We start from the raw sequence: 57065 nt of genomic DNA, 5'->3' as shown, positions 1-57065 counted from the left end.
CATGGCATGGGAATGGAATGCCGGCGTGTTACAACACCGCGGGGGGTAGGGCGGCGGTATCGGTCAACCCATAACGGATCGCCACGCGAGTCAATTCAACGTCGTTGGCGATACCCAGCTTGCCGTACAGCCGGTAGCGGTAGGTGTTAATGGTCTTGGGGCTCAAACCCAGCTGCTCGGCGATGGTCTGCACCGTATATCCCTGGGTCAGCAGGGACATGACCTCCAGTTCGCGCCGCGACAGCGCTTCGAATGGTGAACGTTCACCGCCCGGCAGCAGCGAATGGGCCAATTGCTGCGCGATGTCGGCTCCCACGTAACGCTCGCCGTGGTGAACCTTGTGGATCGCAGTGATGAACTCCTCCACCGAGCAGCCTTTGCTCAGGAACCCGGTGGCGCCGCTTTCCAGCAGCGCACTGGGATAGGACTCGCCGCCCGGCGGCGTCAACAGGATGAGTTTCAGGCCCGCGGCCTGAGCCAGCAACGCACGCACGCCGTCCAAGCCCCCGGGACTGGGAACCCGCACATCCATGAGCACCACGTCCGGGTTCTCGCACCCGAGCAAGGCCAGCGCATCGCCTGGGTTGTCCGCCTCCCCCACTACGTGGATTCCCGGGCCCTCACCCAGGATCCGGCGCAGCCCGGCCCGCACCAGGCGTTGACTGTCGATCAGGAGTACGCGAATCATGGCATGCCACGGCCCTGCCAATTGCCCAGTCACTACTCTGCCATATCGGCATTGAACTGACACTATTGTGCAATTTCTTGGGGCCTCTTTGTAGGACTTTTACTGACATACCGGTTCGCCCCTGGGGGGGCACTAAGCCCGAGAGGAGCCGACACCGTGAACGACTCCGCAGCCGCGTAGTCAAACGTGGGGGCAAATACGTGCATATTTCACGCTCCTGCGCTGGCGTCGTCTGATTAAGCCCGTACGGAGCCCGTGGATAGCCACGGCCTGATTGTTTCCCTGAAAGCTGGTGGCTTAGGAGCAGAGTTTCATGACATGGCGGAATGGGGCTCCGTCGCTTGCCCCGGGGGGCGGCGTGGGAGAAGGATCGGAGCCTATCGCGTCAGGGTTACGCTTGCCCAGCGCCAGTTTGGGTTGCCGCCCGGCAGGCAGCATGGATGCCCGGGCGCGCGCCGCGATTGCGCACGTTTTGCACGCTGCTGCGGTATGCCAGTGATCCACGGTGCCGAGATGAATGACCCAGACGCCCGCACGGCGTATGCCAGGCGCGTCGCGGTGTTTTGCACGAACTTCCTGCCGAGCTCACAGGTCTTCGTCTATGAGCAACTACGGCACTACCAGCGTTACGAGGCGGATGTCTTCGCCTGGCGCAGGTTCAACGCGCCCCGGTTTCCGTTTCCTCGTGTGCACGTCGCCAAACCGGCCTACGTGGTACGCGGTCGCAGTCGCCACTTCGATCGTACCTTCGAGCGGCGTCGGTTCGATCTGGTTCATGCTCACTTTGGCCCGGCCGGCGCCTACGCCCAGAACTTCGCGTGCGTGCACTCGCTGCCGCTGGTGGTGACGTTTCACGGCTACGACGTCCCCTTGCTGTCGAGCCCGCGCCGCTTTCTACCGGTCCACCTGCCCTACGCTCTCGCCAGCCGCGCCATGCTTCGACAGCTGACCCTGGGGATCTGCGCCTCGAAGGAGCTCGAACGCCTGTTGCTGGACCTTGGTGTCCCGCCCGATCGGCTGCGCGTTCACCGGCTCGGAGTGGATCTCGAGCGATTTGCGTTCAGGGCTGAGCGTTCGGAGCCACTGGTCGCCATGGTAGGGCGCCTCGTCGAAAAAAAGGGCTTCGAGTATGGCCTCCGGGCATTTGCACACGCCTGTCACGTGATGGACGATAAGCCCCGGCTGGTGGTGGTCGGGCACGGGGAACGCAAGCGGAGCCTGATGTCGCTGTGTCAGGAGCTGGGGATCGCCGCACGCGTCGAGTTCGTCGGGGGGCAGACCAATGAGCGTGTGGCTGAAATTCTCGCCCAGACCAAAGTGCTGCTGGCGCCGAGCGTTGTGGCCGGTGATGGCAATCGCGAGTCGGGACTCATCGTCGTCAAAGAGGCGGCCGCTTCGGGCACGGTACCGATCGGGACCCTGCACGGTGGCATCCCCGAGAGCATCGACGATGGCGTGACAGGTTACCTCGTGACCGAGCGAGACTGGCAGGGTATGGGCGAGCGGCTCCGGGAGGTGCTCACGGACGAGGCCCTCCGACAACGCCTCGCGGGAGCGGCGCGGCAGAAGATGGAGTCCGAGTTCGACAACCGCCAGCTGGTCACAGAGCTCGAGGCGATCTACGACGAGGTCTGCGCGTCACACGCCAGCAAGCGGTCAGCGTGCTCCCGAAGCACGCGTCGAGGGTGAGACGCGCCAGGTAGAGGAAGGATCATCGGCTTGGCAGGCGCCTCCAAGGATCAAGTTTGTCATCCCTCGACCCGCGGGGGCGAAGAAAGTGGAGATCCACAGGGATCTTGGCGCGGAAATAGTAGGTCGAGTGACGTCTAAGCAGATGGTTTTGCAGGCTCATATCCGACATCCGGTGTACCTCCGCGGTGTACCAGTCGGATACGTATAGGTACTGAAAGGGCCAAGGGCTACATGGCCTTCAATGCCTGGGAGATAATTGGCGGAGAGGGAGGGATTCGAACCCCCGGACCCTCGCGGGTCAGCGGTTTTCAAGACCGCCGCTTTCGACCGCTCAGCCACCTCTCCGGCCGGGAAGCATAGCGGAAAGCCCGGTACACTGCCCACCAGCGGGTCCATTTTCCCCCTACAAGGCCGGCGTGCTATCCTGGAACCCTACAGCGCGCTTGCGCTCTAACGTGGCATCGGGACGGCTCGGCCGTCGCTGTCGAATCGGGAGGCGCCGTACACCATGAGACCCTATCCAGATACGATTACCCAGACTGCGGGCCGTGGCCTGGCAGTCAACAAGGTCATACGCAGCACCTACCTGCTGCTGTCACTGACGCTGCTGTTCAGCGCGGCCATGGCGGGTTGGGCGGTGGTCAGTCACGCGGCGCCCGTTACCTGGTGGGTGGTGCTCCTGGGCTATTTCGGGCTGCTCTATCTCACCAGCGCCCTGCGCAACAGCGCGTGGGGGTTGGTGTCGGTGTTTGCCCTGACCGGATTCATGGGCTACACCCTGGGACCGGTGATCAGCCTCTATCTGAGTCTACCTAACGGCGGCCAGATCGTGATGAACGCCCTGGGCGGGACCGGCGCGATATTCCTGGGGCTGTCGGCGTACGCCCTGATCAGCCGCAAGGACTTCAGCTTCATCGCAGGGTTCGTGATGATGGGAATCCTGGTGGCGTTCCTGGCTGGTCTAGCGGCGATGCTGTTCGCCATTCCGGCCTTGTCCCTGGCGGTATCCGCAATGTTCGTGCTGCTGATGGGGGGCTATATCCTCTACCAGACCAGCCTGCTGGTGCATGGGGGCGAGACCAATTACATCATGGCGACCATTTCCCTATACGTCGCCATCTACAACCTGTTCCTGAGCCTGTTGCAGCTACTCGCGGCTTTCAGCGGGAACAACCGCTAGCGCAGAGCGCTTACGTCATCGGGCGTATCCTAAAGAGGCCCCGCCCCGGCGGGGCCTCTTTTTTGTGTTTACCCGCTATTCCGGCCACGTCACAGGCCGCGGAACGGACCCGCTTATCGCGCCTTGCGCGCGCGCGGCAGGCGGGTAAATCCGGGCCCAGGGTCCTGGCGGCCGGATACGGGCGTGCAATAGGTAACTTCCAGGTCCGCGAAACGCCGGCAACACCGGTGCCGGACCTCGTAGTCGATGGCCGCGGCATCTTCCTCCGTCGCCGGCTGACCCAGATCAAGCTGAATATCGATCCGCAGCCGGTCCGGCGTGTAGTGCCGCGCCAAGGTCTGTTCAGCATCGTCGTCGCCGGGACGCACGCGGGGCTGGGTAAACGCCATGCTTCGCACCAGGAGGAAGTCCAACCCGGCGCTTACGGTAGCCAGCCGCTGGCGAAGCTCTACCCGGGCCAGCTCCGCGGCTAGCCAGCCAATGGCATGCGCACACTCCAGCAGGCTGGGATCGATCCCCAGGTGCCCGGTGAAATACTCCAGGGCGGGGAAATAACGCAGGAGTTCACGGCGTTCCACTTCTGCTACCAAACGGGCCAGGGCCGTGCCGACGGTGCCGGGCGGGACCGGCAGATGACGGCCCATCACCCAATCATGCACCCGGACCTCGAGGCCCATCAGCAACCCATCAGGTCGCGCCACTAGCGGCTCCCGGGGTCGGGCACGGGGCTGCCCGGTTGCGCCTGGGTCAGGGGTCCCAGCAGCTCATCCAGTTCTCCGTCGATATCCAGTTCGACCAGGTCGTCGAAACCGCCCACATGACGCGTGCCGATGAAGATTTGGGGTACCGTGTTTCGCCCGGTCAGGCGGGTCATCTCCGCGCGCCGCTCCGGGAATTCATCGACGCGGATCTTGTGGATCTCCACGCCTTTGGATACAAGCAGGCGCTCTGCACGGGAGCAGTACGCGCAGTCGCCAGAGCAGTACATGACAATCTTCATGGTCGTGAACGACCCCTGCGTAAAATGTGGGGCCGGTAAGCAATGCCCCAGCACCACTCGTGGTATTCGGTGTCGTGCCTTTCGGTATCGACGAACCGACCACCTGTTCTTCTTCAGCCTATAGTTATATGGCGCGGCCAAGCTCCAGCGGACCCATGACACCGCTTCGGGAACCCCAAAAGCCTCGCCGATTCGCACCTGATGCGGTGCTGACAGTTTACCGAATCGGCTTCTCTGCGTCGACTCCCGACCCGAGTAGGCCTGTCAATAGGAACATAGGGGCGCTCGGATTCATCGTGCGATCACGGGCGCCGCGTCGCAACAACTGCTCCCTGGACATACGTAGTAGGATCGGTGTCACGTGCTCGGAAAGCGCCCCCAGCCCGGGTAGGCCGGATTATTCGTGCGGGCTAAATCAACTGGGCGCTGGTAACCTCGAGGCTGTCGAAGGAATCCCTCAGCCAGCGCCAGAGCAGGTGCCGTGCCCATTTGCGGGTGGCCTCCGGATCGTCCCGGGTCTGAAAGGACGACACGGTGATGGTCAGTTTGACGGTGTCCAGGGCATAGTGTTCGGCGAGATCGCGCAAGGCGTTGAGATTGCCGGGACGCACGCCCGGTAGCGTGAACGCCAGGGACTGAACGGATTGGAACGTGACGTTGGAGAACACCGGGCGTAGCTTGCGCCGCACTTCTTCGCGTGCGGCACCGGAAACAAACCAAGCGATGGTATCGGCGGCCGCGAGCAGGTCGCTATCCACCGCCTCTTGCTTCTGGAGGAATTCCAGCGCCGGATAGTAGCCCAGATCCTGGCGTTGGACATAGGCGTGAACCTGGCGTGCCAACTCCTCTCCGACCACCTCCGGCGACGCCGGAAGATGACGGTCCATCACGCTGTGAGGCACCTTGACCACCAAGGTAAGAAGGACTTTGCACAAACGCAGAGTGGTCATCGTCCTCCGCTACCTTGCCAATGGCGAAAGCCATTGCCTGGGTACCGCGTCTAGGCCAAAGACTTTTGGGGAACCCTGAACTGGTCTCCAACCGTGGAACACTACACTCGCCCGCGCAGTCGCGCGAATTGTTGGAACATCGGACCGGTGAGCGGTTCCAGTTTGCGGCGCATCAACGAACCGGTGGCAGTGGTGCGCGCGAAGATGGGACGCAGCATCGGCTCACCAACCCGGGATAGTGCCCGTAACGCAACTACCTGTGCGCGCGCTGCCGGTACGCGTTCCAGAATGGCGCCAAGCGCGGCGGGCGCCGTGGAACGGGAAGGCGCACAGACGGCCTCCGCCTCCCCTACAGCCTCTTGCATATCCGTCATGGCCGGACCTGTCGGCGCCACCGCGGAAAAATACGCGGCGATGGCTTCGAATACCACCACCACCACATCCTGATCCACGGGGCGGCGTAGCACCGCCTCTGCGGTCTGCAGGAAGCCCTGACCGGGTGCGTCGAGACACCGGTGGAGTTGGGCGGCGAATGGATTTCCGTCCTCGGACAGGTCCGCCAGAGGCCGGTGCAGGGCCTCGAATACCGGGCTGGGCGCGTAGGCCCCGGGGAGGGCATCGGGTACCGTCTGTAGGAATCCCACGTAGTAGACGTTCCGGTGGGCGCCCTTGGCCCAGAGCTGCCGGCGCCGGTCGCCACTGATCAGGCCGGGCTGCAACACCAGACGCACCGTCTCGATGATCGCTTCGGGTTCTTCCTCGAAGGGCAGATATTCCACCAGGGCCTCCGCGAGGATCGGCCCCATGGTACCCCGCGCCACGCAGTCACGCTCCAGCATGCGCCGCGCGTTGACACTGATCGGCATGGTCCACCACGCGCGGCGCGCCAGTTCATTGGTCAGCCCGGATGCGTGGACCACCGCCACCACGGCTTCGGGCTCTCCCAGCAGCAACAAACGCTCCAGGCTCTGGTCCCGGGCCTGGCCCATGCGGGTCCAGCGCTGGATGTACACCGGGTAGCCGCCCGGGCTGCCCAACACATGGAGTGAAAGCAACTCGCGGACCAAGCGCAGGTAGTCTTCGTCCCGGCCTGCCGGATTGAGCTTGACCACGGCCTCCCGATCGCCTGACAGGCCATGGACGCTCATTGAGGATTCGTCGATGCGTACCGCCTGCAGCTGGTTCGCCAACAGAACCTTCAACCGCAGGACGTCTTCGCTGGAAAGTTCCATTGGACAACCTGAACTTGGGGCAGCGGATCACCGTGCCTAGGCGATTACTCCGGATCAAAGCCCGCCATCCGATACCATTTTTTCGCCTCCACCGGATCCTTTTCCACGCCATTGCCTTCGGCGTACATCATGGCGAGCGTGGTCTGCGATCCGGCGAGACCCTGCTTCGCTGCGCGTTCGAACCAAGCCACGGCCTGACTGCCGTCGCGGTCCACACAATCGCCCTGTAGATACATGAAACCCATGCCGTGGCATGCCAGGGCATGGCCCTGCTCCGCCGCGGCGTGCATCCATTTAACCGCCAGCGCCTCGTTGCGCACCCCCCCGAGACCGTTCTGATACATGATCCCGAGCCGATGCTGGGCATCCGCATTACCCTGCTCCGCCACGGGTGATAACAACTGGATCGCCCTCGAGAATTGTTTGCTCTCGAAGGCCGCGATCCCGCTGGCCAGATCAATCTCCTCCGCCTCGTTCGGCATAGCCTGCCTCCTGATGGCCCGGCGGCGGGGTGGACACGACGCCCACGGTCCCGCGCACTGGGCAAGGCCCTATATTACCGCGCACCGACCCCCGTGCGTACCTCGCGGACCGTGCGACATGGTAATTGCGCCGCGACTTCGAAGCCGCTAGGCTAGAGGCCCAGTCCCCGAAAGGCCAGGCCATTAGGGCCACAGAACGACGGCCCGAGGACATCCACCATGCCCGCACCCCGCCTGGAAATCGAATATTGCACCCAGTGCCGTTTCGTCCTGCGCGCCGCCTGGATGGCACAGGAGCTGCTCATGACCTTCGACACGGAACTTGGCGAGGTCAGCCTGATCCCCGGCACCGGGGGCGCGTTCGAGATTCGCCTCGACGGCGAGATTCTGCACTCGCGCCGCGCCACCCACGAATTCCCCGAGTCCAAACAACTCAAACAGATGGTCCGCGACCGGATCGCCCCGGGCCGTGAATTGGGCCACAAAGGACGTTGAAGGGGGCTCATCCGCAGTTCCTGCCGGGTCCCGAACCCTCCCCATGGGGATATTCAGGCCTAGAGGGTGGCTCCCTATACTGACCCGGGCGGGTTCTAGGCCCGTTTCGGGATGATTGTCTCCCAAGAACACTGTGGTACAGGATTAAAGGTAAATCCATGCTGGCACCCAACGTGCTCGACCCGGAGGCGCAGGACGCAGTCCGTTCCTGCATCCAGAAGATCGCCACCGGGCCGGAGTTGAGCAAAGACCTCTCCTACGACGAGGCCCGCCGGGTGATGCGGTTGATCCTGGACGACAAGATCGACCCGATTCAGGCCGCGGTGTTTTTCATCGCGTTGCGGATGAAGCGTGAGACCGATGAGGAGAATCAGGGTGTCCTGCAGGCCTTGATCGACGTCACCGGTGCTACGGTGGCCCCGGTGGACGAATTGGTGGATGTGGCAGATCCCTACGACGGCTATACCCGTACCCTCCCCGCCTCCCCGTTCCTGCCCTGCGTGCTGGCCGCCTGCGGCGTGCCAGCGGTGTCGCACGGGGCGGAATCCGTCGGTCCCAAGTACGGCGTGAGTCACAGCGCGGTGTTGGCGGCGGCGGGTCTGCAGGTGAACCTTAGCGCCGCCCAGGCCGCCCAGCGCCTCGGCGACCCGGCGCAGGGGTGGGCCTACGTGGATCAGCGCCTGTTCTGCCCCCCGCTGCACGCACTCACGCGGTTGCGCAACCTGATCGTCAAACGGCCCTGCCTCACCACCGTCGAGGTATTGATCGGTCCCCTGCGTGCGCGCCGGCGTACCCACCTGATGACCGGCTACGTCCACAAGGCCTATCCGCGGGTCTATGCGCTGCTGGCACGCCACGCGGGTTTCGACTCCGCGATGATCATCCGTGGCGTGGAGGGCGGTGTCATCCCCTCGCTACAGCAACCGGCCAAGGTCTTCTCCTATCGCGAGCGCGGTACGGAACAACAGATCCTGGTGGACCCAACCACCCTGGGCATCGTGCAACCGACCCGCGCGGTGCCGTTGCCGCAGAGCGTGCCGGCCGCCGGTGAATCCGGCGACGGCGTGGCTCTCGAATTCGATCGCGGCGCGGTGGCAACGGCGGCGGCCGCCGCCGGGATCGAGGCCTTGCACGGGCACCCCGGGCCGACCCGCGACAGTCTCGTGTATTCCGCGGCGATCTGCCTGACCCACATTGGGCGCTACGCTTCCCTGCCGGAGGCCGCCGCGACGGTCCGCGGGGCCCTCGACTCCGGCGCAGCGCTGGCCCGGTTCCAGGCCTGAACACCGAAGTGCACGAGGCGCTATGGACACGAACGTGTATGACCAACCAGTGAGGACTGATCCATGAACCAGGCGTACTACGAGGCGATCACCAAGATGGAGAAGGCGGGGGTAGACCCGGAGTATATCCACGGCTGGGAAGGCGGCTATCTGCACAATCCCAAGCGCGAAGAGCAGCGGGTCAACGCGGCCTACGACGCGGGTTACGAAGACGGGCTCGTACAGAAGGCGGACAACTTCAGTCCCTGGCTCAAGAAGTAGCCGGCTAGGCCGTCAGGATGGCGGGAACAGGTCCTACCAGGCCTTGTTCCCGCCCGTACGGCGTCATGATCCTGGGGGCTCTCCCTCCCGCCCTACGTACGGCAGCGCCGCGTACCGCGCCCTGCGCCCAGTCAGGTCCAGGAAAACAGGTTCCACATCGCCTTTCTGAGGGTCTGCACGGATTCCGGGGCTTCCACCTCCATGATCTGTTCCAGGATCCAGCGGCTGTCCCTGGGTCCCATGGTCGCGGTTACCCGCTGGCCGAACTGGCGTAGAAACCCAAAGTCCGGACCATCGCTTGCGCTGAATCCGTAGTCCGCGTATTCCCCCATACGCTCGTTCAAGGTGTCGATGAACGACGCCCGGTAATCCCCTTCCCCCAGCACATCCGCGATATTGTCGGAAACGGTATCGGCTACGTAACGGCCCAGTCCGTTGACAAACTGCGCGCGCTCCGAGTCGCCCATCTGCGTAGCGGCGAGCCGGTCCGACACATGGACCAGGAAGGCCATGAATTCCGCGATCGCAGTGAGCCGCTGCAGTTGGGTATCGGTCTGGAAACCTTCGTTCTCCAACTCCAACAGCCCGTTGGTGGCGATGCGCCAAAGGATGAAGGCGAGTGCGCTGGCAATTTCATCCGGTGTATGGGGTTTGTCGGTCTTGTTCCAACGGCTCTTGACACGCACCGTCCCGTTCCTCCCGTGCTCTTAATCCCGAATCCGGTGAGTATACCGGGGTTGCGCCGCGCTTGGCGGGGATCGCGGGATCGTGTTAGCATCAAAACATAGTATTCTACTCGGGAATTTCCCCGATCCGCCAACCGTGACCGGCCCCTATTCCCATGGAGCTCTGGATCGTCATGGATCCCGAATTGGAAACCTTGCGCAGCGCGGTCCAGCGGAACTGCCATATTTCGGATGCCCGGCATGCCGGTGACGATACCTTGTGCGTCTATCTTCTCAGGATGCGTGAATACTACCGCTGGGAGCAGGGGCACTCGTTTCGCGCCACGCTACCGAAACGTGCGGTGGGGGACTGGCTCACGGCGCGCGAACAGTTGTGGGAACAGCTGGAAGACGCACCGTTTGAACCGGTGCCGGTGAACGGACAGCGCTACGATCCTTTCGATACCGCTGCGATCAACGCCGCGGTGATCCCGCGCGGATTGGTCTACAGCGGCGGCATCGGGCGCCGCGCGAAGCCACATTTTTTTCTGGCGCATCTCGAACGCCGGGAGCGCTACAACGGCTTCACGGTGCTGATCTCCGCCCGCGAATACGCCCGCGACCTGAGCGCGCCGCCGGCCATGAGCCTGCAGGATACGATCTTCGTGCGGCGCGAGTCCTTGCGCCGCCTGATCTGGGAGAAGGTGGAGGAATGGCGCTGGAGCCGCCGCGACAATCCCATGGGCCGGGCGATCGCATACTACGACTTTGAACGGGACCCGGACGGCGCCCTGGAGGCGATGACCGGCAACGAGGTGGAAACCCTGATCCTGCACGAAGCCGGGGAGGTCATGGTGGGTCATGAACTGGGCACGGATTGGGAAGCGCTGCTCGCCACCCTGCCCCGCTCCCGGGTGGAGATCGTGGCGCGCGCGGTGCGTGACCTGTTGGCGGACTGCTTGTCTACGCTTCCGACCCTGCTGAAGGTGCTGGATCCAGCATCCCTGCATTTCTACTTCGCCAACCTGACGGGGATGCGCAAGGAACTGTTCCCGGGCCTTGTAGACGCCTACCACCAGTGGATCGAAAACCGGGACCTGGATCCCTTGAACACGGCGATTAGCGCCGGCGTCACCCACTGGCGTTCGATGGCCGTGCAGATGCTGCAACTCTACCGGCAGGATCCCAAGGATTGCGCCGCCGCCATGGAAACCTTGATCCTCGCGGCGCGGGCGCGGGCTTGCCCAGGCGCGCGAGGACCTCCTGCGTGGACGGCGCCGGCGCGTCCGCCTCGCCGGCGGGAGCCGAGAAGCTCGGCATCGCCTGAGGCTCGAAGGCGGGCTGCGCTGGAGCGCCGGGGCTACGCCGACCACGGGCACCGGGCCCGGGCGTTCGAGACCATCTGGCTGGAGGACACCGACCTGGTGGTCAGCGGCAAGGAACACTGGAAAGATATCGACCGCGCCCTCTTTCAGTCCCTCGGAAAGGTGGTGCGGGAATTCCGCGCAAGCTTCCCGTTCTTCAAAGGGCCGTTCAAGGACATGGGATACGGCATCCAGCGCACCCGCCCGGGCGAGCATTACCACTGGCATATCGACGGCGGCAGTCATGAATTCAGCCACCGTCAACTGGTAGTGATCTGGTACCTGAACGACGTGGAAGGCCCGGGCGGAGAGACCGAATTTCTGTACCAACAAACACAAGTACGCCCCGAGGAGGGTAAGCTGATCGTGTTCCCGCCGTTCTGGACCCACGAGCACCGCGGCGTCACCCTGCAGCGTGGGGTCAAATATATCGCCACCACCTGGGTGGTCTTTGCCTGAGCGCTGCGCGCGCGCCGGCACGGCTGTACCACGATGCAGATCATCATTCCACGCACCGGCGAGGAATTCCGGCGCTACTACGATCTGCGCTGGCGCGTCCTGCGTCAGCCCTGGGATCAGCCTCCCGGCACGGAACGGGACGCACTGGAGACGGAGAGCATCCACCTCATGGCCTGCCGCGGCGCCACCCTGCTAGGCGTGGGTCGGCTGCATTTCAACTCCAGGGATGAAGCTCAGATCCGGTTCATGGCCGTGGAGGAGGCGCAACGCGGCGGCGGGGTCGGCCGCCTCCTGCTCCAGTCCCTGGAAGGGCATGCCCGCGCCGGCAGCGCGCGGCGCATCATACTGGATGCCCGGGAGAGCGCCGCAGGTTTCTACGCGGCCCACGGCTACGCCGCGGTTGCCACTGCCCACACCCTGTTCGGTCTCATTCCCCACACACGCATGGCGAAGGATCTGTGAAAGACCCCTGCGGGGTCGTGCCCGGGGTGTCCGGCCGGCCCCTGCTATCCGTCATGGCATCCGGCGGGTTCCCCGATCTCGGCCCACTCTACCGCGCGGCCGGGTTCGCCCCCGCGACCGCCCGCTCCATGCGCGAGGCCCTCGCGATGCTGCGCACCTTGAATCCTGAAGTGATCGTTGCGGAATTTGTCTACGGCCCGGTCTACAGTTTCCGGATCAGCACACTGGAGTCGCTGATAGCGGGGATCCAGAGCAGTGCGCCCGGCACCCGGCTGATCGTCCTGGCGGACCGCGCCGACGCGCCGCACTTGGCCCGTCTGCGACAGCGCTTCGACTTCTATGCCATCCATTACTTCCCGATCGAGGAACCGGCCCTCCGGCAGACCCTGAGCCGGGCCGCGGCCGAACCGTGACCCGCCGGTGGCGTCACCGGTAACATCAAACGTCGGGCTGCTCCATCAACATTTCGGTGGCCAGCATGTCGCCGGTGGTATCGATCTGCACGCCCGTGATCCCCGGCATCCGGGTCAGAATGTAGCCGGCCATCAGCATCAGCGTCCCCTCTTGGCCCGTGTGCAGGGCGGTAAGGAGGCGGTCGGCCACGATCTGGCAGCGCCGGACCCGATCCGGATTGTCCACCCACTGACGGCTCATCTGCCACCCATGATCCATGTCGTGATCCATCCTGTCGAAGAAGTCGCGCCCTTCGTCGAGGATGTACTGGGGCACGTCGATCGGGTAGGATTGATCGTCCAGAAACACGTTGAGTTGCATGCCGCTCGCCCTCCGTCCGGCGGGTGGTTTTCGGTTGTCGGGGCACGATAAACCGTCCGGCGCTGTCTCGTCTACCCGGACGGGCCACCCATGGCGCCGCATGGGGAGTTCAGGGCCATGTTGCTACGCATCCCCGCCGTCTTGACTGCCACCCAGATCGACGAGGTCAACACGCTTCTCGCCGGGGCCGAGTTCGTCGATGGGCGTTTGTCGGCAGGCGCTGCTGCCCAGCGGGTCAAGCGCAATCAGGAACTCTCCCCGCACGCCCGGCAGGTCGAACAGCTGAACGGGATCGTCATGACCGCCCTGGTAAACCACCCGACCTACAAAAGTGCCGCGCTCCCCCACCGGGTCGCGACCCCGTTTTACGCGCGCTACGGACAGGGCATGGGCTACGGGGAACACGTCGACGATCCGGTCATGGGGCCCGGCCCGCGCTACCGCGCCGACATTGCGGTAACCCTCTTCCTCAGCGCGCCCGAAGTTTATGACGGCGGTGAATTGGTGGTGCGCACCGAGTTCGGCGATCAGTCGGTGAAACTGCCCGCGGGAGACGCAATACTGTATCCGGCCTCAAGCCTCCACCGGGTAACCGAAGTCACCTCCGGCGCGCGGCTGGCGGCAGTGACCTGGGTTCAGAGCCTGGTGCGTGAGCCGGCGAAACGCGAGTTGCTCTACGATCTGCACTTGGCGCGGGAACGGCTCCTGCAGGACGCCCCGGACGCGCCGGAGACCGCGCGTATTGGCCGGGTCTACGTGAACTTGGTCCGGATGTGGGCCGAGACTTGAGTAGGACCCACCTCAAAATGCATCTCGGCCGCGCGTGCGGCGTTGCGAACCCTGCTACGGTGCTCACTACTTGTTGTTGTAGCCTGCGCGCCGTGCCTGAACGCCGGATCCGCGCTCTTGAGATCCGGTTCTAGTCCTGATTCGACGCCCATGCCGTGGGTAAAAAAAACAGGGCCGCGTCAGCGCGGACGACGGCCCTGTGGTCTTGCGACCGGCTTGGAACCGACCTCAGCGGTGGGAACCCGCCTCGGCGTGGGCCAGCTCCAGCAGTTCGAGCGCGAGCCGGTTGTATTCCTCCCGATAGCCATGCAGCGGATGCCCCTCGGGAGCGGCGTAGAACTCCTCCGGATTGACCCCGTTCTCCTGCTCGTAGGCGGAGAATTTATGCTGCATTTTCAGCATTTTTTGGATTAATTCCTGCTTCTGACTCATGTTGCCTTTCCTCCGGAAAATAAACGTGGATCAGGGCCGTCAGGGCGGCAAATTCGTTCTCGGACGCTAACATAGCTGTCCCATGAGCTCCATACCCAGATCGGGCTAGGCAACCATCAATAACCGCCCTTGCGCCGGCTCTCCGGCAGGCCCGCGATGCGTCCACCCTGCTTACTGGGATCCTTCGGGAACAGGCTATACAGGGTCTTGGCGTCCACCCGCTCCCCCTCCCAGATTTCCTGCATGTCTTTGACCATGGTGCGGGTATTGGGCTGGGTCTCGCTGTGGTTGAAAAACTGATCACGCAGGTAATTGATCACGTCCCAGTGCCGGTCCGTGAGCTCGATGCCTTCCTCAGCCGCGACCACATGGGCCAGTTCCTCGGTCCACTCGTCCTGATTTACCAGGTAACCGGTGGCCGTGGTTTCCAGGGTTTTTCCACCTACCTCCAGTGCCATTTTCTCCTCCGTATCGTCGTTGACGGTGGTGGCCGGATCGCAGCATCCGGCGCACGGTTGATGAAGATGAATTTGTTACCCGCGGCTCTCCGGCCCGCTGCCTACTGCCGCGATCCCCTTGTGGGCGATGAACAGGCCACAGCCAATGGCACGCCCGGGTCCGACCCCGGTCTGCTGGAGCCGGACGGACTGTTCTGGATCCAGCTCCGCCACCATCAGACTGCGCGTAAACAGCTCGCCATCCGGTGTGTGGATCGGGTGGGCCCTTCCCGAGAGCATCTTGCGCGCCGAGATATCCAGTTCCTTGAGCCACGCCATCGCGCTCTCCAGAAACTGTTGTTCGTCGTGATCCTCACGCGCCACCACATACCGGGCAAAGAGCGTCGGCAGCGTGCTCAGGGGGCGCAGGGTCCCGCTACCTACTTCGAGCGCATAGCCGTCCAGGTCCAGGGTCCTGCCCTCGAGCGCGCGCGCCGCCTCCAGCCGGCCCTTGGGCACCCGCAGGGTCAGGCGCGTGCGGCGTGAGAGGTAGAGCAATTCGTTCTCGGCGTCCTGTGGACGATACCAGCCGTTGCCCGATTCGGCGCCGTGGATCAGGTGCACCCCGGCGCCGGGATCTTCGACCAACCAGGGAAGCACTTCGCGCAAGGCCTGGGACAGCGCATAGGCATGGTCCAGGGGCAGACACCGGCATGATATGGCGAAGGCCAGATCGACAATATCGTCGGGCGGTACGTAGGGCGCGGCGCGCTTGTTATCATCGTCCCAATACATTCGGACCTCGGTGTTTATCCGCGCAGCGCGGCGGAAAATGCCGATTCCAGCCGGTCTTCCCAGTCCTCAGGCGTGTCCGTGAAAGGCGGCTTGACGTCCATGCTCAGGAATACCTCCCCGTCCCGCGCCCGTTGCTGTACCAGCCCCACAAGTTCCGTGAATGAACCGAGATCATGGTTCTGCAGCAGGATTTCACTCACCCAGAGCATGTCCGCTCCTCCGTCATCACACACTCCGCCGGCCCAGTCCCGCGGATGCGCTCGTAGAACCGCGCCCGGTACAACAAACGCTGATGGCCCGCCGCCGCATCGTCCCGGAACGCGGTGCGGCAGTGCAGTACATTGTTGCACAGGATCCCCTGTCCCGGGGCAAGCCGGTAGCGAAACACAAAGGGCGCGCCATCCGCCACCAGTTCCGCAAGCGCCGCCGCTGCCGCCTGGGTGGCGCGGTCCTTCTTCCACGCGATACTCCGGCTGCGGGCCGTGTAGCGCATATGGAGGGCGCCGGTGCCAGGGTCGATCGAGAACACGGGGCCGGTTTGTGCCGGGCGCAGTTCGCGTCCATTCTCCACATTGGCGGGGATGGTCATAGCGTCGGGCTGCATCAACGCTTCCACATGGAGTGGGTTCGTATCGCGCAGGTGCAGATATACCATCTCATGGTCCAGCAGCCCGTTCTCTCCACCGCCCTCCGCATTCATCACGCAGTGCATCAGGACCGCTCTGATCTGACGGTCCGGCGCGTTGTAATAGCCGTCCGTATGCCAGTTCAAACGCCGGTCAGTATACGGAATGTAGTCCCGGTGCCGACCCGCCTCCATGATCTGCACGGACGAGATGCCGTCGTGGTCCGCGCACAGGTTGCCGTCCAGGCGCTCGAGCCCGAACGCTTGGCCGAGGCGCCGGACCAGCCCCTTGTCCGCGATGTCTCCTGAAGCGAGGGCGTAGATCACCATTCCGGTCTTGCGACAGCGGGCGAGGATTCCATCCCGCTCGCCCGCAGTGAGTTGGTCCGCCCGTGCCAGCGGAACCATAAGCTGCGCCGCGTCCCGCGGGTAGTCGGCCAATTTCCACTCCCGCCAGCGCAGATAGGCATGTTCCGCGTCCAGGCAGAAAGGAGAATCAATTTTATCTTTATATTTAATTATTTGCATCTCTATTAAAATCTATAACTTTAATTAATGAATGAGTCTGATTGTGCCCGCTAGTGACCGGCGCCATCATGGTTCCAAGGGCACAAATTGTAATACACTGAGCCGCTAAGAAAAGGTCCATAGCCCGCGATCGGAAACAAGGCTGGCTACGACCGCGGCGACGGGGAATAAACGGTTACGCAGACATCAAGCAAGGCGCTGTTTTTACATAAGAAACGCAGCCCTTTGGAACCTTGCCGGTCGCTGGGGCAAGTGGCTAGCCTGAACGCCATATCCCGTTAGGGGTAGAACGACCAGATCCAGGCACCCAATTTGGTAGGGTGTTCGGTGGGGCTGCGCACAATTTAAACTTTCCTGATCATGCGAGTAACAACACTTGTGACCGGCTTACAGGACTTGCCTCGGGTGCACGCCGCGATGGCAGCGCTACTCCAAATAATGAAACGGTCATCATCCCACTTCCAACCGATCCGGATCGAATTGTTTTTGTTCGGCCAGTACGCCGGGTAACAGACAATCGCCAACAAGGAGACCGCCATGGCTAAAGACACCCACGTAACCCCGATATTGGACGAACTGGAGACCGGTCCGTGGCCCAGCTTCGTTTCCGGCATCAAGCGCCTCCGCGATCAGCATGACGACGGGCGTATCCGCGGAATGGCCAATGACCTCCTGGGCCAGCTTGAACATTCCTACGAGACCCGCAAGGGCTACTGGAAGGGCGGTACGATCAGCGTGTTTGGCTACGGCGGCGGGATCATTCCGCGCTTCTCCGAGGTCGGCAAGCAGTTCCCGGAGTCCAAGGAATTTCATACCCTACGGGTGCAGCCGCCGGCGGGTAACTTCTACAGCACCGGCATCCTGCGCCAGCTCGCGGACAGCTGGGAGAAGTGGGGTTCCGGCCTGGTAACTTTCCACGGCCAGACCGGGAACATCATGTTCATCGGGGCCAACAGCGAGAATGTTCAACACTTCTTCGACGAAATCAATGACTATGGATTCGACCTGGGCGGCGCCGGTCCATGCGTGCGTACCGGGATGTCCTGCGTCGGCGCGGCGCGCTGCGAGATGTCCAACTGCAACGAACACCGGATCCATCGCACCCTGCTGACCCGCTTTACCGACGACATCCATCGCCCCGCCCTGCCGTACAAGTTCAAGTTCAAGGTCTCCGGTTGCCCCAACGACTGCATGAACGCCATCGAGCGTTCCGACTTCGCGATCATTGGCACGTGGCGGGATAACATGAAGGTCGACCAGGACGAAGTGAAGGCATTCGTCGCCAAGAAGGGCCGCCAGTACGTGATCGACAACGTCACCACCCGCTGCCCCACCAACTGCATGACCCTTAATAACGACGACACGCTGACCGTTGACGACCGCAACTGTGTAAAGTGCATGCATTGCCTGAACGTCATGCCCAAGGCGCTGCATCCCGGCGACGACAAGGGCGTCAGCATCCTGCTGGGCGGCAAGCGCACGCTGAAGATCGGCGACATGATGGGAACCGTGATCGTACCGTTCATGAAGATGGATACGGACGAGGATTATCAGCGCATCGTCGAGATCGCCGAGAACACCATCGACTTCTGGGCCGAAAACGGCCTGGAGCACGAGCGTTGCGGCGAGATGATCGACCGCATTGGTCTGGTGAACTTCCTCGAAGGCGTCGGCCTCGAAGTCGACCCCAACATGGTCTCTCACCCGCGCAAGAGTTCCTACGTGCGCATGGACGGCTGGGACGAGGAAGCGGAGAAGTGGTTCCGCCGCAAGGCCGAGGAGAAGCAGAAGGCAGTTGGCGCGTGATCCTGGCCCTGGCGGTGACCATCACTGCCAGGGTGGCCTTACTTGTTCGGAAGCGGCGACCGGATTTGGAACGCCCGTTACCACAACTTGCTTGACCGTGGGAGATTAGAATGGCACAGCAACCGCAGATGCGTACCCCCATCGAATCGGGATGCCCGGACGGGTTCCAGTACATGCACCCGGTGATGCGCAAGAACTTCGGCCGGTGGAAATACCACGAGCACCCTGGGCCGGGTGTTCTGCGCCACGTAGCCTACAGCGGGGACGAAATCTGGACCATCCGCGCCGGTACCCAGCGCATTCTGGACGTTTTTACTCTGCGTAAACTTTGTGAGATCGGCGAGAAGTACGCGGACGGCTATGTCCGGTTCACCATCCGCAGCAACATCGAGTACATGGTTTCGGATACTTCCAAGGTGGAGCCGCTCAAACAGGCACTGGAGGAAGCCGGCTTTATCGTCGGCGGAACCAAGAACTCCGTGGCAATGATGTCCCACACCCAGGGATGGCTGCACTGCGACATCCCCGCCACCGATGCTTCTGGTGTCGTCAAGGCGATGATGGACGAACTCATCGACGAGTTCCGCAACTGCGACATGCCCAACCGCGTGCATATGACAACCTCGTGCTGCCAAATCAACTGCGGCGGGCAGGGCGACATCGCCATCAATATCCAGCACACCAAGCCGCCCAAGATCAACCACAGCCAGGTTTCCAACATCTGCGAGCGTCCCTCGGTGGTGGCCCGCTGCCCGGTGGCGGCTATCCGGCCTGCCCTGGTGGATGGAAAGCCGTCCCTGGAAGTGGACGAAAAGAAATGCATTTGCTGCGGCGCGTGCTACCCGCCCTGCCCGCCCATGCAGATCAATGACCCCGAGAACAGCAAGCTGGCCATCTGGGTGGGCGGCAATCATTCCAACGCACGCAGCGCTCCCAGCTTTCAGAAGTTGGTGGCCGCCGGTATTCCCAACAATCCGCCCCGTTGGCCCGAAGCCACGGCCATCGTCAAGCGGATCCTCCAGACCTACAAAAAGGATGCCAAGGACTGGGAGCGGATCAACGACTGGATCGAGCGGATCGGCTGGCCGCGGTTCTTCGAACTCACCGGACTGCCATTCACCAAGTACCATGTAGACAACTGGCGGGGTGCCCGTAACAGTCTGAACGCGTCTACCCATATCCGGTTTTGATCCACGTCAGGGACGGAAACGCCACCCGCCCGGTATGATGCGGGCGGGTCGTCGTGACGCAACCACTGTGGATGGTCCAACCGGTTCCGGCGACGATGACGATCTAATGATAGTGAGAGGCTGGTTTCATGAAGCTAGGCATCTTGGTCAATGAAGGTCCGTATCAGCATCAGGCCTCTGACACCGCGTACCAGTTCACTAAGGCTGCTTTGGAAAAGGGGCATGAGATCTACCGGGTATTTTTCTATCATGACGGGGTCAACAACGGTTCCCGGCTCGGAGTCCCACCTCAGGACGATCGGAATATCACCAAGCGGTGGTCCGATCTCGCGGCAGAGCACGACGTAGACTTGGTCATCTGCATTGCCGCAGCCCAACGCCGCGGCGTGTTGGACGACAGCGAGGCGAAACGCCACGGCAAAAGCGGTTCGAACCTTGCGGACGGATTCCGTATCTCCGGATTGGGGCAGTTGATCGAGGCCGGGGTACAGTCGGACCGCTTGGTGGTGTTCGGTGATTAGGCAATACACCGTGTACGCCTGGAGCACCAGGCTAAAAGCACAAGAAAAATAGAATATTTCGAGGAGGATGGATCACCCATGTCCACACCCATGCCAACTGAACCTTGGGAACAGCAGGAGAAAGAGCCGGCCGTGAAGAAATTCATGTACGTCAATCGCCGCGCCCCCTACGGGACCATCTACGCTCTCGAATCCCTGGAAGTGGTGCTGATCGCGGCCGCTTTCGAACAGGACGTGAGCCTCGTCTTCATCGATGACGGGGTTTATCAGCTCAAGAAAGGGCAGGATACCAAGGGCATCGGCATGAAGAATTTTTCGCCGACCTTCCGTGCCTTGGAAGGTTATGACGTCGAGAAACTCTATGTCGAAAAAGAATCCCTGTGGACCCGCGGACTGACCGAAGACGATCTGGTTGTTCCAGTGCAAGTGATGGGCCGCGAAGAACTCCGCGACCTCATGGACCAACAGGAAGTGATCCTCACGTTCTAAGGGGCTAGAGCCATGACGATGCTGCATACGGTAAACAAGTCCCCCTTCGAGCGACGCACGCTGGACTCATGCCTGAGTCATGCCGTCAAGGGAAGCGCGATTCTCCTTCTCGAAGACGGGGTCTATGCCGCCCTCAAAGGGTCGGTGGTCGCCGACAAAGTCAAGGACGCTGCCCAGGACTTCTCCATCTACGTCCTGGGTCCCGACGTCCACGCTCGCGGGATGACGGATGAACAGGTGATCGACGGCGTCTCTGTCGTAGACTATGGCGGGTTCGTCGATCTCGTAACCAGCCACGACAACGTCCAGTCCTGGCTCTAAGCAGGATTCGGGGCAGGACGTAACGAACCCAACGGTATACTACAAGGAGTAGCGGATATGACGATCGAAGTGAATGGAAAAACGCTGGAAACCGATGAAGAGGGTTACCTCTCCAACCTGAACGAATGGGCCCCGGAAGTCGGCGCCAAGATGGCTTCTGACGATGGATGCGATCTCAGTGACAATCACTGGGAGGTCATCAACTTCCTCCGCGAGTACTACGAAGAGTACCAGATTGCCCCAGCGGTGCGGGTTCTGACCAAGGCGATTGGCAAAAAACTCGGCCCTGACAAAGGCAACAGTAAGTACCTCTACGAGCTGTTTCCCTATGGCCCTGCGAAGCAAGCATGCAAATACGCCGGGTTGCCGAAGCCCACGGGTTGCGTCTGACATAGACGCGGCAGGGGGGGAAGCCCCCCCTGCTATCTATCCCATTCAACCGGGACGGGAGGGGTCAGAAACATGGGGTTTCTGAGTATTTTTTACGCCCTTTTGTTTTATCTGGCAGCTGGGCTGCTGGTGGTCGGCGTTGGGTCTAAGATCGTTCAGTACGCACGCACACCTGCGCCACTGAAGATCCCAACCACGCCGGCCCCGACCACCCGCCGCGGTGTCGTTTTGCGCATCGGTGGTGAAGTGGTACTTTTCACCAGCTTGTTCAAGTCAAACAAGTGGATCTGGCTGTTCGGATGGATTTTTCACTTCTCCCTGCTCCTGATCTTGTTGCGGCACCTGCGTTATTTCACCCAGCCCGTCTGGTGGTGGGTGGCCCTGATTCAGCCGTTTGGGAAGTACGCGGCATTTGGAATGCTGTTCGGACTTGCCGGGCTTTGGGCGCGGCGTTTTTTGGTGGACCGAGTGCGTTACATCAGTTCCCCCTCGGACCATCTGATGTTGGCGCTACTGGTGGCGATCGCCGGCAGTGGCCTGCTGATGACCTATTTCTTTCACACCGACATTGTCGGACTTAAGGCGTTCGTGCTGGGACTGCTATACCTGGACTGGCAGCCCCTGCCCCCGGACCCGATGCTGATTATCCACCTCAGCCTGGTACTCGCGCTGATGATCGTGTTCCCGTTCAGCAAGCTGCTGCACGTGCCGGGCCTGTTTTTCAGTCCGACCCGGAACCAAGTGGACAATCCGCGCGAGAAGCGCCATGTGACCCCGTGGGCCACGGACGCGAGCCCCACTTCGGGCAACTGAGCGGGCTCATCCGATGACGGTGGTGTGCTGAGGAAACGGAACGTGGCTAACTTTCAGACCCCTGAAATAACGGAATACCCGGTCATCCCCCTCCTTCAGGAAGGGGTGATGAAACATAGCAAGCCGTACATGGCCGCGCCCAAACACCAGGAGGCCCTCGGTTTCCCGGGCGGGCTGGTAGACAATTGGAAGGAGGTCGCCATCGACAAGATGGGCGAGCTCCTCACCAAATACCGATCCCTACCCGTCTTTCTGGATTCCTGCGTAAAGTGCGGGGCGTGCACCGACAAGTGCCATTACTACCTGGGGACCTCCGACCCCAAGAATATGCCCGTCGCCCGTCAGGACCTGTTGCGCAAGGTCTACCGGCGCTACTTTACCGTCGCCGGGAAATATTTCCCGAAGCTCGTGGGTGCTGTGGATCTCACGGAGGAAGTCCTGGACGACTGGTACAGCTACTACCACCAGTGTTCCGAGTGCCGGCGCTGTTCCGTGTACTGCCCCTACGGCATCGACACTGCGGAGATCACCATGGCCGGGCGTGAAATCCTCGCCTGCGTCGGAAAGGGTCAGAAATACAGCAACGAGATCATCAGCAAGGTATTCGTGATTGGCAACAACCTTGGGTTACCCGAACCGGCGCTGAAAGACACCCTTGAAGGACTTGAAGAAGAGGTAAAGGAAGACACGGGGATCGACGTGCGCTTCCCCCTGGATGAGAAAGGCGCCGAGGTGCTGTTGATCACGCCCTCCGCGGATTTCTTTGCCGAGCCCCATGTCGACGGGCTCATAGGGTATGCGAAGGTATTTCACCAGGCCGGTATCAGCTGGACCCTGAGTTCCTACGCCTCCGAAGCAGCCAACTTCGGTATTTTCATCGGCGACTACGACAACATGAAACGGGTCGCCATGCGCATCCGCGAGGCGGCCCTGGATTTGGGGGTCAAGCGCATCATCGTCGGCGAGTGCGGGCACGCGTGGCGCGTCGCCTATAGTTTCTGGAACACTTTAATCGGACCGTTCGATTTCCTGGATCCGCGTTATCCTGCGCCGCAGCACATCTGCGAGTTCACCTACGATCTGATCAAGCGCGGTGCCCTGACCCTGGACAAGTCCGCGAACGATCACCGCGTCGTAACCTTCCATGATTCCTGCAATGTCGCGCGCGGCTCACGTATGGGAGACATGCCAGGCGGGCAGTTCGTCATCCCGAGGGAAATCATCAAAGCGGTTTGCAACAACTTCCACGACATGGACGCCGACACCATTGGTGAAGGCACGTTCTGCTGCGGAGGTGGGGGCGGCCTTCTTACCGACGATCTCATGGAGGTCCGCGTAAAGGGCGCCCTCCCACGGATGCAGGCACTCAAGCACGTAGTCCAGGAACATGGGGTTACACACATGGCGGCTATCTGCGCTATCTGCAAGAGTCAATTCTCCAAGGTGCTGCCCTACTACGGCTTCACCATGGATCAAATTATCGCGGTGCATCAGCTGGTAGGCGATGCCCTCGTAATGGGACCCAAACAGTAACCGGTATCGGCCGCCCGCGAGCGGCTTCGCGAATTCGAAAGCTGACCGCATAGGAGAATACCGATGTCGACGTCACGCGATGAGATGCAGGGCCAGAAGCTTACATTCCGCAAGTTCCGTAACGGTGAGTACGAGTGGGGCAACTTGCAGGAGCAAATCTTCGAGGCCGATCACTCGCACAAATGTCCGACTTATGTCCACCGCACACCGCCCTGTCAGGGCAGCTGTCCTTCCGGAGAAGACATCCGCGGTTGGCTGCAGATTGTGCGCGGCGTTGAAAAGCCGTCGGCGGATCTCAGTGTGCAGGAATATGCCTTCCAGCGCTTGACGGATGCGAACCCGTTTCCGTCTGTGATGGGACGCGTCTGCCCAGCTCCCTGCGAGGGTGGGTGTAACCGCAATGATGTGGACGACTTCGTCGGCATCAATGCCGTGGAGCAGTTCATCGGTGACACTGCGATCCAGAAAAATTTCGCCTTCACGCCTGCGCCCCCATTAAGCGGCAAGAAGATCGCGATCATCGGCGGCGGGCCAGCGGGCCTTGCAGCCGCCTATCACCTACGCCGCCGCGGCCACGCCTCCACGGTCTTCGACGACCACGGTGAGTTGGGTGGCATGATGCGCTATGGGATCCCGCGTTACCGTACCCCGCGGGAGGTCCTGGACGGTGAAATCCAACGTATCCTGAACCTCGGTGACATCGAGGTGCGAACTAATACCCGCGTAGGGCGTGACGTCAGCGTCGCTGAGCTGGAAAAGGAATTCGACTCGATCGTCTGGGCCCTGGGGTGCCAGACAGGGCGTGCCCTTCCGGTTCCGGGCGCCGACGCCCCCAACTGCGTGAGCGGTGTCAAATTCCTTGAAGCCTTCAATACCGGGCGGCTGAAGGTCGCCTCGAGCAAGGTCATATGCGTCGGGGGTGGCGACACCTCCATCGACGTGGTTTCCGTGGCCCGCCGTCTGGGCCGGCTCAAGGACGCCGACCCGAAAGAAAAACCGGAACTAGTGATCCAGGGGATCGGTGAACACGCTCCGATACCGGACGCGGCCCGAGAGGGTGCTGACGTCACGCTGACGTCCTTGTTCCCCAAGGAGAAGATGACCGCTGCCGAACACGAAGTGCATGACGCCCTCAAAGAAGGCGTGAAAATCCTCGATAGCGTGATGCCGGTAGAGGTCATCCTGGACAAGAGCGGGCGGGCGCGGGCGCTGAAGATGGCCCAGTGCGAGATGGTCAACAACAAGCCTACCCCGAAGGCCGGTACCGAGTTCGAGCTGGAGTGCGACCTGATCGTCTCCGCCATTGGACAGGGCGGCGATTTGGAAGGTCTCGAGGATCTTAACAACGGCCGCGGGCTGATCAATGCCGACAAGTTCTACCAGGTTCCAGACCGTCCGGGGCACTTCGTTGCCGGCGATATCATCCGGCCTCATTTGCTTACCACTGCCATCGGCCAAGCGTCAGTCGCTGCCGAAACGGTCGACCACTATCTGCGCGAGCAGGAGCTCGAGAAGCGGCCGAAGGTGGATAAGCACCGCTTTGATCTCATCGGCAAGCTGAAAGAGACCGGACTCGCTCCGACGGAATATGACCATCAAGAAACCTGGGGAACCTCCTCCAGTGATTTCGCAGTACACAACTTCGAGGACCGTTCGTCACAGGAGATCATCCCCTCATCCAAGCTGTTTCTCGGGCATTTCCCCTACGTGGAACGGCTCAAGCGCCAGGAGATCGGTCCCAGCGCAGATGACGTGATCGGTCACTTCAAGGAACGGATGGTTATGCTCTCCGACGAGCAGGCCGTCTCCGAGGCCAAGCGTTGCATGAGCTGCGGGATGTGCTTTGAGTGTGACAATTGTGTCATCTACTGCCCACAGGACGCGGTGTTCCGGGTGAAAAAGAACAAGTCCACGACCGGGCGCTATGTGGATACCGACTATACCCGCTGCATCGGTTGCCATATCTGCGCGGATGTGTGCCCCACCGGTTACATCGACATGGCCCTAGGCAAATAGTCACGAGTGAGAGTCGAAATGAGGCGTGTATCAGGATATTGGCGGGGATTCGCACCGCTCCTGGCGGCGATCGTACTATTTGTCCTTTCGGGTCCGGCCCACAGTGACCCGCCCATCTCCGATGGGCGGGTGCCACTGCCGGTACTCGCCAAAGCCAAGGGCAAGAGTTGCGTGATGCCCACGGAGTGGATGCGGCGCAACCACATGAACCTGCTGCTCCATGAGCGGGATCTCACAACCCATGAGGGAATCCGCATCAAGGGACGGAGCATGGAGGATTGCGTGGAATGCCATGTGCAGAAGGAGGCGAACGGCCAATGGCCCGCAGTTACCAGCCGCAAGTTCTTCTGCACCAGCTGCCATGTCTATGCAGCTGTCAAGATCGACTGCTTCGAGTGCCACGCATCGCACCCGGAGACGGCGGCACCCGGAACCGGGCCCGGCGGTGGCGATCCGCTTCGTGCCGTCACCGGAACGGCCTTGGCCGCGGGTGACCTGACCCCGATGCCGGTCTCCGATGCCCGAGGAGGGATCTCCCAGTGAGCGAGTCAGAGCAGGATCACAAACTCGACGCCCCGAACCAGGCGCGTCGGCGTTTTTTGACCCAGATCGCCGCCGCCTCCGGCGCCGCCCTCGCGCCCGGGATGGTACTCATCAAGGTCGCGCAGGCACGGGCTCAGGACCAGGCGGTGTCCAGCGCGGTGCGTTGGGGCATGTTGATCGATACCACGAAATGTGCTCGTGGCTGCAACGTATGTGTGAAAGCCTGCGATGTGGAGAACGGTCTCACTGGACATGGGCGTCCCGAGACGGATTCCCAATGGATTCGCAAGGTGCAACTACGGGACACCCAGACCGGCTACGTACAGTCGTTGCCGATGCTCTGCCAGCACTGTGAATATCCACCCTGCGAAGACGTGTGCCCCACCGGCGCATCGTTCCGGCGCGCGGACGGCATCGTCTTGGTGGACAAGCATATCTGCATCGGTTGCCGGTATTGCATGATGGCCTGCCCGTATAAGGCGCGCTCGTTCGTCGCCGAGGCCCTGGATGACCAGAAGCCCTGGTCGCCGCGCGGCATCGGCACCGTCGAGAGCTGCACGTTCTGTGTCCACCGGGTCGATCGGGGGCATCAACCAGCATGCGTCGATGCTTGCGCCCAGGCCGATCACGGCGCCATGGTGTTCGGCAATCTCAATGATCCGAGCAGCGAAATCGCCAAGCTTATTGCGGAATACGATAGCAGCGAGGTGCGTCCCGACCTCGGACTAAACACTGGGGTTCGCTATCGCGGGCTATAGGCGCCCTGGCAGCCACGTTATACAGCGTCCCCCGGACCGGCTGTCATGGGAAACACGCGTAGAGCACAGGCACGGGAAGTGGCGCCAATGCGCCGCGAGTGGATTCAACCCAATCCGGACCAGTTGGAATCATGAAACAAAAGATCCATTTCCGAGAACTCGAAGGACGCTCCCCGGGCTACTGGGGCTTGGTGGGTCTGCTCGCCACCATATTGGCGATAGGCCTCGCGGCGGCCCACTACATGGAGTCGAACGGGCACTATGTAACCGGAATGACTAATCAGATCGTATGGGGGATCCCCCATGTGTTCGCGGTCTTCCTGATCGTCGCGGCCTCCGGGGCACTCAACGTAGCATCCGTGGCTTCGGTATTCGGCCGCGCGCCCTACAAACCGCTGGCACGACTGTCCGGTCTCCTCGCCATTGCCCTGCTGGTGGGCGGCCTGACGATACTGGTGCTCGATCTAGGTCGCCCGGACCGGCTCATCGTGGCAATGACCCACTTCAATTTCAAGTCGATTTTTGCATGGAACATCTTTCTGTACACCGGATTCCTTGCGATCGTAGCGGTTTACCTGTGGTTGATGATGGAACCCCGCATGAGCGCTTACAGCAAGCCTGCGGGCTTCGTGGCGTTCGTCTGGCGCCTCACACTCACTACCGGTACCGGATCGATCTTCGGTTTCCTGATCGCCCGCGAGGCCTATGATTCCGCCTTGATGGCACCAATGTTCATCATCATGTCTTTTTCCTTCGGCCTCGCCATCTACCTGCTGGTGCTGATGGCCGCTTATCGTTGGAGCGGTCGACCTCTGGGTGACGCGATACTCCGGCGGCTCAAAAATCTGCTGGGTGTATTCGTGGCCGCGGTGCTCTACTTCGTGACAGTGTTCCACCTTACCAACCTCTACATGACCGCGCACCACGGCGTAGAACGTTTCATCCTGTTAGATGGCGGCATCTACACAAAACTGTTCTGGATCGGGCAGGTATTGCTCGGTGGCCTCGTACCGCTGGCCCTACTCTATCATCCGTCACTCGGAAAGCGGCGCGGCTGGATTGGGCTCAGTGCGGCACTGGTCATCCTGGGTGGGCTCGCCCAGATGTACGTGATCATCATCGGTGGCCAGGCCTACCCGTTGGACCTGTTCCCCGGGAAACAGGTAAGCAGTACCTTCTTTGACGGCGTGGTCAACACCTACACCCCAAGCCTGCCGGAGATTGCCTTGGGACTCGGTGGCGTCGCACTAGCTTTGCTGATAGTGGTCTTGGCGATAAAGGTGTTGCGCTTCCTTCCAGAGAGCCTGGAAGACGCTCTAGTGGAGCCTGAGGCCGCGGCTACGGCCGTAGCCGTGCCAGTGGGGGGCGCCCATCAGGCTTGAATCTGGCGGGTGTAGCGCTTCACGCGTAGAGGCCCATTCAGCGGGCGTGGGCTGTTTCCGGACCCGTGTCCGGCAGGGGCGTCCATAACCATGGCCCATGTGCTGATATCCGCAGCTCACAAGTCGTCTGGAAAGACTACGGTCAGCATCGGGCTCTGCGCCGCGCTCGTTGCGCGTGGACGCGTGGTTCAGCCCTTCAAGAAAGGCCCTGATTATATTGATCCCATGTGGCTGGGACGCGCCGCCGCGCGGCCCTGCCATAACCTCGACTTCTACACTATGGGCACAGAAGAAATCCTGGTTGCCCTTGCCCGCCGTTCCTCCGGTGCTGATGTCGCTCTCATCGAGGGCAATAAAGGCCTGTACGACGGGCTGGATTTGGACGGCAGCAACAGCAACGCCGCGCTCGCCAAACTCTGCGGCGCTCCAGTGGTGCTGGTAATCGACGCGCGCGGAATGACACGCGGCATTGCCCCGCTGATTCTCGGCTATCAGGCCTTCGATCTGCAGGTCCGCATTGCTGGGGTCATCCTCAACCAGCTCGGCGGTCATCGGCATGAATCCAAGCTGCGGGCCGTGATCGAACACTACACCGATGTGCCGGTACTGGGTGCCCTACACCGGGATCCCACCCTGGCGGTCACAGAACGTCATCTCGGATTGATGACCAGCGCCGAGCACACCGATGCCGACGGTCAGATCGCCCGCATCGCCGATGCCGTAGCCACCCAGGTTGATCTGGAGCGGCTGCTCGCCGTGGCCTCCACGGCCACTTTTCCGGGCGTGAATGTCGCGCCGCTTCCAGCCGTGCGGACCCGTGACGTACGGGTCGGAATCGCACGGGATGACGCGTTTGGGTTCTACTATCCCGGAGATTTGGAAGCGCTGGAGCGCGCGGGCGCCGAACTGGTGTTCATCGATACCTTACGTGATACCCGGCTTCCCCCGCTGGACGCCTTGTTCATCGGTGGCGGTTTTCCGGAGAATCGCATGGAGGCCCTTGAGGCCAATCGCTCGTTGCGTGCAGCGATCCGGACGCACATTGAGGCCGGACTTCCCGCCTACGCTGAATGCGGCGGGCTGATGTATCTCGCGCGCACCCTGTCCTGGAGCGGCCGCTGCTACGAGATGGTAGGGGTAATCCCCGGAGACATCGTCATGCATCAACGCCCCCAAGGCCGAGGCTATGTGCGCTTGCAGGAGACCGCGTCAGCCCCCTGGCCGAGTACCGCAGGCGCCCCGATGGCCCGGGAAATCCGCGCTCATGAGTTCCATTATTCCAGCCTGGAAAACCTGGAGCCGCCGGTGACCTTTGCCTACCGGGTACTGCGCGGTCAGGGGGTGGATGGAAAGCATGACGGAATCGTATACAAGAACCTGCTGGCATGTTACGCCCACCTGCGTGACGTCGAAGATAACCGCTGGACCCGACGCTTCGTGGATTTCGCACGCAGCCACCGCTGCTCCGCAGCCTTCCGGGCCCGTGACACCACTGCCATTGGGGAGTCGAGTCTCCCCCCACCAGCCAAAGGAATTCGATCATGATCACCATTACGGCAGACGCCGCCAAGCAAATCCGCCTCTCCGCGAAGCAGGGCCATATGGAGGGTATGCCGCTACGAATCGCCGTCAAACACAATTCAGACGGTAGCCTGCATTATGGTATGGGCTTCGATGACGGCGACAAGGATGAGGACTTGAGGTTCCAGTCCGAGGGCATCGACGTTGTGCTATCGCCAGTCAGTCTGGAGTTGTTGAGTGGACTGGTAGTGGATTTCGTTGAACTCGAACCGGGGTCGTTTCAGTTCATCTTTATGAATCCCAATGACCCGGACTATCGGGCACCCCACGAGATATCGGCGCCATCAGACACTCGCGGCTCCAACCCCAAACCGCAGGACTCATAAAGACGCCATGGACTATGACCTCGTCGTAGTCGGCAGCGGGCCAGGCGGCTACAAGTCCGCCTTGGTCGCCGCCCAACTTGGCGCCCAGGTCGCATTGGTCGAACGTAGCTTGCCAGGCGGCAACTGCCTGAATCACGGCTGCATACCAAAAAAAACGCTGGTTCATCTGGCGGCACTGCTGGAAGACGTTGGTGGTCTGCGCGGACGTGGCCTGACCGGGGACTTGCACGGAGATTTCCGTGCCGCGGTGGCACACAAGGACGAGGTCATCGGGAGTTTCCGCGATCAGTTTCCGACGTGGCTGCAGCGCCTGAAGATCGACTTCTACCGTGGCAGCGCCCGGTTGCTGAGCCCGCAGTCCGTAGCCGTACAGCCCCCGGGACCGCGAACAGCAGAGATCACGCTGCATACCCGACGGGTCATCCTCGCAACCGGCGCTGAACCTCTGCCTCATCCCCTGCTGCCTGTTGATGGGCAGCGGGTGCTGAGTTCCCGTGAACTCATGGACAACCCGGACGATCCGCCTGCTTCGCTGCTATGCCTGGGTGCGGGCCCCGTGGGGGTTGAACTGAGCTTCGTGCTGCATCAGTTCGGATGCCAGGTAACCCTGGTAGACCTCGCATCCCGGATTCTGAACAAGCCCGGTATCCCGGAGCGGGCCAGCAATCTATTGGAGGCGAAGTTCCGGCGCATGGGAGTTGCCGTCCGCAAGGGCATCACTATCCATCGTGTGGAGAGAGACTCCGCCCGCGGCGTGCACGTCGTGTTTACCGATGGCAGCGACGGGCACTATGAGCGGGTCCTGGTGGCTATCGGACGACGTCCCCATACCGAAGGCCTGGGCTTAGCCGCCATTGGGGTCGAAACCACCCCTACGGGATTTGTGGTCACCAACGAATATTTGGAAACCAACGTCCCAGGAATCTATGCAGTAGGCGACGTGAAGGCGGGTCCCATGACCGCCAATGGCGCCCTGCACGACGCAAAGGTGGCAGCCACCAATGCCATGGAGGGCAATCAGGCGCGGATCAACTACCATCGGGTCCCGATGGTCATCGATTCCGCGCTGGAAATCGCCGCCGTCGGCCTCAGCGAAGAACGTGCGGAAGACGCCGGTTTTGAACCCGACGTGGCCCGTGCGAGCTTTCGTGCCTGCCCGAAGGCTCGGGCACGCAACGACTCGGAGGGCTTTGTCGATGTGGTTTACGACGAGGAAACCGGCCAACTATTGGGCGGGTGCATCGTGGGACCGGAAGCCGGTGAGCAGATCCATGTACTCACCGCGGCCTGCCAATCAAAACGCGGCCTCTGGTTTTTCAAGGATCTGAACTATACCCACCCATCCTGGTGTGAAGAACTGGAAAACGCCGTGGACCCCTACACCGTAAGTCTGAGTCGGTCGGGGCGGGAGCTATTCCGACCCGGGATTTACGCCATTCCGGATTGAACCCGATTCAAGGCCTATCCCACGATAGTCCGGAACCTGATAAACTTAGCAAGGATCTAAGTCGCGGGTGGATGGATAACCAATCGGCGCAGACCATTGATGCAGCGCCCGGCCGTAGCCGGTGATCCACACTGCCAACACCGGCTGGAACCCCGCATAAGCCACGGTTTCCCAGCCGCGCTCGGGGATCTAGGGGAGGATCCCCTGCGGGGCACGAAAAACAGGTTTCAACCACCGTCGCCGGCCCACCGGCTCAGGGCTCGCGGCACCACCGGACCCCTTCGGGATACAAACGAATGCAGCGGGCATCGAGCAGGCCCCAGCAAAGGCGAACCCGGGGGTTGCCTGCTTGGCTGATTCCCCCAGCTGCGGACTGGCGTCCGAAGCGCGGTGGAGGCCTGTCGTCCAGCGGGCTCTCCGGACCGTCTATCGGCGTCCTCGTGGCCGTTGCGTTGTTGGCGGCGGGCACCCTGGTGGCAGTGGCGAAACCAGCATTGGCATCCGCCCTAGCGCCCGGCCTCCTGATCATCGCCATCCTCGGCGTTCTAAGCCTCGCCCTGCTCTACCACCGGATTCGTCATCAGCTTCTGGAACCCTTAACCCATCTACGCCACTGGGCGCTGCGGATGCAGGGGGGCAACCTGTCGGCGCGTATCCCGCAGCCGGAACGGGGTGAGTTCGCAGAACTCGCACAAGACATCAATAGTCTGTCCACCACCCTCCAGTCCCTTTCCAGGCATTTGGACGAGCAAGTCCAGATGCAAACCCGGCAACTCGCCCACAAGGCGCGCTCTTTGCAGGTTCTCTACGACATGGCCGCCTGCATCAACGGCTCACGGGACCTGAACGACCTCCTACAGCGCTTCCTCCCGGTCATCATGGATCTGATGGAAGGCCACGCAGCGTTGGTCCGACTACTCAATGATGCAGGGTACATGGAGATCGTATCCAGTATCGGCGTCGACCCACACGTCCTGCGACGCGAACATTTCATGCCCGTGGACTGTTGCCTATGCGGCGAGGTAGTCCAGCAGGGCGTCGCCGAGTCCCGGGACAGCCTGAGCGCATGTGCCACCACCATCGGAATGCCTCTTTTCCCACGCGACGACATCGAAATGGTGGCGGTACCGTTGATCCACCGCGGACGGACGCTGGGACTCTATAACGTGTTCGTGCCCAAACGGCGGGATGGGTTCCCGCCGGAGTTGATGGAACTCTTATCGAGTATTGGACACCACATGGGCACCGCCATCGAGAAGACACGTCTTGAACAGCAAACCCGCGAGTTATCGATCATGCAGGAGAGGAACATGATCGCCAATGAGTTGCACGATTCCCTAGCCCAAACCCTCGCAAGCCTGCGGTTTCAGGTTCGGGTCCTGGACGAAACCCTGCAGCAGTCGGGTGACTTCAAGACCATCCAGGAACTGGAACAGGTGGAGAACAGCCTGGACGAGGCCTATTCGGATCTGCGCGATCTGATTGCCCACTGCCGGGCTCCGATCGCCGGCGAGAGCCTGGTACCCAGCATCGAGAAGCTGATCTCGAGGTTCCGCAAGGAATCCGGCATATCTGTGTTTCTGCAGAATGAGTGGCGCAATGCGCAACTGCCTACCAATCTGGAGATACACGTCGCGCGTATCGTCCAGGAGGCCCTCACCAATATCCGAAAACACGCCAAGGCCCACAACGTGCGCATCCTGCTCCGGCGCGACAATTCCGGAAACCACCATCTCCTCGTGGAGGACGACGGGGCGGGTTTCGACGCTCCCGCGTCCTCCCAGGGAAAGCCCGGAGAGCACCTCGGCCTGATCATCATGCAGGAACGCGCCGCCCATGTCGGGGGTGAACTTCGGATCGAGAGTGAAACCGGTGAGGGCACGCGGATCGAACTCACCTTCCATTTTGAACCCAGGGCAGATTCCTCACCAGCGGTCTCGCGAGCAGCGCCATGACGATGCGCGTTATCCTGATCGACGATCACGCTCTGTTCCGGGTCGGTCTGCAAGGCCTGTTGGAACAGCGTGGCATCGAGGTAGTCGCCGCTGTGGGGGATGGATTGGAGGGCCTTCAACTAGCCCAGGAATTAATCCCCGATGTAGTCCTGCTGGATCTTCGGATGCCGGAAATCAACGGACTGGAGACCCTGCGCCGCCTGCGCAGCGGTGGTCTCGAAATGCCGGTCGTCATGCTGACCACGAGCAACGAGGAATCTGACTTGGTGGCCTCCTTGCGCAACGGCGCCCAGGGTTATCTGCTCAAGGACATGGACCCGGACGAGCTGGTCGGTGCGTTACGCGATATCGTGGCGGGGAAAAATGTGGTGGCCCACCATCTCACCGACATGCTGGCGCGGGTGGTCCAGGGCGGCTCGGTCGCCGACGCACGTATGACGCCGTTTCTGGAGCTGACGCCACGGGAACGTGAAATTCTCCTGCTGCTGGCCGAAGGCCAAAGCAACAAGATGATCGCCCGCAACCTGGACATCTCGGATGGCACGGTCAAGCTGCACGTGAAGTCAATCCTGCGCAAGCTCGGGGTCCACTCGCGTGTCGAAGCGGCCGTAATGGCGGTGGAACGGGGTATGTCACACAATGTCTGATCCCTGCGCGACAGTGGCGGGGGAACGGCGTCCGGATTCCGCGCCGCTCTGGATCAGTATCAGTAATAGTGTTTACGATCGGCGCGGCGCCGGCCCGCCTTCTGCACGACGACACCCTTGATTGCGGAGCTCCCAGAGATCTCCAAGGTGGGGTACCCCTCCTTCAGCGGACACAGGAGCCAGCGTTCCCCCTCCTCGATCACCAACTGGCGGAAGATGTGCTGTCCCTCGTGCATGGCCACCACATAACTTCCACTCTGCAGCACGCCACCGGGCTCCACGATAATCACGATACCGTCGGGGAATTCCGGTTCCATGCTGTCACCCATCACCCGCAGGGCATAGGGTTCGTTGGCGGCGCAACCTTCCGTCATCAGCGGCTCCTGTCGAAAAGAGTCGAAGCCCTTGCCCGGGCAGCGGGACAGGGATCCTGCGCGAGTCTACCAGACGCCGCGTGTTCTCGAAAATAGCTATCCTTGCGCACCGACTATTTAAATATTTAACATTACATAAGTATTGTAACTAATTAATAATTATCTATTATATTATTAATTAATATCCGAGCACTGAGGGCCCCGGCGACCACCCCCTCCACCTCCGTCCGACTGATCTTGCTCAACGCCCTTCCGCCACCCTGCGTGCCGGCTCCTGATCCTGTTCCCGCTGCTGCAGATTCCAGAGCCGGGCGTACAGGCCATCCAGGGACAACAACTCGTCATGGCTGCCTCGCTCTGCGATCCGCCCGTGGTCAAGCACCAGGATCTGATCCGCGTCCACAACCGTGGAAAGGCGGTGAGCAATCACCAAGGTGGTATGATCCGCCGCCACCGCATGCAACGAGCGCTGAATCGCCCGTTCGGACTCCGAATCCAGGCTCGAAGTGGCCTCGTCGAAGATCAGAACTGGGGGATTCTTGAGGATGACCCGCGCGATGGCGATACGCTGCTTCTCCCCGCCGGACAGCTTGAGGCCGCGCTCCCCCACTACGGTGTCATAGCCGCGCGGAAGCGAGTCGATGAACTCGTGAACATGCGCCAGGCGCGCGGCACGGACCACTTCCTCCCGGGTCGCCCCCGCACGAGCATAGGCGATGTTGAAAAATACGCTATCGTTGAACAGAACCGTGTCCTGAGGTACAACCCCGATCGCTGCCCGCAGGCTGTGCTGGGTCACCTCCTGCAAGTCCTGGCCATCGATTCGGATTCCACCACTAGCCACGTCGTAGAACCGATACAGCAACCGCGCCAGGGTAGATTTGCCCGCACCGGAGGGCCCCACCACCGCCACCTTGGCTCCTGCCGGGATTACGAAATCCACGTCGAACAACACTTGGCGCTCCGGCTGATAGAAAAAGTCCACGTGTTCGAATCGAACCTCACCCTCCCCAACCACCAGGTCCTGCGCGTCTGGACGATCCCGGATCTCCGGCCCCCGCTCCAGCAACTTGAACAACAAGTCCATGTCCGCCATGGCGTGCTTGGTCTGCCGGTAGACCACCCCCAGGAAGTTCAGCGGCGTGAAGAGCTGGAGCAGGAAGGCATTCACCAGCACCAGATCCCCCAGCGTCAGGGTTCCCGCCACCACGCCTTGCGCCGCCAGGATCATGATACCGGTCACCGCCGCTGCGATGATGGCCCCCTGACCGAAATTCAGCAGCGACATGGAGGTTTGGGTCTTGACCGCCAAATCCTCCCATTCTTCCAGGGTCCGGTCGTAGCGCCGGGTCTCGAACGTCTCGTTGCCGAAGTATTTGACCGTCTCGTAGTTGAGCAGGCTATCGATGGCCTGGGTGTTGGCTCGCGAGTCCAGCGCATTCATTCGGTGGCGGAAGTCCATGCGCCACTCGGTGACCACTAGGGTAAACAGCACATAAGCCACCACTGCCCCCAGCGTAACCACTGTGAACCACACGTCGTAACGCGCCAGCAGGATCCCCAGCACCAGGGCGAGCTCCACCGCCGTGGGCAGGATGTTGAACACCAGATAGTTCAACAGCGAGCTGGCGCTGCGTGTCCCACGCTCCAGGTCACGGGAGATGGCCCCGGTCTTGCGTTCCAGGTGAAAGCGCAATCCCAAGGCGTGCAGGTGGTCCAGCACCTGCACGGACAAACGCCGCATCGCCCGGTAACGGACCCGGGCGAACACCGTGTCGCGCAACTCGTTAAAGAATGCACCGGCCAAGCGCAAGGCGCCGTAGCCCAGCAGCAGTGCCAGCGGCAGGGCGAGGATACCGTGGCGACCTGCGGTCAGGTCATCAATGATGTACTTGAGTAGTACCGGTACGCCGACGGCGGCGCCGCGCGCCAGGATCAGAAACAACAGCGCCACCAGGGCCCGGCCCCGGTAGTCCCATAGGTAGGGCTTCAGACGCAGCAGGTTCCGAAAATCGTCGCGGTCCTGGTGCGGTGCGTTGGTATAGCGGATATGTTGACTCATCGAGATGAACGGATTTCCATGGAAACGCCTCTGGGACGGTACTGAACCCGCGCGAGGGATGCAAGGGACTAGAACCTATCTCAAAATGAATCTCGGTCGCCCATGCGGCGTTGCGGACCCTGCTGCGGTGCTCATTTAGTGGGTGTAAACTGCGCTCCTCACAGGGCCCGCGCCTTTCCTGAACGCCCGATCTGCGATTTTGAGATCGGTTCTAGTGTGATAGTTTCCCGATTGGAGGCCCATGCAGCGCGCGCCGAACCGGCCCGCTCCACCGCAAGGCAGCACCTGCGCCACCAGGGCCCGCCACTCGCAAGCGTGCGCAACTCCGCAGAGGCCGGTCTGTGGCGGAGTCTCCTATTTCACCCGTTTCACAAAATCGAAGGTCGCGGAAAAATAGTACCATTGACCACTCACTTGATACTGGATCCGCAGGTTCGCCACCCCGTCCGCGCGCCCACGCATACCCTCCACGGCGGCGTGGATTCGAGCCGTCATATCACTCCAGAACACTGCGTAGGCATCAGCGAAACTGACGGGTTGGCCGGTCTTCTCGGCCACCGTCGGAATTGCCTGCCACACCGAGTCTGCCTTGACCGGTATCAGGGTCCGGTAGTCCGCGGGGGAGGTGAAAATGAACCCGTGCCCCTGGGCTAGCGCAGGCCCCGCCACGAGAAGAAGCGCAACAATCAACGCCGTGCGTACCCGCATATACCCCCCGCCCGCCTCGTTACACCTCTGGCGCGCTACGGCCCTTGCGTCTCTGGCCAACGGCCCCGGAGCGCCCGCGTGACAAACACCGATGAACGATACAGGCTAGAACAGAAACACCGGCGGATGCAACCGAACTGGCGGGCACCGATCCGCGCTGGAACGCACGAGAGGAATGGATTCAGACCGAAACGGTACCCGCACCGGTACTGGTGCTCCCGGTAGTATCGACCGCGGATTCGGCCGTCGACGGCTGGAACCAGTCGAGCTTCTCATGCAGGCGCACCACCTCGCCGACGATGATGAGCGACGGCGGCCGAATCTCCTCATCCTTCACGATGGCAGGCAGGGTCTCGAGGGTGCCAATGTAGATCCGCTGGGCACGGGTGGTGCCGCGGTGGACGACAGCGACCGGGGTGGCGGCGGACATTCCATGGGTTATGAGCTCGCGGCACAGCACCTGTACACCACGCACGCCCATGTAGAACACCACGGTCTGATGGGGCTGCACCAGGGCATCCCAATTGAGATCGATGGCCTCGTCCTTCAGGTGGCCGGTGACGAACACGCAGGAATGGGCATAGTCCCGATGGGTCAGCGGGATACCGGTGTACGCGGCGCACCCGGAGGCGGCGGTGATTCCCGGCACCACCTGGAACGGGATGCCCTCCTGAGCCAAGGTGTCGATCTCCTCGCCCCCGCGCCCGAAAATGAATGGGTCGCCGCCTTTCAGACGCAATACCCGTTTGCCCTGCTTCGCGAGCTTCACCAGCAGTTGGTTGATCTCATCTTGAGGCACTACGTGGTTGTCGCTCTCCTTACCCACGTAGATCTGCTCAGCGTCGCGGCGCACCAGTTCCAGTACCTCCGGCGCCACCAGGCGGTCGTAGATCACCACGTCAGCCTGCTGCATGAGGCGCAGGGCACGAAACGTCAACAGGTCCGGGTCGCCCGGGCCACCGCCCACCAAGTAGACCTCGCCTTGTGGTGCCGGGTCCACGCCCGCCGTGGCCAACTCCCGTTCCAGGGCGCGGCGCGCTTCGGACTCACGCCCGGCCAACATCATCTCCGCCACTGGCCCTTGCAGCACATGCTCCCAGAACCGCCGCCGGCTATCGCCGTTGGGGATGCGGCTCTTGACCTTGGCCCGAAACGATTCGGCGAGGCGCGCCAGTTGGCCGTAGGCGGAAGGAATCAGGGTCTCCAGGCGGGAGCGCAACAGCCGCGCCAGCACTGGGGAAGTGCCACCGGTGGAGACCGCCACCTGAATCGGCGAGCGATCGATGATGGAAGGCATTACGAACGTGCACAGCTCCGGCTGATCCACCACGTTCACCGGGATACCGCGGGCGCGCGCCTCCTCCGACACCCGGCGGTTGACCTCGTGGCGGTCGGTGGCGGCGATCACCAGGGCACGATCCACCAAGTCCTCCGGGACAAAATCCCGCGCCTCGTGGCGCACTTCCCGGCGCAGGGCCCGGCCCGCCAGCGTGCGGGACAACCGCGGCGCCACCACCGTCACCTGGGCCCCCGCGCGCAACAGCAGCCCCACCTTACGGGCCGCCACCTCGCCCCCTCCCACCACCAGGCAGGGGCGATCTCGGATATTCATGAAAATCGGTAGGTAATCCATGGAGATCCTCTGTGAGACACTGAACCATGCCCCTCGAAATAAAGGAATATCCCATTATCGATAGCGTCAGCGGCCACTGGCGCACGAAGCGCAGTGGATTCAGTGGGATGGGGGCTGCCTATCGGCCGGTTCCGCGATGATTGTCGTCGATTTACCATGGATCTCCGCTAAGAGTGCGCGTAACTCCGGCACGCAGGATCCGCATTGGGTGCCTGCCCCCAAGGCTACTCCGAGGGCCTCCAGCGTGGTACAGCCCTGACTGCGGATCGCTGCCACCAGGGTATCCCGGCCCACTTGGAGGCAGCAGCACACGGTGGGCCCCGCTCCACCACGCCCCTGGCCGGGGACCCCTGCCAGGAGGGAGGCGCGCGCGGCCGGATCCAGCATGTCGGCCTGGAAGATTTCCGTCAACCAAGCACGCGGCGGGAGTTGCGGGGACGTCCCAAAGAACCCGCACGCCTCCAAGCGTCCATCCACCAACCAAGCGGCCCGGTAGACACCGTTTCTGGCATCGCGGTACTCCAACCACTCGCCCGTGGCGCAGTCTCCGGAGAGCCGATGATGCGCCCACACCGCCCAATCGTCCGGGGGCCGAGCCCCCGCCAGTTCATAGCGCCAGTGGCCACGCGCGCGCACCCGGACCCGATAGTCGGCCTCCGGGAACCCGACCCGGATCCGGGCCAGGACGAAGCCGTACCAAGCCGCCCCATAAGGCTCCACCTCCACCGGGGTGTGCTTGAACTCCGGTTGCCCGGAGATCGGATCGGTGTCCGGATTTACCACGGCGCCTACCCGCCCGGCCCGGGCAAACGTCTCCCCCCAGTGCATCGGGACAAACACCGAGCCGGGCTGTTGGGCGTCGGAGATCCGCGCCCGGGCCAGCATTGCACCCCAACGCGAGACGACCCGAACCAGGGCGCCCTCCCGGACCGCGCGCGCCAGCGCGTCCCGGGGATGCAGTTCCGCGTAGGGCTCCGGGGTATGGGCGGAGAGCCGTGGCGAGAGACCGGTGCGGGTGAGCGTATGCCAATGATCGCGCACCCGCCCGGTGTTGAGCACCAGGGGATAACTGGTCGATTCGGTTGCGCGCGCCGGTGGGCGGGGCGTTATCGGCACCAACCGGCCGCGTCCGGACGGAGTAGAGAAACGCCCATCCCCGAACAGACGCGGTGTGCCTCGGGGCGCGGCGGCGGTTACCGGCCATTGCACGGGCGCGAGAGCGTCGTAGTCCGCGTCCTCCAGGGACGTCAGGCCGCTCAGGTCGAAGACGCGCTGACCATCGTTCTCGAACCCCGACAGCCGCGCGTGCTCGTTAAACACCGCGGCGGCGTTCCGATAGGGAAACGCCGCTTCGTAGCCCATACGGCGCGCCACTTGGCTCACGATCCACCAGTCGGGTCGCGCGTCTCCGGGAGACGCGCGGAACGGACGCTGGCGCGAGATACGCCGCTCCGAGTTTGTTACCGTGCCGTCCTTCTCGCCCCATGCGCTGGCGGGCAGGAGCACATGAGCAAAAGCGGCGGTATCGGTCGCGCGGATGCAGTCGGACAGTACCACCAGCTCGCAACGGCCCAACGCCCGCCGCACCTGGTCCGCATCCGGCAGACTCACCACGGGATTGGTTGCCATGATCCACAGCGCCTTCACGGCCCCGGCCTCGACCGCGTGAAACAGCTCCACCGCCTTCAGGCCGGGCCGGTTGGCCACCCGTGGCGCACGCCAGAACCGCGCCACGCGGTCCACCTCATTTGGGTCGAAGCCCATGTGGGCGGCAAGCTGGTTCGCGAGCCCCCCGACCTCGCGGCCACCCATGGCGTTGGGCTGCCCAGTCAGGGAGAACGGGCCCATCCCCGGGTGCCCGATACGTCCAGTGGCAAGATGACAATTGATGATGGCGTTGACCTTGTCGGTGCCGCTGGAGGACTGGTTGACCCCCTGGGAGTACAGGGTCATCGCCTTCGGGGTGCGTGCGTAGCGGTGGTAGAGATCCGCCACTTCCGCCTCCGGTACCCCGCAGGCGCGGGCCACCGCAGGAATGGAGGGCGCCGATGCACGGGCGGCCTCGAGACTCGCCGCGTACCCCTCACCATGGGCCTCGAGAAAGCCGTAGTCCACCCGCCCGTGGTCGAACAGATACACCAGTAGTCCGTTGAACAGCACCGTGTCGGTGCCGGGCCGGATCGCCAGATGCAGATCCGCCAGTTCACAACTCGCCGTGCGCCGCGGATCCACCACGACCAGGGTGCGGCCGGGAGCGCGCTCGCGCGCCGCTCGCAGCCGCTGGTACAGCACCGGGTGACACCACGCGGTGTTGGAACCCACCAGCACCACCAGTTCCGCGTCGTCCAGGTCTTCGTAGCAGCCCGGGACCAGGTCGGCTCCGAATGCGCGCTGATGCCCGGCGACGCTGGAGGACATGCACAAGCGGGAATTGGTGTCGATATTGGCACGCCCGATGTAGCCCTTCATCAGTTTGTTGGCCACGTAGTAATCTTCGGTAAGGAGCTGACCGGAGACGTAGAACGCCACGGCGTCTGGACCGTGGGCATCAATGATGCGCCGGAACCTGTCCGCGACGTGATCTAGAGCCTGCTCCCAGGAGACCCGCGCGCCGCGGATCTCCGGACTCAACAGGCGCTCTTCGAACCCTACGGTCTCGGCGAGCGCGGCACCCTTGGAACATAGTCGCCCCTGGTTGGCTGGATGATCCGGATCGCCATGCACCGTCACCCCACCGCCGGGCTCCGGTGTAACCAGTACTCCGCAACCAACGCCACAATATGGACAAGTGGTACGAACTGGCTTGGTCATCGGTGTGGGGCCCGTTGACAAGTTCGGCGCCGGGGCGCCGTCAGCCCGTTGGACGCCCGGTCAGGCACGCCGGGCACGGCGCAACGCCGGGGCGCGGCAAACGGGATCCGCCATCCCTGTGGGCTGTGCCCGCAGGACGCCAGCCGGTGTCGCCCGTGGAATATTCAGAACCACCAAATTCCTCTCTTCACGGCTGGTCGAGGTCCTCCCGCGACCCCAGCCCCAGCGCCTCCACCCCCGCTAAAACGCCCGCAGGGCCAAGTACACCATTCCGTCGGTTACACGCACCGGGAAGCGCGCTGCGCACCCCTCATCCGGCGCCACCGCCTGACCCTGTTCCAGGTCAATCACCCAGTTATGCAGGGGACACGCCACGCGGTGCCCAAATACGATGCCCTGGGACAGCGGCCCGCCTTTGTGGGGACAGCGGTCGCGCACCGCGAATACTTGGTCATCGGAGGTCCGGAACACGGCCACATCCCCCTCCGGCGTGGCGACGACCCGGGCGCCCCGTACCGGGATCGCCGCGAGGACCGCCACCAGGATCCATGCGCCGCCGGGATCTCCCTCCGTACGGGCCTGCAGATCCGCGCGCGGAGCTAATTCTATGGGTTGATTCGTACTCACGGTGTGATCCCCAATGCGCTTGGCGCTCATCCGACCCGCACCACCGGGACAAACTCCGCGGGTGCGACCGCCGGGGCCGCCTGTTCTGCCCACGGATCGATCTGAGCATACTGTTGGGACTCCAGAAAACGTTGATGCAGTGTGCCACGCCCCCTGGCGTCCTCCACCAGCCGCTGGCGCACGTAACCCAGCCCTACCCGTTCGATCCACGGCGCGGTGCGTTCCAGGTAGCGCGCCTCCTCCCGGTAGAGCTGCAGGAAAGCGCTGGCGTACTCCAACACTTCCTCCATCGTCTTGACCCGGCCGAGCAGGTCCGTGGCCCGGACCTTCACACCGCCGTTGCCGCCGATGTGGATCTCCCAGCCGGAGTCCACTCCCACCACCCCGAAGTCCTTGATGGTGGCCTCGGCGCAGTTGCGCGGACAACCGGACACCCCAAGTTTCACCTTATGGGGAGTCCACGCGCCCCAGCACAAACGCTCCAACCGGATCCCCAGCGTAGTGGAGACCTGGGTCCCGAACCAGCACCACTCGGAACCGACGCAGGTCTTCACTGTGCGCACCGCTTTTCCGTAGGCGTGGCCGGATACCAATCCGGCACGGTTCAGATCCCGCCACACCGCGGGGAGCTGTTCCTTTTTCACGCCGAGCAGGTCGATACGTTGTCCGCCGGTGAACTTCACCGTCGGTACCTGAAACTTCTCCGCCACTTCCGCGATCGCCTTGAGTTCGGCGGGGGTAGTGACGCCGCCCCAGATGCGCGGCACCACCGAATAGGTGCCATCGCGCTGGATATTGGCGTGGGCCCGCTCATTGATGAAGCGGGACTGGCCGTCGTCCCGGTATTCACCCGGCCACGCGCAGAGCAGATAATAATTGAGCGCCGGCCGGCATACCTGGCATCCGTCCGGGGTCTTCCACTCCAGAAAACGGATCACCTCGGGCACGCTCTTGAGGGCATTTTCGCGGATCACCCGACGCACGTCCTCGTGGGTGAAGGTGGTGCACGGACACAGTGGCTTGACCTCGGGCGCCGAATAGTCGCCTCCAAGCACCTGGGCCAGGAGTTGTTCCACGATGCCAGTGCAGGACCCACAGGAACTGGAGGCCTTGGTGTGGGCGCGCACCTCCTCCAGGGTAAACAGGCCCTTGGCAGTGATCGCACGGACGATCGCGCCCTTACATACGCCATTGCAACCGCACACCTCCGCGTCATCCGCCATGGCAGCCACCGTGGCCGCCCCACCGTGACCGGAATCACCCAGGTGCGCCTGTCCGAACAGCAATCGGTCACGAAACGCGTCGACGTCGGTGGTCTCACGCATGAGTTGGAAATACCAGGAGGCGTCCGTCGTATCCCCAAATAACACCGCGCCACACAGACGGTCGTCCTTCACCACCAGCTTCTTGTAGACCCCATGACCAGGATCCTGGTACACCAATTCGTCGTAGCCCTCGCCTCCTAGGTAATCGCCCGCGGAGAACAGCTCGATCCCGGTTACCTTTAGCCGGGTCGCGGTCACCGAACCCGGGTAACGCGCGTAGCCAAGATCCGCCAAGTGATTCGCGCATACCTTGGCCTGCTCGAACAGCGGTGCCACCAAACCGTAAGTTGCGCTGCGGTGTTGGACGCACTCCCCGACCGCGTAGATGCGCGGGTCGTAGGTCTGCATAGTATCGTTCACCACAACGCCCCGCTCACAGTACAATCCAGCTTGCTGCGCCAGCTCGACGTTGGGCCGGATCCCCACCGCCATCACCACCAGGTCCGCCGCCAGCTCCTGACCATCGGAGAAGCACACCCCGCGCACCCGCTCCTCGCCAACGATCGCCTGGGTACGCGCGGCCATCCGGAACGTGAGGCCACGGCTTTCCAGCGAGCGCCGCAGCAATTCCGCCGCCGGGCGGTCCAGCTGGCGTTCCATCAGGGTATCGAGGACGTGCACCACGGTAACCTCCATGCCCTGACGCGCCAGCCCGTTGGCCGCCTCCAGGCCCAGCAAGCCGCCCCCGATCACCACCGCGCGCCCGCCACTGCCCGCCGCCACCAGCATCCGGTCGACATCCTGGATGTCGCGGAACGTGACTACCCCCGGCAGGTCATGCCCGGGCACCGGGAGGACGAACGGCACCGATCCCGTCGCCAGGAGCAGGCGGTCATACTCCGCCCCGCTGCCATCGGCACCCACCACCCGCCGTCGACGCCGATCGATAAATGTAACCTCGCAGCCGGTGCGCAGGGTGATGCCGTTTTCCTCGTACCAGTCGCGGTCATTCAGCAGGATATCCTGCAGCGTCTTTTCCCCCGCCAACACCGGCGAGAGCAGGATCCGGTTGTAGTTACCGAAGGGCTCGGCGCCGAACACCGTGATCCCGTAGCGGTCTGGGTCGAGCTTGAGCAACTCCTCCAGGGTACGCACCCCGGCCATGCCGTTGCCGATCAATACCAGTTTATCCTTCATTGCCATGCCTCTGCCGCAGCCTATGCCGCGTCCTCCGCCGGATGATCGTGACATTCATACAGGAAGCGCAGGATCTCCGCCCGGTACCGGTTGTACGCGTCGTGGCTCGCCAGCTCCACCCGCCGGCGCGGCCGCGGCAGGCCGATTTCCAGCACGTCACCCACCGTGGCTGCCGGGCCGTTGTTCATCATCACCACCCGGTCCGAGAGCAGTACCGCTTCATCCACGTCGTGGGTAATCATCACCACGGTATTGGCAAGCCGGCGGTGAAGGTCCATCACCGTGTCCTGCAACTGAGCGCGGGTGAGCGCGTCCAAGGCCCCGAAGGGCTCATCCATCAGCAGCACCTTGGGCTCCATGGCCAGGGCACGGGCGATTCCCACCCGCTGCTTCATACCCCCGGATATCTCGTGGGGGTGCTTGTCACGGTCCTCGACCATATTCACCATCTCTAGGTTGTGGAGGGTCCAGTCGTGACGCGTTTCGCGGTTGCGGGTCGGGCCGAACACCTTGTCCACGGCAAGGCGTACATTTCCATACACCGTAAGCCATGGCAGCAACGAGTGGTTCTGAAACACCACCGCCCGATCTGGTCCCGGTCCCGCCACCTCGTGGTCATCAAGCAGCACGCCTCCGTGAGTGGGCAGCAGCAGGCCCGCGATCAGGTTGAGAACCGTGGATTTCCCACACCCGGAATGTCCGATGATGCTCACGAACTGACCCCGGTCGATCCCGAGCTGCACACGGGACAGGGCATGAAACGGGCCCCGCACAGTGTCAAATACCATGCTTACGTGGTCCAGGCTCAAGTAGTGTTTCACGCGTTCCGCTCCCGTGGCGCCACTTAACGGCGGGTGTAGTCAAAACGTTTCTGGATCACGTCCATCACTAATTCCAGAGCGATTCCGACCACGCCGATCAAGACGATGGCGACGATGATCGACTTGACGTTCAAGTTGTTCCACTCGTCCCAGACGTAGTATCCGATCCCCACACCACCGGTAAGCATCTCGGCTGCGACGATCACCATCCATGCGACGCTCAGCGACAGGCGCATGCCGGTGATGATGTAGGGACGCGTGGCCGGAAGCAGGATGCGCCGCGCCGTCTCCCAGCGGTTTAGTTTCAGGACCCGCGCCACATTCAGATAATCCCGGGGGACGTCGCGGACCCCCGCAGCGGTATTCAGCAGGGTTGGCCAGATGCAGGTGATAAAGATTACGAACACCGCCGATGGGTTCACGGACTTGAACAGCAAGAGCCCGATCGGTAGCCACGCCAACGGACTTACCGGGCGCAGAATCTGCACCAATGGATTCCATGCACGATGGAAATTCGTACTCGTGCCCATGAGGAAGCCCACCGGCACTCCCACCAGCACCGCGAGCCCAAACCCCGCCATTACCCGCCCCAGGGAGTACAACAACTGCCAGCCGATACCCTTGTCGTTGGGGCCCGAGCTGTAGAACGGGTGGGCGAGGATCTCCATGGCCTGATGCCAAGTGGCCAAGGGCGAGGGCAGCCCCGGCGCCACGTGCTCGTGGAGGAACAACCACACACCGATCACCACGGCGAACGTCATGGCGGGCAACGCCACGGCGCGCAGGGCACGCCTCATCCACGGGAAGCCACGGCGCGGGGCTGGCGCGGGTGCCCGTCCCGGGTCGCTGGCAGCCAGCGCCACCGGACTCTTCGGTCCCGGTGCCGGGACGATGGGTTTGACGGCTGCGTTCATCGCAACTCCCTCCTGGGGGTCAAGACCAATGCGCCGGGTCAGGGGTTGAGCCGGGCCAGCGCTTGTGGCGAGACCTGCGCATGCTGCACCTTGAAACTCGTTAGGTATTCCATCAGCCGGGCCGGGTCGAACACCTTGCCGTCGAAGAACCGGTCCGGGCCCATCGTGATCGGCGCGGTGGCCTGTACCAGTTCCCAGTCGGCCCTATGGGTGCCCTCGGTCTTCGCGTCGATGGTGGGATAGGCGATCCCCAGTTCCTTGGCCGCCTCCCGGTAGAGATCCAAGCGATACACCTCCTGGGACAGCTTGCGAATGTCGACGGGTTGGGTGATTTGCCCCCAGCGGATCATCTGGGAAATGAACCACTGGGCGTGGCTGTGCCAGGGAAAGGTTGCGGCATAACGGTAGAACACGTTGAAATCCGGAAGCGGTCTGGGCTTTTCATCCTGTGCGTATTGGAACGTGCCGGTCATGGACATCTTGACGACATCGACCGGCGCGTGGACATAGGAACGGCGCGAAATGATCTCGACCACCTCCATGCGGTTCTCCGGCCGATCCATCCAGCGCGCCGCCTCCAGCATCGCCATGATCGCCGCTTTGTGGGTATTGGGGTTTTTCTCTGCCCATTCCAGATTGACGCCGAACACCTTCTCCGGGTTGTTGTTCCAGAGCTCGTAGCTGGTGATCAAGGCGCGTCCCAGGCCTGCCTTCACGGCCCGTTCGTTCCACGGCTCGCCCACACAGTAGCCCACAATGTTGCCGGCCCGCAGGTTGGCCACCATCTGGGGCGGGGGGATCACGATCAGCCGCACATCGTTGTCCGGGTCGATTCCCGCCGCCGCCATCCAGTAACGGAGCTGGTAATTATGCGTGGAGACCGGGAACACCTGAGCGAAGGTCATCGCCGGGCGGCCCTTTTTGCGATCCGCGTCGATGACCTTCTTTAGTGCCCGCGCGGAGACCGGGCGTTCGTGCATCGACTCTGGGTCCGCCTCCAGCATCCGTTCGTACAAGGCATTGGATACTGTGATGCCGTTTCCGTTGAGGTCCATCATGTAGCCGGTGATGGTCGGTTTGCGCAACGCTCCCACGCCGAGGGTGGCCGCGATCGGCATGGGCCCCAGCATGTGCGCACCATCCAGGACGCCCAACGACACTTTGTCCCGGATGTTCGCCCATGAGGCTTCCTGCGAGACGGTGACATCAAGCCCGAATTTCTTGAAATAGCCCTTCTCCGCGGCGATTACGATGGGCGCGCAATCGGTGAGCGGGATGATCCCGAAGGTCAGCTTGGTCTTTTCCAGCCCCTCGGTGCCACCCGCGTAAGCGGCACCCCGCAACCAGCCAGGGGTCGCCGCTGCCAGCACCATGCCGCCCACCAGCGCGCCAGTACGCCGGAAGAAATCCCGGCGCCCCGGACATTGCCGTGCCCGCCGATCTTCGTCATCCATCGGTTCACCTCTGCGGTCCAGAAACAATAAAGGCGTCCGGCGGCCCACTACGGGCCAACCAGGACGCCTTTGTCCAGACAGTGGTCCACCGTTGGTCCACTGCGTTCGTATACTCGACGAGCAACTACCGTGCCATAGTGTTATCTTATAAATATTAGATGGTTGAGAGATGTGCCCAATCTGCTACGGCACCATCGCGGTGCCTGGGCGCGGACCCGGACCCGAAATGGTGCGCCGCAGTACGCAGCCTGAGTCCACCCTACCCGCCGCTCCCCTGCGGTGAGCCCCGCCGCGCTCGGCACAACGGGACGTACCCGCTGCACGGCTTCGCGACGCGTGCGGCCAACGCAGCGGGGGGCCACCCTGCGGTCGGTGCGTCCGACGCGGACCGCCGCACCGGTGCGGTCAGCACCGGCGTGAAATGCGGGCTAGCCGAGCAGTTCCGCCGCGGCGATGACGCTGCGCGCCACTTCGGCCACGCGCAGATTCCGGTCCATGGCCGCCTTGCGCAGCAGCTGATAGGCCTCCTCCTCGCCAACACCGCGCTGCTTCATCAGGATACCCTTGGCACGTTCCACCACTTTGCGTTCAGCGAGACGGTCGCGCGCCTCGTCGCGTTCCAAGCGCATGGACTGGAACTCCCGGAACCGGGCGACCGCCGCATCCAGAATCGGCTGCACCCGGTGGGGTGCGATTCCATCCACCACGTAGGCGCTCACCCCTGCCTGGATCGCCTCGCGGATCCGCGCGCTGTCCCGTTCCCCGGTGAACATGACGATGGGGCGCGGGCGGTCACGGCTGATCGTGCGCATCGACTCCAGGGTATCGCGGTCCGGGGATTCAATATCGATGATGATGACGTCCGGCTCCAGGCGCCGGATGGCGTCCAGGAGGTCCTCGCCGGGCGCAACCCGGCCCACCACGGTGTGGCCCGCGGCCTCCAGGCTTTGCTCCAACGTGCCAGCCCGCTGGGAGTGTTCATCCACCAACAGCACGCGCATGATCCAGCCGTCCTCACTGCGTGACGATACCGGGGATCCGCCGTGCCACCTGGACGTGGGCCCCGCCCAGCACGGTTCACCCACCTGTGTTGCATGTCCTCGAGCCTACACCCCAGCAAACAGCGTGCCACGTACTGGTAGCGGCCATGAACGACAATCGGATCAGACGCATGGAACCGGCACCCGGCAACGCCGGAAGCCCGGGCCCGCCCGCGCCGCACCGGTTTCTTGCGCGCGCGCGCCGCCACGCCACATCCTGGTGCACCGGGGAATTCGCCGTTGCGGTCAGTCCGCGGGATCGTGACGCCGCAGCTGGACCTCCAGGCCCCGCAGGTCTTCCAGGGTGTTGAGATTGTGGAACGCATCCGCCTGGTGAGAAAAATCCACCGGCACCGCCGCTACGCGCTCAAGCCAGTCCCGCGCGGCGCGGCCCCCTTCCCCCAGATAACGTTGCAGGTCCAGCTCGAGATCCCGCGCCAGGAGCACAAACAGCGGTTGCCGCCGCACCCCGTCATGGACCACCGCGGCCCGGTCACCGCCCTTCAAGGCCGCGGCCAGGCGCCGGCCAAGGTCCGCAGGCAAGTCCGGAGCGTCACAGGGCACGCACAGCACATGTGTGGTGGCCGCCGCCTGAAGGGCACTGGCGATCCCGGCCAAGGGTCCCGGATACCCCTCCCAGACATCTGCCACCACCCGGCAGCCGTAACGCCGGTAGGCTGCGTGATTGCGGTTGGCGCTGATCAACACCTCCCCCACCTGAGGCGCAAGAGCTGTCAACACGTGTTCGATGAGGGGCCGTCCACACAGGGAGACCAAGCCCTTGTCAACGCCCCCCATGCGCTGTCCACGGCCACCCGCCAGCACCACCCCAGTGAGTTCGCGGGCGTTCATGACCGGAGGCAATCCCCCAAGGGCTTAGATAGACCGGTGTACCAGACGTGCCGGGTATCCACACGCCGCGACGGTCGCTGTCGCACCACGCGCCCCACATGGGAGAAGACCCCGCGCCGCTCAGCACCCTGGCGCGATGCGCTCCAGCCCCTGCATGTAGGACCGGAGTACCTCGGGAACCCGCACACTGCCGTCCGCATCCTGGTAATTCTCCAGCACCGCCACCAGCGTACGGCCCACGGCGAGACCGGACCCGTTGAGCGTATGCACGAGTTCCGGCTTGCCGGTTTCCGGGTTGCGCCAGCGCGCCTTCAGACGTCGCGCCTGGAAATCCCCAAAGCCGCTGCACGAGGAAATCTCGCGGTAACACTGCTGGCCCGGCAGCCACACTTCCAGGTCATAGGTCCGCGCCGCGGCGAAACCGAGGTCCCCGCTGCACAACGCCATGGTCCGGTACGCCAGGCCTAACCGGCGCAGCACCTCCTCCGCATGGTTGGTAAGCTGTTCCAAAGCCGCATCGGACTGCCCCGGGGGCACGATCTGTACCAGCTCCACCTTCTCGAACTGGTGCTGGCGAATCATGCCGCGCGTGTCCTTGCCATAGGAGCCTGCCTCGCTGCGAAAACTCGGCGTGTGGCAGACGAAACGCAAGGGCAGCGCCTCCGCCGGCAGGATCGCGTCGCGCGCCAGATTGGTCACCGGCACCTCGGCGGTGGGGATCAAGTAGAGGCCGGAGTCTCCCTGGACCGCGAACAGGTCCTCCCCGAACTTGGGCAGTTGCCCGGTGCCCCGCAGGCTCTCGGCGTTCACCAGATAGGGTACGTACACCTCCCGGTAACCATGTTCGCCGGTGTGCAGATCCAGCATGAACTGGATCAAGGCGCGATGCAGCCGCGCCAGCGGGCCATGCAGGACCACGAACCGTGCGCCACTCAGCTTCGCGGCCGCGTCGAAGTCCATCAGACCCAGCCCGGCTCCCAGGTCTACATGGTCGCGGGGGGGGAATGGGAACTGCGGCGGTACGCCCCAGCGGCGCAGCTCCGCGTTGTCCGTTTCGTCGCGCCCGTCCGGTACCGCGGGGTGGGGCAGGTTCGGGATTTCCATGAGCAAGTCATCGAGTTCCGCCTGGAGGTGTTGCAGCCGCACCTCCGCGATCTTCAACTCGTCCCCGAGCCCGCTCGCCTCGGCCAACAACGGCGCGACGTCCTGCCCCTGCGCCTTCGCCACACCGATGGCCTTGGCACTGCGGTTGCGCTGGTTCTGCAGCTCCTGAGTGTGGGACTGCAGCGCTTTGCGTGCCCCTTCCAGCTCATTCAGCCGTCCCGTGTCGAGGTGGAAACCGCGCCGTGCGAGCTGTGCGGCGCAGCCCTCCGAATCGCTGCGCAGGATGCGGGGATCGAGCATCGCGCTAGTGGGCCACGTTGACCCACGCCGGCCAACTCACCATGTGGCCGGGTTTGATCACCGTGGCAAGGTGTTCCTGGATCGTGGCCGCGCGCTGCGGCTCGTCGAAGAACTCCAGCACCAGCGGCAGATCCAAGGACATGTCCAACAGCGTGGACGAATGCATCCGGCCCGACTGGCCGAATCCGGTAACGGCGCGATATACAGTGGCGCCGCGCACCTTCTCGACGTCATGGAGCTGCTTGAGCAGCTGCTCCATCTTGCCGTTGCCCTCAGTGATGTAGATCCGCACCATGGTGACTTCGACGGTCTTCATAACGTGCGTCCTCCCAACACGCCCACCCAGGTGGCCACCATGCAGGCGGCCAGGCTCAACGTCATGTTGAGCCCCGCTTTGAAGTACTGGGCACCCTCGATCAGGTTGAAGGTCTCTATGGAAAAAGTGGAAAACGTGGTAAACGCCCCGAGCAGGCCGATCAGGATCGCCGCGCGCCACTCCGGGCCGACCTCCATGCGCTCCAGGAACAGCACCGACAGAAACCCCATGGCGAGACATCCGGTCACGTTCACGGTCAGGGTTCCGTAGGGAAAGTCGCGGCCGAGCAGCACGTGCATCCCGGTCGATACCCAGTAACGCAGCAGCGCGCCGACCGCACCGCCCGCTGCGATAGCCAACAGCCGGGTCATGACCCCGCCCTCCGCCAGTCTGGCCCCGTCGCCCGTTCAGATTTCATTGACAGCATCGCCGCTCCTGATCCGCTCGTTCGGTATCCACCCCCGGACCCATCACCACCCGTGCCGGTCCCGGGGCTGGCGCACCGGTGCGCGCCACAAACCCATATTATTCATGAACGCAGCTGACAGCTCCAGTGGTAGGGCGCCGCCTGCACCGTGGAAACAGTCCGGCGCGCCCGATGCACCTCCGGCCGGTGGGATTACACCCGGCCCGCCGGCCCCGGCGCGAACGGGTCCCGCTCGGACTCACTGGTGGCCCTATACCCACCGAGCACCACGGCGCTGGCGTTTCCTCCGGGACAGCGCGAAGCCGGAAACGCAGGTCAACCTTTCGGTCCCTTCCCCGCCCGGCCGTCCCGCGCCCGCAGTTCCGCGAGGCGCTCGCCGATGCGGATCTCCAGACCCCGGGGGACGGGCTGGTAGTAGCGGCGCTGTCCTAGCCCCTCTGGGAAGTATTGCTCGCCGACGGCGTAGGCATCGGGCTCGTCATGGGCGTAGCGGTAGTCCTTCCCGTGCCCGAGCTGTTTCATGAGCCCGGTGGGCGCGTTGCGCAAATGCGCCGGCACCTCGAGAGAACCGCCGCGGCGCACGTCCTCCAGCGCCGCGTTGAACGCGGCATACACTGCGTTGCTCTTCGGCGCGCAGGCCAGATACACCACCGCTTGGCCCAGAGCCAGTTCCCCCTCCGGGCTGCCAAGACGTTCCTGGACATCCCAGGCCTGCAGGGCCAGAGCCAGCGCCCGCGGGTCGGCGTTGCCGATATCCTCGCAGGCCATGCGCACCACCCGGCGGGCAATGTACCGGGGATCGCAACCCCCGTCCAGCATGCGCACTAGCCAGTAGAGGGCGGCGTCCGGCGCCGAACCCCGCACCGACTTGTGCAACGCCGAGATCTGATCGTAAAACGCGTCGCCACCCTTGTCGAAACGGCGCACGCCGCCGGCCACCACGTCCTGGATCGCCGCCGCGCTGATGTGCGCCACGCCGCCCCGGTTCTCCGCCAGGTCGGCGGCGAGTTCCAACAGGTTCAGGACCCGGCGGCCATCACCGTCGGCAGCCGTGGCGAGCAGGTCCCGCAACGGAGCGGCAAGTTCCAAACACCGGACGCCGAGCCCCCGCTCACCGTCCATCAGGGCCTGGTCGACGACCTGTCGCAGGTCCTCTACCGTGAGTGCCTTCAGTACATAGGTGCGGGCCCGCGATAGCAGCGCGTTGTTCAGGGCGAAGGACGGATTCTCGGTCGTGGCACCCACGAAGATCAGCGTGCCGTCCTCGACATAGGGCAGGAACGCGTCCTGCTGGGCAGTATTGAACCGGTGCACCTCGTCCACGAACAGCACCGTGCGTCCACCTGCCGCCAGCGCCACCCGTGCCTGCTCCACCGCCGCGCGGATGTCCTTGACCCCCGAGAGCACCGCCGAGAGTTGCAGGAACTGCGCGTCGCAAGTGACGGCCATGATCCGCGCCAAGGTGGTCTTGCCGCTGCCGGGTGGCCCCCACAGCACCATTGAGTGCAAACGCCCCTCATCCAGCGCACGGCGCAAGGGCTTGCCGCAGCCGAGCAGGTGCGCCTGGCCAATGAATTCCCCCACATTGCGCGGCCGCATCCGGTCCGCGAGGGGGCGATGATCTGTGGCACGATCCTGCATCGCTTCCATGTGCGTATTCGGTAACCATCCGGCGCCGGCGCGCTGCGGCCGGTTACCGGGGATTAGTGGAACTGGGTGCTCCGCCACTCGCGGGCCGGCCCGGAACGGGACCCGGGTTGCCGATCACGTCCACCCCAGGCGGTGGCGTGAACTGGAACAGCTTCGGATCGAGCTTTGGATTGCGCTGCACTTGGGTAAACGCGATGCGGGTCGTTTGCCCCAAGCTGTCGCGCAATTGCATGCGTACCAGCAGATCACCACGGAATCCCAGCCGCATCCAGTCGAATCCACTGCCCTTGGTGCGCGGAATCAGCCGCAGCCAATGCAGCCCGTCACCAATCCCCAGATCGCGGATGTGAAAACGCGTCTCCACCGAACGCGTGCTGGTAAGCAGCGCCACCGGCAAGTCGCCCAAGCCCTGCTCCAAGGGCCGCACCGTCACCTGCTCCAGCCCGCTGTCATAGAACCACAACCGTTTGCCGTCCGCGACAATGAGTTCCGGTGGCTCCTGATAGTCCCAACGGAAGCGCCCAGGGCGTTCCAGATACAGAGTTCCGCGGCTCTTCTGCACGACTTGCCCGCGGTCATCCACCACCGACTGCGCGAAGTCTGCTCGCAGGGTCTGGAGTCCGTCCAGGAACGCGGCCAGCGGGTGGGCCGGATCGGGACGCGCCGCGGCCGCGGCGTATCCCGCCGTCAACACCATTCCAAGCATCAAGACCACTGGCCACACTGCGGGCCGCTTCGTTCCAGGCATCAGTCCTCCGGGGGGGATCCCGCCAGCACTTCCCGCGCGCCGTTGCTCTGCAACGGACCCACCACACCGGTGCGCTCCATTTCCTCGATCATCCGCGCGGCCCGGTTGTAGCCGATCTTGAGGCGACGCTGGACACCGGAGATCGACGCCCTGCGACTCTCGGTGACGATACGCACCGCCTGGTCGTAGAGGGGATCCAGCTCACCGCCGTTCGCCTCGGCGCCAGCGGCGCCGAGCTCCTCCCGATCCTGGAGGATCTCCTCGTAGTACTCCGGCGCGCCTTTGCGGCGCAGTTGCTCCACGACCTTGTGCACTTCATGGTCCGCCACATAGGCACCATGAACGCGGACCGGCAGCCCGGTGCCGGGCGGCAGGTACAACATATCCCCATGCCCCAGGAGCTGCTCGGCACCCATCTGGTCCAGGATCGTACGCGAGTCCACCTTGGAGGACACCTGAAACGCGATCCGGGTGGGAATGTTGGCCTTGATCAAACCGGTGATCACGTCTACCGATGGACGCTGGGTGGCAAGGATCAAGTGGATACCGGAGGCGCGCGCCTTCTGGGCGAGGCGCGCGATCAGCTCCTCCACCTTCTTGCCCACCACCATCATCATGTCGGCGAACTCGTCGATCAGCACAACGATATAAGGCAGTGGCTCAAGTGTCGGCGGGGCCGGCGCGCCTTCCAACGGGGACGCCTCGAACAGCGGGTCCGGGATCGGCTCTTTGCGCTCGATGGCTTCCTGGACCTTGCGGTTGTAGCCCGCGATGTTGCGCACCCCGAGCTTGGACATGAGCTGGTAGCGGCGTTCCATCTCCGCCACACACCAGCGCAAGGCGTTGGCCGCCTCCTTCATGTCGGTGACCACCGGCGTGAGCAGGTGCGGCACCCCCTCGTAGACCGAGAGTTCCAGCATCTTTGGATCGATGAGGATCAGACGCACCTGCTGCGCGGTCGCCTTGTACAGCAGGCTCAAGAGCATGGCGTTTAGGGCCACGGATTTTCCCGACCCGGTGGTACCCGCCACCAGCAGGTGGGGCATGCGCGTCAGATCCGCCACCACCGGACGCCCGCCGATGTCCTTGCCCAAGGCCAGGGTCAACGGCGAGGACGCGTGGTCATATTCCTCAGAACGCAGGATCTCCCCGAGACTCACCTGTTCGCGCGCCTCATTGGGGATCTCCAGTCCCACCACCGACTTGCCCGGGATCACCTCCACCACCCGTACGCTCACCGCCGACAGGGCCCGGGCCACGTCCTTGGCGAGGTTGCTGATCTGACTGACCTTCACCCCGGGAGCCGGCTGCAACTCAAACCGTGTGATCACCGGCCCCGGGTGGACGGATTCCACCGTCACCTCCACCCCAAAGTCGCGGAGCTTCCCCTCCACTTGGCGGGACATCACTTCCAGGGCTTCGGTGGAATACCCATCCGGGTTGGGTTCCGGGGGATCTAGCAGGGCGAGGGGCGGCAACTCCGAATCCTGGGCTTCAAACAGGGGGACTTGGCGTTCCCGTTCCACCCGCAGGCTGGGTTCGATGCGCGGTACCACCGGCTCGATGCGGGGCCGGCCGCGGGCGTGGACCTGGGCCCGTTCCTGCTGAATCTCCCCATCCCGCTCCCGTTCCCGGTCCCGGCGCACGCGCCGGGTGGCCCACTCCGCCCGCAGCCGCGACAGTCGATGCTGGAGCCAATCCAGACCGTCCAGCAGGTAGCGCCCAGTACGATCCATCAGCGCAAGCCAGGAAAGGCCCGTGAACAGGGTCACCCCGCCCAGGAACAACGCTAGCAACAACAAGCTCGCGCCCAGATAGCCGAACAGCCGTACCAGCAGGTGGGTAATCAGATCCCCGAGGATCCCGCCCGCGTCCAGGGGCAGCGGGACCGGGGTGTGCCCGAAGTGCAGGGTCGCGAGTCCGCACCCGGCGCCCACCGTCAGCAGGAATCCCACCCAGCGCAGCAGCAACAGACGCCCATCGAACCCTGCGCTGCGCAAGCGGTCCTGGTAGACGAGCCAGCCGCTGTAGACCGCCATCACCGGAAACAGGTAGGCCAAGTATCCAAACCCGGACAGGAACACGTCGGCGAACCAGGCCCCCGCCACACCCCCGTAGTTGCGCACCGGCCCGGCGCTGCCGCTGTGTGACCAGCTGGGATCTGCGGGATTATAGGTCGCTAACGCCACCAGCAGGTAGACACCCACCACGGTCAACAGGATCAGGATAGCCTCCCGCAACCCCCGATGGGGCGGGCGGGTCACGGAAGCGGCAGGGCTTTTTTTACGGGTTGCCTGGGCCAATTAAATAAAACCTATTTGTTAGATTAATCTCTTAACTTATTATAAACATGGCGGTTTCAATGACCAAGTGCAAAAAGTGCGGCATGATGCTGCCTGAAGTCGAAATCATCCGGAGTGAACAACTCGGCCGGACATTTAAAGCCCAACG

General features: G+C 63.0%; 56 protein-coding genes, 1 tRNA gene and 1 pseudogene. 26 read left to right on the top strand and 32 right to left on the bottom strand.

Annotation, left to right across the window (positions count from 1 at the left end; genetic code table 11):
* Window positions 1–28: 28 nt before the first annotated feature.
* Window positions 29–688: a hypothetical protein gene (locus tag B7Z66_10875; protein OYV75951.1), complete on the bottom strand. Its 660-nt coding sequence runs from the start codon at window positions 686–688 to the stop codon at window positions 29–31.
* Window positions 689–943: 255 nt separating this feature from the next.
* Between B7Z66_10875 and B7Z66_10870 the strand changes: the two genes are divergently transcribed.
* Window positions 944–2377 (top strand): hypothetical protein, encoded by a 1434-nt coding sequence (locus B7Z66_10870; protein OYV75950.1) that lies wholly within the window; start codon window positions 944–946, stop codon window positions 2375–2377.
* A 260-nt stretch (window positions 2378–2637) separates the two neighbouring features.
* On the opposite strand, the gene B7Z66_10865 is transcribed toward B7Z66_10870, so the two are convergent.
* Window positions 2638–2725 (bottom strand) — tRNA-Ser (locus tag B7Z66_10865).
* A 163-nt stretch (window positions 2726–2888) separates the two neighbouring features.
* Between B7Z66_10865 and B7Z66_10860 the strand changes: the two genes are divergently transcribed.
* Complete coding sequence (locus tag B7Z66_10860; GenBank protein ID OYV75949.1) at window positions 2889–3560, top strand: BAX inhibitor protein; 672 nt, start codon at window positions 2889–2891, stop codon at window positions 3558–3560.
* A gap of 113 nt (window positions 3561–3673) precedes the next feature.
* Here B7Z66_10860 and B7Z66_10855 read toward each other — a convergent pair whose 3' ends face one another.
* The 5 genes from B7Z66_10855 to B7Z66_10835 form a co-directional block, all read right to left on the bottom strand.
* The gene (locus tag B7Z66_10855) at window positions 3674–4261 is read right to left on the bottom strand and encodes a hypothetical protein (protein ID OYV75948.1); all 588 of its coding nucleotides are present in this window, start codon (window positions 4259–4261) and stop codon (window positions 3674–3676) included.
* A complete protein-coding gene (locus B7Z66_10850; GenBank protein ID OYV75947.1) occupies window positions 4261–4560 on the bottom strand; it encodes a glutaredoxin 3 in 300 nt (99 codons plus the stop codon). Before B7Z66_10850 ends, B7Z66_10855 begins: the two co-directional genes overlap by 1 nt.
* A gap of 410 nt (window positions 4561–4970) precedes the next feature.
* Window positions 4971–5510, bottom strand: coding sequence for a hypothetical protein (locus B7Z66_10845; protein ID OYV75946.1), 540 nt, complete (start codon window positions 5508–5510; stop codon window positions 4971–4973).
* A gap of 101 nt (window positions 5511–5611) precedes the next feature.
* A complete protein-coding gene (locus B7Z66_10840) occupies window positions 5612–6742 on the bottom strand; it encodes a hypothetical protein (GenBank protein ID OYV75945.1) in 1131 nt (376 codons plus the stop codon).
* A 44-nt stretch (window positions 6743–6786) separates the two neighbouring features.
* The gene (locus B7Z66_10835) at window positions 6787–7224 is read right to left on the bottom strand and encodes a hypothetical protein (GenBank protein ID OYV75944.1); all 438 of its coding nucleotides are present in this window, start codon (window positions 7222–7224) and stop codon (window positions 6787–6789) included.
* A gap of 219 nt (window positions 7225–7443) precedes the next feature.
* Here B7Z66_10835 and B7Z66_10830 point away from each other — a divergent pair, with 219 nt between their 5' ends.
* From B7Z66_10830 to B7Z66_10820, 3 genes are all read left to right on the top strand, one after another.
* A complete protein-coding gene (locus tag B7Z66_10830; GenBank protein OYV75943.1) occupies window positions 7444–7719 on the top strand; it encodes a selenoprotein W-related protein in 276 nt (91 codons plus the stop codon).
* Window positions 7720–7877: 158 nt separating this feature from the next.
* Complete coding sequence (locus B7Z66_10825) at window positions 7878–9002, top strand: anthranilate phosphoribosyltransferase (GenBank protein ID OYV75942.1); 1125 nt, start codon at window positions 7878–7880, stop codon at window positions 9000–9002.
* 63 nt (window positions 9003–9065) lie between these two features.
* Entirely contained in the window at window positions 9066–9263 is a 198-nt protein-coding gene (locus B7Z66_10820; GenBank protein OYV75941.1) for a hypothetical protein, read from the top strand.
* Between the two features lie 131 nt (window positions 9264–9394).
* Here the strand turns inward: B7Z66_10820 and B7Z66_10815 are convergent, their stop codons facing one another.
* On the bottom strand, window positions 9395–9949 hold the full coding sequence (locus B7Z66_10815; GenBank protein OYV75940.1) for a hypothetical protein: 555 nt from the start codon (window positions 9947–9949) through the stop codon (window positions 9395–9397).
* A gap of 173 nt (window positions 9950–10122) precedes the next feature.
* Here B7Z66_10815 and B7Z66_10810 point away from each other — a divergent pair.
* From B7Z66_10810 to B7Z66_10800, 3 genes and pseudogenes are all read left to right on the top strand, one after another.
* Window positions 10123–11148 (top strand): annotated as a pseudogene (locus B7Z66_10810) (hypothetical protein).
* Between the two features lie 636 nt (window positions 11149–11784).
* Complete coding sequence (locus B7Z66_10805; GenBank protein ID OYV75939.1) at window positions 11785–12213, top strand: hypothetical protein; 429 nt, start codon at window positions 11785–11787, stop codon at window positions 12211–12213.
* Entirely contained in the window at window positions 12210–12626 is a 417-nt protein-coding gene (locus B7Z66_10800) for a hypothetical protein (protein OYV75938.1), read from the top strand. Before B7Z66_10805 ends, B7Z66_10800 begins: the two co-directional genes overlap by 4 nt.
* Before the next feature lie 25 nt (window positions 12627–12651).
* On the opposite strand, the gene B7Z66_10795 is transcribed toward B7Z66_10800, so the two are convergent.
* Window positions 12652–12987 carry a hypothetical protein gene (locus tag B7Z66_10795; GenBank protein OYV75937.1) on the bottom strand — a complete coding sequence of 112 codons (336 nt, stop codon included), beginning with the start codon at window positions 12985–12987 and terminating at the stop codon, window positions 12652–12654.
* A 117-nt stretch (window positions 12988–13104) separates the two neighbouring features.
* Here B7Z66_10795 and B7Z66_10790 point away from each other — a divergent pair, with 117 nt between their 5' ends.
* On the top strand, window positions 13105–13776 hold the full coding sequence (locus tag B7Z66_10790; protein ID OYV75983.1) for a Fe2+-dependent dioxygenase: 672 nt from the start codon (window positions 13105–13107) through the stop codon (window positions 13774–13776).
* A 228-nt stretch (window positions 13777–14004) separates the two neighbouring features.
* Here B7Z66_10790 and B7Z66_10785 read toward each other — a convergent pair whose 3' ends face one another.
* From B7Z66_10785 to B7Z66_10765, 5 genes are all read right to left on the bottom strand, one after another.
* Complete coding sequence (locus B7Z66_10785) at window positions 14005–14208, bottom strand: hypothetical protein (GenBank protein OYV75936.1); 204 nt, start codon at window positions 14206–14208, stop codon at window positions 14005–14007.
* Window positions 14209–14324: 116 nt separating this feature from the next.
* Window positions 14325–14666: a sulfur relay protein DsrC gene (locus B7Z66_10780; GenBank protein OYV75935.1), complete on the bottom strand. Its 342-nt coding sequence runs from the start codon at window positions 14664–14666 to the stop codon at window positions 14325–14327.
* Between the two features lie 75 nt (window positions 14667–14741).
* Window positions 14742–15440 (bottom strand): type I-MYXAN CRISPR-associated protein Cas6/Cmx6, encoded by a 699-nt coding sequence (locus B7Z66_10775; GenBank protein ID OYV75934.1) that lies wholly within the window; start codon window positions 15438–15440, stop codon window positions 14742–14744.
* 14 nt (window positions 15441–15454) lie between these two features.
* A complete protein-coding gene (locus tag B7Z66_10770; GenBank protein ID OYV75933.1) occupies window positions 15455–15649 on the bottom strand; it encodes a sulfur relay protein DsrC in 195 nt (64 codons plus the stop codon).
* Window positions 15637–16593: a taurine catabolism dioxygenase TauD gene (locus B7Z66_10765; GenBank protein ID OYV75932.1), complete on the bottom strand. Its 957-nt coding sequence runs from the start codon at window positions 16591–16593 to the stop codon at window positions 15637–15639. The genes B7Z66_10770 and B7Z66_10765 overlap by 13 nt, the downstream gene beginning before the upstream one ends.
* Before the next feature lie 537 nt (window positions 16594–17130).
* On the opposite strand from B7Z66_10765, the gene B7Z66_10760 reads away from it, so the two are divergent.
* The 17 genes from B7Z66_10760 to B7Z66_10680 all read left to right on the top strand — a co-directional run bounded on the left by B7Z66_10760 (window position 17131) and on the right by B7Z66_10680 (window position 34311).
* On the top strand, window positions 17131–18399 hold the full coding sequence (locus tag B7Z66_10760) for a dissimilatory-type sulfite reductase subunit alpha (protein ID OYV75931.1): 1269 nt from the start codon (window positions 17131–17133) through the stop codon (window positions 18397–18399).
* Window positions 18400–18509: 110 nt separating this feature from the next.
* A complete protein-coding gene (locus B7Z66_10755) occupies window positions 18510–19589 on the top strand; it encodes a dissimilatory-type sulfite reductase subunit beta (GenBank protein ID OYV75930.1) in 1080 nt (359 codons plus the stop codon).
* 128 nt (window positions 19590–19717) lie between these two features.
* Window positions 19718–20110 carry a sulfurtransferase TusD gene (locus B7Z66_10750; GenBank protein ID OYV75929.1) on the top strand — a complete coding sequence of 131 codons (393 nt, stop codon included), beginning with the start codon at window positions 19718–19720 and terminating at the stop codon, window positions 20108–20110.
* A 90-nt stretch (window positions 20111–20200) separates the two neighbouring features.
* Window positions 20201–20599 (top strand): sulfurtransferase TusC, encoded by a 399-nt coding sequence (locus tag B7Z66_10745; protein ID OYV75928.1) that lies wholly within the window; start codon window positions 20201–20203, stop codon window positions 20597–20599.
* A 12-nt stretch (window positions 20600–20611) separates the two neighbouring features.
* Window positions 20612–20920 carry a sulfurtransferase TusB gene (locus tag B7Z66_10740; GenBank protein OYV75927.1) on the top strand — a complete coding sequence of 103 codons (309 nt, stop codon included), beginning with the start codon at window positions 20612–20614 and terminating at the stop codon, window positions 20918–20920.
* A gap of 57 nt (window positions 20921–20977) precedes the next feature.
* On the top strand, window positions 20978–21310 hold the full coding sequence (locus tag B7Z66_10735; protein ID OYV75926.1) for a sulfurtransferase TusE: 333 nt from the start codon (window positions 20978–20980) through the stop codon (window positions 21308–21310).
* Window positions 21311–21382: 72 nt separating this feature from the next.
* Window positions 21383–22123, top strand: a complete 741-nt coding sequence (locus tag B7Z66_10730) for a nitrate reductase (protein ID OYV75925.1) — start codon at window positions 21383–21385, stop codon at window positions 22121–22123.
* A gap of 42 nt (window positions 22124–22165) precedes the next feature.
* Window positions 22166–23656 carry a reductase gene (locus B7Z66_10725; GenBank protein ID OYV75924.1) on the top strand — a complete coding sequence of 497 codons (1491 nt, stop codon included), beginning with the start codon at window positions 22166–22168 and terminating at the stop codon, window positions 23654–23656.
* Between the two features lie 63 nt (window positions 23657–23719).
* The gene (locus B7Z66_10720; GenBank protein ID OYV75923.1) at window positions 23720–25672 is read left to right on the top strand and encodes a glutamate synthase; all 1953 of its coding nucleotides are present in this window, start codon (window positions 23720–23722) and stop codon (window positions 25670–25672) included.
* An 18-nt stretch (window positions 25673–25690) separates the two neighbouring features.
* Window positions 25691–26215, top strand: coding sequence for a hypothetical protein (locus B7Z66_10715; GenBank protein OYV75922.1), 525 nt, complete (start codon window positions 25691–25693; stop codon window positions 26213–26215).
* Between the two features lie 101 nt (window positions 26216–26316).
* Window positions 26317–26973 carry a 4Fe-4S ferredoxin gene (locus B7Z66_10710; protein OYV75982.1) on the top strand — a complete coding sequence of 219 codons (657 nt, stop codon included), beginning with the start codon at window positions 26317–26319 and terminating at the stop codon, window positions 26971–26973.
* A gap of 131 nt (window positions 26974–27104) precedes the next feature.
* Window positions 27105–28355: a molybdopterin oxidoreductase gene (locus B7Z66_10705; GenBank protein OYV75921.1), complete on the top strand. Its 1251-nt coding sequence runs from the start codon at window positions 27105–27107 to the stop codon at window positions 28353–28355.
* Between the two features lie 90 nt (window positions 28356–28445).
* Window positions 28446–29900 carry a cobyrinic acid a,c-diamide synthase gene (locus B7Z66_10700; GenBank protein OYV75920.1) on the top strand — a complete coding sequence of 485 codons (1455 nt, stop codon included), beginning with the start codon at window positions 28446–28448 and terminating at the stop codon, window positions 29898–29900.
* A complete protein-coding gene (locus B7Z66_10695) occupies window positions 29897–30262 on the top strand; it encodes an iron-sulfur cluster assembly accessory protein (GenBank protein OYV75919.1) in 366 nt (121 codons plus the stop codon). Before B7Z66_10700 ends, B7Z66_10695 begins: the two co-directional genes overlap by 4 nt.
* Window positions 30180–31709: a hypothetical protein gene (locus tag B7Z66_10690; GenBank protein OYV75918.1), complete on the top strand. Its 1530-nt coding sequence runs from the start codon at window positions 30180–30182 to the stop codon at window positions 31707–31709. The genes B7Z66_10695 and B7Z66_10690 overlap by 83 nt, the downstream gene beginning before the upstream one ends.
* 296 nt (window positions 31710–32005) lie before the next feature.
* Entirely contained in the window at window positions 32006–33664 is a 1659-nt protein-coding gene (locus tag B7Z66_10685) for a hypothetical protein (protein OYV75917.1), read from the top strand.
* Window positions 33661–34311, top strand: coding sequence for a two-component system response regulator NarL (locus B7Z66_10680; protein OYV75916.1), 651 nt, complete (start codon window positions 33661–33663; stop codon window positions 34309–34311). The genes B7Z66_10685 and B7Z66_10680 overlap by 4 nt, the downstream gene beginning before the upstream one ends.
* A gap of 59 nt (window positions 34312–34370) precedes the next feature.
* Here the strand turns inward: B7Z66_10680 and B7Z66_10675 are convergent, their stop codons facing one another.
* From B7Z66_10675 to B7Z66_10590, 18 genes are all read right to left on the bottom strand, one after another.
* Complete coding sequence (locus tag B7Z66_10675; GenBank protein ID OYV75915.1) at window positions 34371–34685, bottom strand: hypothetical protein; 315 nt, start codon at window positions 34683–34685, stop codon at window positions 34371–34373.
* A 241-nt stretch (window positions 34686–34926) separates the two neighbouring features.
* Window positions 34927–36747, bottom strand: coding sequence for a metal ABC transporter permease (locus B7Z66_10670; protein ID OYV75914.1), 1821 nt, complete (start codon window positions 36745–36747; stop codon window positions 34927–34929).
* 354 nt (window positions 36748–37101) lie between these two features.
* Entirely contained in the window at window positions 37102–37455 is a 354-nt protein-coding gene (locus B7Z66_10665) for a hypothetical protein (protein OYV75913.1), read from the bottom strand.
* Between the two features lie 181 nt (window positions 37456–37636).
* Window positions 37637–39088 (bottom strand): uroporphyrinogen-III C-methyltransferase, encoded by a 1452-nt coding sequence (locus tag B7Z66_10660; protein OYV75912.1) that lies wholly within the window; start codon window positions 39086–39088, stop codon window positions 37637–37639.
* Between the two features lie 99 nt (window positions 39089–39187).
* On the bottom strand, window positions 39188–41899 hold the full coding sequence (locus tag B7Z66_10655) for a nitrate reductase (GenBank protein OYV75911.1): 2712 nt from the start codon (window positions 41897–41899) through the stop codon (window positions 39188–39190).
* Between the two features lie 240 nt (window positions 41900–42139).
* Entirely contained in the window at window positions 42140–42556 is a 417-nt protein-coding gene (locus tag B7Z66_10650; GenBank protein ID OYV75910.1) for a nitrite reductase (NAD(P)H) small subunit, read from the bottom strand.
* Window positions 42553–44988: a nitrite reductase large subunit gene (locus B7Z66_10645; GenBank protein ID OYV75909.1), complete on the bottom strand. Its 2436-nt coding sequence runs from the start codon at window positions 44986–44988 to the stop codon at window positions 42553–42555. Before B7Z66_10645 ends, B7Z66_10650 begins: the two co-directional genes overlap by 4 nt.
* 20 nt (window positions 44989–45008) lie before the next feature.
* Window positions 45009–45809 carry a nitrate ABC transporter ATP-binding protein gene (locus B7Z66_10640; protein ID OYV75908.1) on the bottom strand — a complete coding sequence of 267 codons (801 nt, stop codon included), beginning with the start codon at window positions 45807–45809 and terminating at the stop codon, window positions 45009–45011.
* A 23-nt stretch (window positions 45810–45832) separates the two neighbouring features.
* Entirely contained in the window at window positions 45833–46723 is an 891-nt protein-coding gene (locus tag B7Z66_10635; protein ID OYV75907.1) for a nitrate ABC transporter, permease protein, read from the bottom strand.
* Window positions 46724–46761: 38 nt separating this feature from the next.
* Window positions 46762–48177 (bottom strand): nitrate ABC transporter, encoded by a 1416-nt coding sequence (locus tag B7Z66_10630; protein OYV75906.1) that lies wholly within the window; start codon window positions 48175–48177, stop codon window positions 46762–46764.
* Window positions 48178–48605: 428 nt separating this feature from the next.
* The gene (locus B7Z66_10625; protein OYV75905.1) at window positions 48606–49178 is read right to left on the bottom strand and encodes a hypothetical protein; all 573 of its coding nucleotides are present in this window, start codon (window positions 49176–49178) and stop codon (window positions 48606–48608) included.
* Between the two features lie 285 nt (window positions 49179–49463).
* On the bottom strand, window positions 49464–50069 hold the full coding sequence (locus B7Z66_10620) for a molybdenum cofactor guanylyltransferase (protein OYV75904.1): 606 nt from the start codon (window positions 50067–50069) through the stop codon (window positions 49464–49466).
* A 120-nt stretch (window positions 50070–50189) separates the two neighbouring features.
* Window positions 50190–51473, bottom strand: a complete 1284-nt coding sequence (locus tag B7Z66_10615; protein OYV75903.1) for a serine--tRNA ligase — start codon at window positions 51471–51473, stop codon at window positions 50190–50192.
* Between the two features lie 4 nt (window positions 51474–51477).
* Complete coding sequence (locus tag B7Z66_10610; GenBank protein ID OYV75902.1) at window positions 51478–51789, bottom strand: hypothetical protein; 312 nt, start codon at window positions 51787–51789, stop codon at window positions 51478–51480.
* Window positions 51786–52160, bottom strand: a complete 375-nt coding sequence (locus B7Z66_10605) for a camphor resistance protein CrcB (protein OYV75901.1) — start codon at window positions 52158–52160, stop codon at window positions 51786–51788. Before B7Z66_10605 ends, B7Z66_10610 begins: the two co-directional genes overlap by 4 nt.
* 371 nt (window positions 52161–52531) lie before the next feature.
* The gene (locus tag B7Z66_10600) at window positions 52532–53866 is read right to left on the bottom strand and encodes a recombination factor protein RarA (GenBank protein OYV75900.1); all 1335 of its coding nucleotides are present in this window, start codon (window positions 53864–53866) and stop codon (window positions 52532–52534) included.
* Window positions 53867–53909: 43 nt separating this feature from the next.
* Window positions 53910–54614, bottom strand: a complete 705-nt coding sequence (locus B7Z66_10595; protein ID OYV75899.1) for an outer membrane lipoprotein carrier protein LolA — start codon at window positions 54612–54614, stop codon at window positions 53910–53912.
* Window positions 54614–56917, bottom strand: a complete 2304-nt coding sequence (locus tag B7Z66_10590; protein ID OYV75898.1) for a cell division protein FtsK — start codon at window positions 56915–56917, stop codon at window positions 54614–54616. Before B7Z66_10590 ends, B7Z66_10595 begins: the two co-directional genes overlap by 1 nt.
* Window positions 56918–57065: the final 148 nt, after the last annotated feature.

The sequence above is a fragment of the Chromatiales bacterium 21-64-14 genome (assembly GCA_002255365.1).
In the GTDB taxonomy this organism is placed as follows: Bacteria; Pseudomonadota; Gammaproteobacteria; order 21-64-14; family 21-64-14; genus 21-64-14.
Note: the sequence above shows the minus strand (reverse complement) of the source record. Positions and strands in the feature narration are given on the sequence as shown.

Bases quoted from the DNA above. Each gene is read 5' to 3' on its own strand.
- B7Z66_10695 (OYV75919.1), top strand. From the start codon at position 29,897: ATGATCACCATTACGGCAGACGCCGCCAAGCAAATCCGCCTCTCCGCG.
- B7Z66_10655 (OYV75911.1), bottom strand. From the start codon at position 41,899: ATGACCAAGCCAGTTCGTACCACTTGTCCATATTGTGGCGTTGGTTGC.
- B7Z66_10670 (OYV75914.1), bottom strand. From the start codon at position 36,747: ATGAGTCAACATATCCGCTATACCAACGCACCGCACCAGGACCGCGAC.
- B7Z66_10835 (OYV75944.1), bottom strand. From the start codon at position 7,224: ATGCCGAACGAGGCGGAGGAGATTGATCTGGCCAGCGGGATCGCGGCC.
- B7Z66_10665 (OYV75913.1), bottom strand. From the start codon at position 37,455: ATGCGGGTACGCACGGCGTTGATTGTTGCGCTTCTTCTCGTGGCGGGG.
- B7Z66_10840 (OYV75945.1), bottom strand. From the start codon at position 6,742: ATGGAACTTTCCAGCGAAGACGTCCTGCGGTTGAAGGTTCTGTTGGCG.
- B7Z66_10595 (OYV75899.1), bottom strand. From the start codon at position 54,614: ATGCCTGGAACGAAGCGGCCCGCAGTGTGGCCAGTGGTCTTGATGCTT.
- B7Z66_10860 (OYV75949.1), top strand. From the start codon at position 2,889: ATGAGACCCTATCCAGATACGATTACCCAGACTGCGGGCCGTGGCCTG.
- B7Z66_10700 (OYV75920.1), top strand. From the start codon at position 28,446: ATGGCCCATGTGCTGATATCCGCAGCTCACAAGTCGTCTGGAAAGACT.
- B7Z66_10620 (OYV75904.1), bottom strand. From the start codon at position 50,069: ATGAACGCCCGCGAACTCACTGGGGTGGTGCTGGCGGGTGGCCGTGGA.
- B7Z66_10680 (OYV75916.1), top strand. From the start codon at position 33,661: ATGACGATGCGCGTTATCCTGATCGACGATCACGCTCTGTTCCGGGTC.
- B7Z66_10765 (OYV75932.1), bottom strand. From the start codon at position 16,593: ATGCAAATAATTAAATATAAAGATAAAATTGATTCTCCTTTCTGCCTG.
- B7Z66_10685 (OYV75917.1), top strand. From the start codon at position 32,006: ATGCAGCGGGCATCGAGCAGGCCCCAGCAAAGGCGAACCCGGGGGTTG.
- B7Z66_10675 (OYV75915.1), bottom strand. From the start codon at position 34,685: ATGACGGAAGGTTGCGCCGCCAACGAACCCTATGCCCTGCGGGTGATG.
- B7Z66_10760 (OYV75931.1), top strand. From the start codon at position 17,131: ATGGCTAAAGACACCCACGTAACCCCGATATTGGACGAACTGGAGACC.
- B7Z66_10605 (OYV75901.1), bottom strand. From the start codon at position 52,160: ATGACCCGGCTGTTGGCTATCGCAGCGGGCGGTGCGGTCGGCGCGCTG.
- B7Z66_10780 (OYV75935.1), bottom strand. From the start codon at position 14,666: ATGGCACTGGAGGTAGGTGGAAAAACCCTGGAAACCACGGCCACCGGT.
- B7Z66_10650 (OYV75910.1), bottom strand. From the start codon at position 42,556: ATGAGCGCCAAGCGCATTGGGGATCACACCGTGAGTACGAATCAACCC.
- B7Z66_10850 (OYV75947.1), bottom strand. From the start codon at position 4,560: ATGAAGATTGTCATGTACTGCTCTGGCGACTGCGCGTACTGCTCCCGT.
- B7Z66_10805 (OYV75939.1), top strand. From the start codon at position 11,785: ATGCAGATCATCATTCCACGCACCGGCGAGGAATTCCGGCGCTACTAC.
- B7Z66_10825 (OYV75942.1), top strand. From the start codon at position 7,878: ATGCTGGCACCCAACGTGCTCGACCCGGAGGCGCAGGACGCAGTCCGT.
- B7Z66_10830 (OYV75943.1), top strand. From the start codon at position 7,444: ATGCCCGCACCCCGCCTGGAAATCGAATATTGCACCCAGTGCCGTTTC.
- B7Z66_10820 (OYV75941.1), top strand. From the start codon at position 9,066: ATGAACCAGGCGTACTACGAGGCGATCACCAAGATGGAGAAGGCGGGG.
- B7Z66_10720 (OYV75923.1), top strand. From the start codon at position 23,720: ATGTCGACGTCACGCGATGAGATGCAGGGCCAGAAGCTTACATTCCGC.
- B7Z66_10770 (OYV75933.1), bottom strand. From the start codon at position 15,649: ATGCTCTGGGTGAGTGAAATCCTGCTGCAGAACCATGATCTCGGTTCA.
- B7Z66_10875 (OYV75951.1), bottom strand. From the start codon at position 688: ATGATTCGCGTACTCCTGATCGACAGTCAACGCCTGGTGCGGGCCGGG.
- B7Z66_10845 (OYV75946.1), bottom strand. From the start codon at position 5,510: ATGACCACTCTGCGTTTGTGCAAAGTCCTTCTTACCTTGGTGGTCAAG.
- B7Z66_10790 (OYV75983.1), top strand. From the start codon at position 13,105: ATGTTGCTACGCATCCCCGCCGTCTTGACTGCCACCCAGATCGACGAG.
- B7Z66_10785 (OYV75936.1), bottom strand. From the start codon at position 14,208: ATGAGTCAGAAGCAGGAATTAATCCAAAAAATGCTGAAAATGCAGCAT.
- B7Z66_10600 (OYV75900.1), bottom strand. From the start codon at position 53,866: ATGGAAGCGATGCAGGATCGTGCCACAGATCATCGCCCCCTCGCGGAC.
- B7Z66_10745 (OYV75928.1), top strand. From the start codon at position 20,201: ATGCCAACTGAACCTTGGGAACAGCAGGAGAAAGAGCCGGCCGTGAAG.
- B7Z66_10635 (OYV75907.1), bottom strand. From the start codon at position 46,723: ATGAACGCAGCCGTCAAACCCATCGTCCCGGCACCGGGACCGAAGAGT.
- B7Z66_10615 (OYV75903.1), bottom strand. From the start codon at position 51,473: ATGCTCGATCCCCGCATCCTGCGCAGCGATTCGGAGGGCTGCGCCGCA.
- B7Z66_10715 (OYV75922.1), top strand. From the start codon at position 25,691: ATGAGGCGTGTATCAGGATATTGGCGGGGATTCGCACCGCTCCTGGCG.
- B7Z66_10660 (OYV75912.1), bottom strand. From the start codon at position 39,088: ATGGATTACCTACCGATTTTCATGAATATCCGAGATCGCCCCTGCCTG.
- B7Z66_10690 (OYV75918.1), top strand. From the start codon at position 30,180: ATGACCCGGACTATCGGGCACCCCACGAGATATCGGCGCCATCAGACA.
- B7Z66_10750 (OYV75929.1), top strand. From the start codon at position 19,718: ATGAAGCTAGGCATCTTGGTCAATGAAGGTCCGTATCAGCATCAGGCC.
- B7Z66_10710 (OYV75982.1), top strand. From the start codon at position 26,317: ATGGTACTCATCAAGGTCGCGCAGGCACGGGCTCAGGACCAGGCGGTG.
- B7Z66_10775 (OYV75934.1), bottom strand. From the start codon at position 15,440: ATGTATTGGGACGATGATAACAAGCGCGCCGCGCCCTACGTACCGCCC.
- B7Z66_10630 (OYV75906.1), bottom strand. From the start codon at position 48,177: ATGGATGACGAAGATCGGCGGGCACGGCAATGTCCGGGGCGCCGGGAT.
- B7Z66_10740 (OYV75927.1), top strand. From the start codon at position 20,612: ATGACGATGCTGCATACGGTAAACAAGTCCCCCTTCGAGCGACGCACG.
- B7Z66_10755 (OYV75930.1), top strand. From the start codon at position 18,510: ATGGCACAGCAACCGCAGATGCGTACCCCCATCGAATCGGGATGCCCG.
- B7Z66_10730 (OYV75925.1), top strand. From the start codon at position 21,383: ATGGGGTTTCTGAGTATTTTTTACGCCCTTTTGTTTTATCTGGCAGCT.
- B7Z66_10705 (OYV75921.1), top strand. From the start codon at position 27,105: ATGAAACAAAAGATCCATTTCCGAGAACTCGAAGGACGCTCCCCGGGC.
- B7Z66_10795 (OYV75937.1), bottom strand. From the start codon at position 12,987: ATGCAACTCAACGTGTTTCTGGACGATCAATCCTACCCGATCGACGTG.
- B7Z66_10645 (OYV75909.1), bottom strand. From the start codon at position 44,988: ATGAAGGATAAACTGGTATTGATCGGCAACGGCATGGCCGGGGTGCGT.
- B7Z66_10625 (OYV75905.1), bottom strand. From the start codon at position 49,178: ATGCGCGTGCTGTTGGTGGATGAACACTCCCAGCGGGCTGGCACGTTG.
- B7Z66_10610 (OYV75902.1), bottom strand. From the start codon at position 51,789: ATGAAGACCGTCGAAGTCACCATGGTGCGGATCTACATCACTGAGGGC.
- B7Z66_10735 (OYV75926.1), top strand. From the start codon at position 20,978: ATGACGATCGAAGTGAATGGAAAAACGCTGGAAACCGATGAAGAGGGT.